Below are 56,878 nucleotides of genomic sequence, written 5' to 3'. Positions count from 1 at the left end.
GTACGCCGGCCGCCCGAAGTAGTCCAGGGCGAAGACGTTCGCCCCGCTCTCGGTCGACGAGCCGACGATCTTCGGGGTGTGGATCTCCACGAAGCCCCGGGCGTCCAGGGCGGCCCGGAACCCGGCGACCGCCGCCGCCGAGACGCGCAGCGCCGCCGACCGGCGCGCGTGGCGCAACGCCACCGGGGCATGGTCGAGCTGCGTCGGCAGGCTCGCGGTCAGGGTCGGCCGGAACAGGTCGAACGGGGGTGGCACGGCCGGCGGGCCGAGCGGTCGTACCGTCGGGTCGGTCAGCTCGACCCCGGCGGGGGCCGCCGGGTTGGCGGTGACCGTGCCGACGACCTCGACGACGGTCTCCTCGGTCGCCGCCTCGACGGCGGTCCGGGTGGCCGGGTCGGCGACCACCACCTGGGCGGTTCCGGTGGCGTCCCGGACGATCAGGAAGGCCACCGACTTGAGCAGCCGGCGGCGGTGGACCCAGCCGGCGATCCGGACGGTCGTGCCGACGTGGGTGGGAAGTTGGGCGGAAAGGATGCGTTGCACGCTGGTTACCTCCTCGATCAATCGCAACGCGATCCCCAGGGAGGTGCGGGCGAGCGGGAACCTCGCGGTGCCACCACACCTTCGCCCCCGCCGTGGGCGGGAGCCTCGTTCGTCGCCTTTTCACCGGGGCCAGCCGGGCGGGGTCTACTGGGCGCGGGTCGTCCCGCCGCCGTTCTTCCCGCAGCTCGGGAGGGTCTTCACGCACCGTCGCCAGACCGCCTCGCAGCACTTCGGCGGCTCTCTGCACTGGCTCCGGGGGCGCTACTCGGCTCCGTCGTCGCTCGTGGTGGGCACACTACCGCCGCCCCCACCGGCACCGACAGCGGTTTTGGCGGTGAGTGGCCTCACGTACCGCCGGGCGTGACCCCGGTCGCCCGAAGTGCATCGACGGGCGCCAGCGGGCGTAGGCTCGATCCGTGACCATCGAGCACTCCGCGCCGACCACCGACCAGGCTCCGCGCCCCACCGCCGTCGCCCCCGAGGGACGGCGACTGCTGCGGGTCGAGGCACGCAACGCGGAGACGCCGATCGAACGGAAGCCCCCGTGGATCAAGGTCAAGGCCAAGATGGGGCCGGAGTACACGTCCCTGCGGGGGCTGGTCTCCCGGGAGGGGCTGCACACCGTCTGCCAGGAGGCCGGCTGCCCCAACATCTACGAGTGCTGGGAGGACCGGGAGGCCACCTTCCTCATCGGCGGTGACCAGTGCACCCGGCGCTGCGACTTCTGCCAGATCGACACCGGCAAGCCGGCCGACTTCGACGCCGACGAGCCGCGCCGGGTCGCCGAGTCGGTGGCCACGATGGGGCTGCGCTACGCGACGATCACCGGCGTCGCCCGGGACGACCTGCCCGACGGCGGCGCGTGGCTCTACGCGGAGACGGTCCGGCAGATCCACGCCCTCCAGGCCGACTGCGGTGTCGAGTTGCTGATCCCCGACTTCAACGCGGTGCCCGAGCAGCTCGCCGAGGTCTTCGGATCCCGGCCGGAGGTGCTCGCGCACAACGTCGAGACGGTGCCCCGGATCTTCAAGCGGATCCGGCCGGCGTTCCGCTACGAGCGTTCCCTGGACGTGATCCGGCAGGCGCGCGCCGCCGGCCTGGTCACCAAGAGCAACCTGATCCTCGGCATGGGCGAGGAGCGCGCCGAGGTCACCCAGGCGCTGCGGGACCTGCACCAGGCCGGCTGCGAGCTGATCACCATCACGCAGTACCTCCGCCCCACCCCGCGCCACCACCCGGTCGAGCGCTGGGTCAAGCCGGAGGAGTTCGTCGAGCTGCGCGAGGAGGCCGAGGAGATCGGGTTCGCCGGGGTGATGAGCGGGCCGCTGGTGCGCTCCTCGTACCGGGCGGGACGGCTCTACCGGCAGGCCCTCGATGCGCGTTCGGCCAGCCCGGTCGGCTGAGCGCCGCCGGCCACCCCGCCCCGTGTCGGGGCGCGCACACGCCGCTACGGTGTGTTAGATTCCGCGCGTCCCAGCCACGGCCACTCCGTCTCACCCTTCGATTCGACGGTTGCCGCCACACGTCGAAGGTGATGAATTTTACTCATGGCCACGTCGCCGCACACCGTCGTCATCGGGGCCGGTCCCGCCGGCCTCACCGCCGCCTACGAGCTGACCCGACGCCACGCGTCGGTCGAGGTCCTCGAGGCCGACGGCCAGGTGGGCGGGATCAGTCGGACGGTGGAGCGCGACGGCTGGCGGTTCGACATCGGCGGGCACCGGTTCTTCACCAAGGTCGCCCGGGTCGAGGCGTTCTGGCACGAGATCCTGCCGGAGAGCGACTTCCTGCTGCGGCCCCGGATGAGCCGGATCCACTACCGGGGCCTGCTCTTCGACTACCCGCTGCGCGCCGGCAACGCCCTGGGCAACCTGGGGCTGATCGAGGCGGTGCGCTGCACCGGGTCGTACCTCTGGACCCGGATCCGGCCGCCGAAGGACCAGAGCCACTTCGAGGGCTGGGTCTCCGCGCGCTTCGGCACCCGCCTCTACCGGATGTTCTTCAAGACCTACACGGAGAAGGTCTGGGGGATCCCGGCCACCGAGTTGCAGGCCGACTGGGCCGCCCAGCGGATCAGGAACCTCTCGCTGGCCGGGGCGGTACGCAACGCGCTGCTGCCGAGGCGCAACCAGAAGGACATCACCAGCCTGATCGAGGAGTTCCAGTACCCGAAGTACGGGCCGGGAATGATGTGGGAGCGCTGCGCCGAACTGGTCGGCAAGGCCGGCGGGACGGTCACCCTGAACACCTGGGTGCGTACGGTGCACCGGGCCGACGGTCGCGCGGTGGCGGTGACCGTCACCGACCCGGACGACGAGCGCCGGATCGAGGTCGACCACGTCGTCTCCAGCATGCCGATCTCCGACCTGGTCCGGGCGATGGACCCGCCGGCCCCCGCACACGTCCGGGCCGCCGCCGACGCGCTGCGGTACCGGGACTTCCTCACCGTGGCCCTGGTGGTGCCGGCCGAGGCCGGCTTCCCGGACAACTGGATCTACGTGCACACCCCGGGGGTACGGGTCGGCCGGATCCAGAACTTCGGCTCCTGGTCGCCGTACCTGGTGCGGGACGGGGGGACCTGCCTGGGGCTGGAGTACTTCGTCAACGCCGGTGACGAGCTGTGGACCTCGACCGACGAGGACCTGGTCGCGCTCGGCACCGCCGAGCTGGAGCGGCTCGGTCTGGTCCCGCCGGGCGCGGTCCACGCCGGGTACGTGGTCCGGATGCCGAAGGCGTACCCGGTCTACGACGAGGGGTACGAGCAGGCCGTCGACACGATCCGCCGGTGGCTGGCCGAGGCGGTGCCGAACGTCCACCCGGTCGGACGCAACGGCATGCACCGCTACAACAACCAGGACCACTCGATGCTCACCGCGATGCTCACCGCGGAGAACATCCTCGACGACGCCGGACACGACGTCTGGACGGTCAACGTCGAGGAGGAGTACCACGAGGAGAAGGCCGCCGGCCAGCACGGCACCGGCCGGGCCGCACCCGTCCTGCGCCGCCGGGCCGCCGGCTGAGCGCCCGCGTCGGCCGGCTGAGCCACGGCACCGCCCGCGTCGACCGGAAGCCGCACCAGGCCGGCTGAGCCTGGCGGCAGCCGGTGACCGCCCGGCCGGCTGGTCCCGTACGCGCGGGCTGCCGGCCGTGGTGATCGGGCCGGTACGGCGACCACTACACTTTGCGCCATGGCGAAGCCCCAGGAGAAGGTCTCGTTCGGCCAGCGGCTGAAGCAGATCGGGATGGTGTTCAAGTTCACCGCCAAGCAGGACCGCTGGTTCGCCCCGCTGGTCACCGGCGCGGTGCTGATCCCGCTCGCGCTGACCGTGGTCGCGGTGATCGCCTGGGGCTGGCTCTGGCTGCCGCTGGGCATCCTGTTCACCCTGCTCGCCGTGCTGATCGTGCTCAACCTGCGGTCGAACCAGGCGATGATGAACGCCGCCGAGGGACAGCCCGGCGCGGCTGCCTCGATCATGGAGAACATGCGCGGCGACTGGCGGGTCACCCCGGCGGTCAGCTCCACCACCCAGATGGACATGGTGCACCTGGTCATCGGCCGGCCGGGCGTGATCCTGCTCGCCGAGGGCAACCCGCAGCGGGTTCGTGGCCTGCTCGGTCAGGAGAAGCGGCGGCTGGCCAAGGTGATCGGCACCGCCCCGCTGCACGACTACGTGATCGGCACGGAGGAGGGCGAACTGCCGATCCGGAAGCTGCGCATGACCCTGATGCGGCTGCCCCGCAATCTCAGCGGCAAGGACGTGAACTCCCTGGACAAGCGGCTCAAGGCGCTCACCGCCCGCCCGCAACTGCCCAAGGGCGCCATTCCCAAGAACATGCGCCCCAGCAAGGGCCAGTTCCGCCAGACGCGCGGTCGCTGAGCCTGCCCCGACACGATCCACCAACGGCGCCCCGCCACGAGGTAAACCCTCGGCGGGGCGCCGTCGTCTTACCCGGTGATGGCTGACCTCGACGACCCCAACTCGGGTGGCACGGACTCGTTCGACGAGTTCGTCCGGACCCGCTCACCGGCGCTGCTGCGCTCGGCGTACCTGCTGACCAGCGACCGGCACGCGGCGGAGGACCTGCTCCAGGACGTGCTGGAGCGGCTCTACGCCCGCTGGCGGCGGGCCCGGGACGCGCCGGACGCGTACGCCCGCCGGATCCTGGTCAACCGGGCCATCGACCGGTGGCGGTGGCGCGGGCGACGCCGGGAGGCGGCGCTGGCCGACCTGGAGGTACCGGCGACCGGCGACCACGCCGAGGAGGTCGTCGTCCGGCAGTTCGTGCTCGCCGCGCTGCGCACGCTGCCACCCCGGCAGCGCGCCGCCGTCGTACTGCGGTACCTCGACGACCTCTCCGAGGCGGAGACCGCCCAGGTCATGCGCTGCTCGGTGGGCGCGGTGAAGAGCCACACCGCACGCGGGCTAGCGAGGCTACGCGCGGGTCTGCCGGCCACCGTCCCGCTCACCCCTCAGACGATCAGGAGTACGCGATGACGAACGACGGTGCCGTGCCCCCGCCAGGCGGACCGGGTGACGCCCGGGTACGGCGGGCGCTGACGCTGGCCGCGAAGGACGTGACGGTCCCCGCCGACCTGCTGGAGCGGGCCCGGCGCGGCGGCCGACGACGGGTCCACCGGCACCGGGTGATGGTCGGGGCGGTGGCGGTGCTGGCCCTGGCCGGAACGGCCACCGGTGTGGGGTACGCCAACCGGCCGGGCCCGGTGGTGCCGTTCGCCACGTCGACGGTGGGTGAACTGCTGCTGAACCAGCCGACCCGGGGTGACCTCGCCGGCGACGCCGACTACCTGCGCCGGGCGGTCGACGTCCACGACGCCACCCGGAACGATTCGCCCCTGTACGGGCTTGGGGTGACCCGGCAGCCGGCCGGTGCGCCGCACGTGGCGTGGGCCAGCCGGACCCCGGCCGGGCCGGCGGCGGTGGTGGTCCAGCCGATGCGGGTGCCGAAGACCGGTGCCCGGGTGGTGCTGCTGAGCTTCCTCGGCACGGGGACGGACGGGCAGCCGGAGAAGGTGGGCGCCGACTACTACGCGTCGGGTGGCCCGGACGGCTGGCAGAGCGTGGCGTTCCTGGTGGGTGCGGACCGGTCGACGCTGGTGGTGCTGGACGTCGGGATCGAGGTGGAGTATTCGGTCGAGCGCACCTACCCGGCCGACGGGGTCACCCGTACCGACTGGCGGCCGGTCGCCTTCACCGGGGGGGCTGCCCGGATCGCCGTACCGGCGCAACGTGGCCGGCACACGGTGGCGGTCCGGGAGCGGGGCGGCGGTTACCTGGGGATCGGCAACCTGACCGACCCCGCCGCCGCCCGGCCCGAGGAGGGCTGGCTGGACTGGCGGCGGCCGGCGGACCGCGACGACCCGGCGTCCCGGCCGGCGCTGTTCATCCTCGACCCGACAGCCGGGGTGCCCGACATCGTCGACACCCGGCGGCGGCTCGGGGATGTTCAGCTCGGGGAGGCCGAGCCGCTCACACCGGCCGAGACCGGGGTGGACTGGATCGCGGTGGGGCACACCCCCACCGGGGAGGAACTCGTCGCCGGCGACCTGCGGATCGGCGGTGATCCGGTGCGTACCCTCGTCCTGCTGCGCCGGCCCGGCGGGGAGACGGTCCCGGTGGTCGGCCCGGCGGTGGACCCAGGAGCGACCCTGCCGGTCGCGGTGCGCCTTCCGAACGGCCGGGGTTGGCTGGTGGCCCGCAAGGATGCCGCGCTGGCCTGGGCGGACGCTGGCGGGCAGTGGCAGCCGGCCGGCCGGGACGCCGCCCTGCTGCCCGACTCGGCCACCCGGGTCCGGGTCGGGAACACCGTGGTCGACCTTTCCTGACCCCCGGGGCACACCGGCCGGCCCCGGGAAGGGGTCGGCGCGCCCCGGTGACGGCCGACCCGGCGGGTCAGCGGTTCGCTGGTCGGGCCGGGGCGGGGACGACGACCGCGCCGGCGAGGCGGTCGTGGACGCCCCGGCGCTTGTCGTCCATGATCAGGGCCGGCACGACCAGGGCGAGCAGCAGGCCGCGCAGCAACGCCCGGGGGATGCCGACCCGGCCCCCGTCGGCCCAGGAGACGCAGCGGATCCGGGTGACGTACATGCCCGGGGTCTGTGCGAAGAGGCCGAGGAAGAAGCCGTACTCGAGGACCAGCACCAGCACCGGGGCCCAGCCGTCGCGTACCGGGTCGGCGAAGAAGTTGGACACCAGCAGGCAGAGCACCCAGTCGACCACCAGCGCGCCGAACCGGCGGCCCAGACTGGGCGGGGTGAAGTCGGGATCGGTGGCGGGCGGTACCGGGCGCTGGGGCATGCTCACAGCAGCCAAGGCTAGTCGGGAGCGGAAATCCGGACGACGGGGACGTCGATCGGCGGTGTCGGACGTCCGGGGCGAGTATCGTCCAAACGGGGACCAGGGACGGCTCAACGGTGCGCCCCGCCAGCCTTCACCGGCACAAAACAGCAGCCAGGGCGGGTCGTAACACGGCAGAAACAGTAAGGACACGGCCGAGCAACCCCGCGGCCATAACGTCGCCAGCGAGCCAGCCACCCGTGGACGTGCCAGGAGGACGTGTGTTCGCCAATCCCGAGGAACTCCTGCGATACCTCAAGAACGAGGACGTGAAGTTCGTCGACGTACGGTTCTGTGACCTGCCCGGCGTGATGCAGCACTTCAATCTGCCGGTCGAGTCCGTGGACGACGCCTTCTTCACCGAGGGCCTCGCCTTCGACGGGTCGTCGATCCGGGGCTTCCAGGCGATCCACGAGTCGGACATGCTCCTGCTCCCGGACGTCGCGACCGCCTTCATCGACCCCTTCCGCGCGCAGAAGACCCTCGCGCTGAACTTCTTCATCCACGACCCGTTCACCCGTGAGGCGTACTCCCGGGACCCGCGCAACGTGGCGAAGAAGGCCGAGGCGTACCTGGCGGCCAGCGGCATCGCCGACACCGCCTACTTCGGCGCCGAGGCGGAGTTCTACATCTTCGACTCGATCCGCCACGAGACCTCCGCGCACCAGTCGTTCTACTACATCGACTCGATCGAGGGCGCGTGGAACACCGGCCGTGAGGAGGTCGGCGGCAACCGCGGCTACAAGACCCCGTACAAGGGTGGCTACTTCCCGGTGCCGCCGGTCGACCACTACGCCGACCTGCGGGACAGCATCGTGCGCCGGCTGGTCGACAGCGGCTTCACCGTGGAGCGCTCGCACCACGAGGTGGGCACCGCCGGTCAGTCCGAGATCAACTACCGGTTCTCCACCCTGCTGCACGCGGCCGACCAGCTCCAGCTCTTCAAGTACATCGTGAAGAACGAGACCTGGGCCCACGGCAAGACCGCGACCTTCATGCCGAAGCCGCTCTTCGGCGACAACGGTTCCGGCATGCACACCCACCAGAGCCTCTGGCAGAACGGCGAGCCGCTGTTCTACGACGAGACCGGCTACGCCGGCCTGTCCGACACCGCCCGCTGGTACATCGGCGGCCTGCTGCACCACGCCCCGTCGCTGCTGGCCTTCACCAACCCGACGGTCAACTCGTACCGCCGGCTGGTGCCGGGCTTCGAGGCCCCGGTCAACCTGGTCTACTCGCAGCGGAACCGCTCCGCCTGCACCCGGATCCCGGTGACCGGCAGCAACCCGAAGGCCAAGCGGGTCGAGTTCCGCGTGCCGGACCCGTCGGCCAACGTCTACCTCGCCTTCTCGGCGATGATGATGGCCGGTCTGGACGGCATCAAGAGCAAGATCGAGCCGCCGGCGCCGATCGACAAGGACCTGTACGACCTGCCGCCGGAGGAGTGGGGCGACGTCAAGCAGGTTCCGGGCTCGCTGTCCGAGGTGCTCGACGCCCTCGAGGCCGACCACGACTACCTGCTCGACGGCGGGGTCTTCACCCCGGACCTGATCTCCACCTGGGTGGAGTGGAAGCGGGCCAACGAGGTCGACCCGGTGCGTCTGCGCCCGACCCCGCACGAGTTCGCGATGTACTTCGACTGCTGACGGCGAGCCGTAGTACCAGCGAACGCTGACCACGGAAACCCCCGGGGAAGATCCCCGGGGGTTTCCGCGTGCGGTCACGCGGCGCTAGAAGCTACTGACCAGCTTGACGAACGCGTCGTCGATCTTCGCCGGGTCGCGGGCGTCGAACGCCTTGCCCGCGGACGCCTTGGCGATCCGGTCCAGCCTTTCGAAGTCGGACTGCTCATCGAAGGCGATGCAGAAGATCTTGATCGGTCGTTCCGGGTCCAACGCGACATCCTGAAGCAGCCGGGCGAGATCGTTGTCCTTGTTGTACTCGTTCTTGCCGTCCGTCAGTACGACCACCGCGTTGATCCGGGACTGGTCGTAGTTCTTGAGCATGTGCCGGTGTGCCGCCCGTACGGTGGCGTACAGCGCGGTGCCGCCCTCGACGTGGAGGTTGTCGAGCTCATTGGTGAGCGCCTTCTGGTCGAACGCCGACAGTCGGACCTCCTCGCTGTACGGCGACTTCGGCCGCTGCTCCGTCTCGGACGAGAACGACCAGAGCGCGACCTGGTCCTCGGAGTTCAGGAGGCTGAAGCCCTTGGCGGCGGCCCGGGTCGCCACCTGGAACCTGGTCCGGTCACCGATCCTTGCGTTCATCGAACCGGACGTGTCGACGGCCACGAGGATGTTCGCCTTCTTGCGCAGCGTGCCCCAACCGCTGAGGATCGCCTTGACCACGGTGGGATCCGGCTGGTCGAAGTAGGTGAGATCCTGGGCCCCGCGCCCGCCGACGGAGGCGATCACCGGGCCGGACGCGGTCCGCTCGTGGTCGCGGAACCCGTGCCGGCTGAGGCTCTGCTGCTGCGGCGTCTCCCGGAGGAACGCCAGGAAGTCGGCAGCGGCGTCACGTTGCTCCGGGCTGGCCGAGGGGAGCACCACGTACGGGTGGTCAAGGTTGAACGTGCCCTCCTTCGGATATATCGCGACCAGCGGAACCTTCGGCTTCTCGCCCCGGGTCGGGCTCAGTTCCCCCTCGTTGTACTGGTAGACCAACTCCTCCTGCGTCACCACCGCGCTCATGTCCGTCGGGGCCGCCGTGCCGGCGAGGTCCGCCTCGGCGCGGTTCTTCAACAGTTCCACGATGTCGTCGCTGTAGTGGGACACGTTGGCCTCGATGCGGCGGACGAACTGGGTCACCGCCGGATTCGCGAGGTCACTCTCGGTGAGGTCACTGGCCCGGTTGATGGCCGCGTAGTACGACGCGATCGTGGCCGCCAGCCCAGAGGTGGACTGGTGCGGGTTGACCTTGCCGAACGTGAATCGCCCCCACTCGGGCCGACCGAAGGCGGCCCAGCCCGCGCGCCCCGACGAGCCCAGGATTTCGCCCCAGCCGAGCGGACCCTGCTGTTGGATCAGCTCACCCTTCGGCTGCGGCATGGCGATGACCAGCGGGCTGTTCGCGATCGACGGGTACTGGCCGGGGGTCTGCGCCGGGCGCCCGGCGGCCTCGTCCAGCAACGTCAACTGTCCGGTCCACAGGCTTGACGTCGGCAACCACACCTGTGGCCGTGGCAGGCCGGGCTGCTTGACTGCCCATTCGCCGGCCAGCGCGTCCGTCGCCGCGCCGGAGGCGAGGCCGTGCACCGCCACGACGGCGCACCCGTCACCGACCCGCCGATCGCTCTTGTTGTAGCGTTCCGCCAGCTCGCCGAGCAGCACGTCCTTCTCGATCGACGAGCTGACCTCCAGCGGCGTGCAATCGATGTCCGCCGCCGGCCGGGCGATCAGATAGGCCGCCGTGATGACCGCGAATCCGGCCACAATGGCCGCGGTGTACGGCAACCACGGCCGGGCAGTCGATCGACCTGAAACCATGTGGCGACTCCACCCAACCCCTTGACGAACCGCGTCGATGCGACGGACGACAGAGGTATGGTGCCACGGCCCGCCAGAACGAAAGTCGTTCATCTTTCGGCGTGTCGTGTCGTGTCGTGTCGCGGTTCGACGCTGACCTTACTGGGTGGTAGCAGGGGACCCCTGCTCATCAAAATGCGGTAACAGGGGTCCCCTGCTACCACCAGAGCGGATGGCGCGCACGACCAGCCAGAGCACCAGGGCGGTCATCAGCAGGGCGCCTGGGGCCTTGGTGAACCGGGCCAGGTTGGTGCCGTCGGGCAGGGTGAGGAAGGACGCCACCGCGCAGGGCAGCAGGAACCAGGTCGTCCGGGTGGCGACGACCGCCAGCACCGCCAGCGGCCAGACGGCGTACCAGGGGTGGAAGACCGGGGCGAGCGCGACCGTGGCGGCCAGCGCCAGCCCGGCCCCGGTCAGCGCCACGCGGGGCCGGGCGGCGGCCAGCCGGGCCACCCGCTGCCGGACGCCGCTGAGCCGGCGCAGCCCGTGCCAGGCGCGGAACCAGAGCACCACCAGCAGCACCGCGAGCAGCACCACCGCCACCGCCCGGGTCACCGGGACGGCGTTCGCGTCCCGGCCGAACAGCCGCGCGGCGTAGTCGACGGTGAAGCCCACGGCGGTCGGTGGGGAGGTCCACTGCTGGGTGTCGCCGCTGTGGGCCAGCCCGCCGACCCAGCCGAACCCGAGTCCGGAGGCCGCCGAGCTGGCGAGCAGGGCGGCCAGCGCCCCGGCGAGCACCCAGACCCCGTCACGGAGCAGCGCCCGGAAGGTGAAGATCCCGGCCACCGCGGCCAGGGCCGCGAACGGCAGCACCACCAGCGCGGTGACCTTGACCGCCACGGCCAGCCCGAGGAGCAGCCCGCCGAGCAGCAGCCGGGGCCGCTGACCGGGGTGCCGGACCACCACCAGCAGCCCGGCGAGGAGCAGGCCGACCATCACCGCGTCGTTGTGTGCCCCGGCGACCATGTGCACGCCGACCAGGGGGCAGGCCAGCACCAACCAGACGGCCCGCTGGGCGGGCACCCCGGCGGCGCGGGCCAGCCCGGGCAGGCAGGCGGCGGCGAGCAGCACCCCGAGCACGGCGGCCACCCGCAGCAGCGCGACCGTGCCGAGCAGCGAGCCACCGAGCGCGGCGGCGGCCCCGGCGAGCAGCACGAAGACCGGGCCGTACGGGGCGGGCGTGTCCCGCCAGATCGGGGAGATCGTGTCCAGCCAGGGGCAGCCGGCGGCGGCCACCCCGCCGGCGTACGGGTCGCCGCCGGCGGCGTACACCCAGCCCTGGCAGGCGTACGAGTAGACGTCCCGACTGCCGCTCGGCACGGCGACCAGCAGCGGCAGCGTCCACAGCCCCACCGTCAGGTACGCCCAGCGGGTCGACCTGACGCGGTGCCGGGCGGTCCACCACGCGGGGACCAGCGCGGCGGCGCCGAGCAGCCAGGCGGCGAGCAGCAGCGGGCCGTGCTCGCCCCGCCAGATGGAGAGCGGGGTGACCCCACCGGTGAACTCCGGAAAGACCCCGCCGAGCCAGGACGCGACGGCGAGCAGCACCGCACCGGCCAGCCCGCCCCAGCGCACCAGCCGCAGCCGCCCCACGTCGGCCGGGTCGACCCGGCGAAGGGTGGCCCCGCGACCGGCGGGGTCACCGCTACCGCGGCCGGCGGCCGGGTCGGCCCCGCGACCATCGCCGTTGCCCCAGCGGGCGGACGGGTCGTCGCCGTCCTCGGTCCTCCGCGTCAACTCAGCATCCTCCCCGGGGGCGCAGCGCGCTGGTCAGCCGGTACTCCCCCGCCGCCTCGACGCGAACCGTGACCCAGTCGTCCGGCCCCCGGGTGAGGCAGCCGCCCGGCCCCTCCAGGCTGAGCCACCGGGACCACCGGACGCGGACCACCAGGTCACCGGCGGCCGTCGGGGCGGTGAACCGCACCCCACCCGGGTCGGCGGCGACCAGCCGGCCGGGGACGGCCACCAGCGGCGTCGGGTCGGTGACCGCGTAGAGCCGCCAGGTGTCGTCGGCCCAGACCTGCCGCAGGTACGGCAGCCCGCCGTCGACCAGGGCGGCCTCCTCCCGGGCCCACCGGTCGGGCACGCTGTCCGGAGCAAGCGCGACGTACTGCACGGCGTTGTCGCGCAGCCAGTCGGCGTACGTGTCGGCGTCCAGGCCGGTGCGGTAGAAGAGCGCGTTGCGGTCGGTGTCGACCTGCCGCTCCCAGCCCCGGGCCAGCGGCACGGTCGACGGCAGGTACGCCGACTCCCAGTGGTCGCGCAGCGGCACCACCTCGACCCGGCCGACCGGGGCGCGACGGGCCAACTCGTCGGCGAGCGGCCGGTAGAAGGCGGCGGACGACTCGGGCGAGCCGGCCCGCCCCAGGTCGGAGGTCATCACCGGGTTCTGCCACCAGACCGTGGCGGCGAGCAGCGCGGCCAGCCATCCGGTGGGCAGCGCCGCGTAGCCGGCCAGCACCGGCAGCGCGAACAGCATCGGCAGCCGCAGCGCGTTCGACCCGATCGGGGTCGGCAGGTAGTACGCGCCGACCAGCAGCAGCACGGTCAGCGCGGCCCCGGTGCGCAGCACCCGACGCCGCCGGGGCAGCATCGCGAACACCAGCACGGTCAGCGCCACGTTGATCCGCATCGACTCTGCGGTGTACGGCTGGGTGCCGCCGTTGCCGAACAGCACCGCCATCGGGGCGAGCGCGACGGCCGGCGCTGTGCAGAGCGTCAGCGCCTCGCCGAGCGGCCGGTCGGCCCGCCAGCCGCCAGGCAGTGGGCGGCCCGGACCGGAGCCGCGCCGCAGGCCGGCCAGGAGCAGCGCCGCGCCGGCCAGCCCGGTGAACAGCCCGGCGACCGGGCTGGCCCAGGTGGCGAGGGCGGCGAGCAACGCCGCCAGGGCGAGCCGCAGCGGACGGGACGGCCGGTCGGCGGAGACCGCCACCAGGGCGAGCAGCCCGAGGGCCAACCCGACCGCGAAGGTGATCCGGCCGCTGGCCAGATTGCCGACCAGCACGATCGCGCCGAGCACCCCGGCCAGCAACGGACGCCGGGCGCGGTGCCGGACGAACAGCCAGCCCAGCGCGGCGGCGGAGACCACCGCGGCGACCGCGCCGACCATCCGTACCCCGAACAGGGCGCCCAGGCCGGCGGTGAGCAGGCTGTAGCCGAACTGGTGGACGCCGCCGTACCAGCCGAGATCGACCGGGGCGGTGCCGTGCCGGTCGACGAAGTCGGCGCGGGCAACCTGGGCGGCCAGGTCGGTGCCCATCGGGGGGGCAAGCAGGAACGCCACCGCCAGCAGCAGGGCGGTCCCGGTGACCAGCGCCGGGACCGACCAACGCCGCTCCGGCCGGGCCGCGGCAGCCGACCCCGCGCCGGCACCGGCGGAGTCGGCCGACCGGGCAGCGGAGTCAGCCGACCGCGCTCCGGTACCGGCCGAGTCAGCCGACCGGGCGACGGAACCGGCGGAGCGGGCGGGTCGGGCGACGGCCGGGGGCGGCACCGGGTCAGGCATCGAGGACGTGTTCCATCGCGGTGCGGCAGCGCCGGGCGGTGCGCAGGTACTCGTCGAGGAACTCGCCCGGGTCGTCCGCGCCGAGGAGCTGGACCACCCCGGCAAGTTCCACCCCGTGCCGGGGCAGTTGGTCGCCGGAGCGGCCCCGGACCAGCATCAGCGCGTTGCGGACCTGCGCGGCCGTCGTCCAGCCGGCGGCCATCGCCGCCGCGTCGGCCGGGTCGACCAGTCCGGCGTCGCGGGCGGCGGCCAGCGCCCCGAGGGTACGCGTACCGCGCAGTTCCGGATGCCGACCGGCGTACCGGAGTTGGAGGAGCTGCACCGCCCACTCGACGTCGGCGAGCCCACCCCGGCCGAGTTTGGTGTGGGTGGCCGGATCGGCGTTGCGGGGCAGGCGTTCGGTCTCCACCCGCGCCTTGATCCGGCGGATCTCGACGATCTGCTCCCGGCTGAGCCCGTCGACCGGGTAGCGCACCGGCTCGATCATCGCCTCGAACTCCGCGCCGAGATCGGCGTCGCCGCAGACGAAGCGGGCACGCAGCAGCGCCTGCGCCTCCCATACCTTCGACCAGCGGGCGTAGTACTGGGCGTAGGCGGCGAGGCTGCGCACCAGCGGGCCCTGCCGGCCCTCCGGGCGCAGGTCGGCGTCCACGCCGAGGGCCGGGTCGGGGGCCGGCATGCCGAGCAGCCGGCGCAGTTCCTCGGCGATGCCGTGGGCGGCGGCGCTGGCGGTGCTCTCCGCCACTCCGGGCGGGGCGTCGTAGACGAAGAGCACGTCGGCGTCGGAGAGGTAGTTCGACTCGTAGCCGCCGAGGCGCCCCATGCCGATCACCGCGAACCGGAGTCCGGGCGGACCGGGCCGGGCGGCACGGGCGATGCGCAGCGCGGCGGCGAGGGTGGCGTCGGTGACCGCGGCCAGGGCGGCGCCGACGCCGCTGACGTCGAGCGGGGTGTCCCGGGCGGCCCGTGGGGCGAGCGAGCCGGCCCGGCTGAGCACGTCGGCGCAGGCGAGTCGGACCAGCTCGCGGCGGCGCAGCGCACGCACCGCGCGGGTGGCCTGGACCGGGTCGGTGTGTCGGGCCGCTGCGGCGGTGAACCCGTCGCAGAGCACCTCGCGGGGGCGCGGGGTCAGCTCGCTCTCCTCGGCCAGTAGGCGCAGCGCCTCCGGCTCCCGGGCGAGCAGGTCGGTGGCGTACCGGGACAGCGACAGCACCCGGGCCAGCCGCCGGGCCACCGGCCCCTCGTCCCGTAGGACCCGCAGGTACCAGGGGGTGCTGCCGAGTTTGTCGGAGACCTGCCGGTAGTTGAGCAGTCCCCGGTCCGGTTCCGGGGCGTCGGCGAACTCGCTGAGCAGCACCGGCAGCAGGGTGCGCTGGATGGCGGCGGTGCGGCTCACCCCGCCGGTGAGGGCCTCAAGGTGTCGCAACGCCCCGGCCGGGTCGGCGAAGCCGAGGATCTCCAGCCGGTTTCGGGCCGCCTCCGGGGTCAGCCGCAGCCCGTCGGCGGGGACCCGGGCGACCGACTCCAGCAGCGGCCGGTAGAGCAGCTTCGCGTGCAGTCGGCGTACCTCGGTGGCGTGGGTGACCCAGTCGGCCCGGAACGCCTCGACGGCGCTGCGGCCCGGTTCGGCGGTGTAGCCGAGCGCGGCGGCGAGCCAGCGCAGCCCGGCCGGTTCGGCCGGCACGGTGTGGGTGCGGCGCAGGCCCTGGAGCTGGAGGCGGTGTTCGACGCCGCGCAGGAACCGGTAGCCGCGCAGCAGTCCCTCGCCGTCGGCGCGGCCCACGTAGCCGCCAGCGACCAGGGCGCGCAGCGCCGGAATGGTGCCCGGATGGCGCAGCGACTCGTCGCCCCGGCCGTGCACCAGCTGCAGCAACTGCACGGCGAACTCGATGTCGCGCAGCCCGCCCGGACCGCGTTTGATCTCGCGTTCCAGCTCCTTCGGCGGGATGTTCTCGATGATCTTGCGGCGCATGGCGCGGACGTCCTCGACCGCCTCCGGCCGCTCGGCCGCCCGCCAGACCAGTGGCGCGAGCTGGTCGATCCACTCCTGGGCCAGGGCCAGGTCGCCGGCGGCCGGGCGGGCCTTGAGCAGCGCCTGGAACTCCCAGGTGCGGGCCCAGCGGCGGTAGTAGGCCAGGTGGCTGGCGAGGGTGCGGACCAGCGGCCCCCGGTTGCCCTCGGGCCGCAGCGCGGCGTCGACCGGCCAGGCGACCAGCCCGCAGACGTGGATCAGCCGGGTGGCGAGGGTGGTGGCCACGGTCAGGTCGGCGTCGTCGTCGGCCACGAAGATCACGTCGACGTCGGAGACGTAGTTCAGCTCCCCGCCGCCGCACTTGCCCATCGCCACCACGGCCAACCGGGGCACCGGCGTGCCCTCGGGCAGCTCGCCGACCGCGATGTCGTAGGCGGCGGTCAGGGTGGCGTCGGCGAGCGCGGAGAGCGCCGCCATGGTCTGTTCCAGGGTCCGGTTGCCGGTCAGGTCGGCCACCGCGATGCCCAGCAGCGCCAACCGGTACGCCGCGCGCAGCGCCGGGATCGGCTTGCCCTCGCCGAGCGGCCCGAGCCGCCCGTCGGCGGTGGGCACGTGCCCGTTCGGGCTGGCGGCGAGCACCCGCCAGTGGTCCGGGTTGGCCACCAGATGGTCACCGAGCGCCGAGGACGCGCCCAGCACCGCGACCAGCCGGCGACACAGCCCCGGATCGTCGCGCACCGCCGCCAGCAGGGTCGACTCCTCGGCGGTACGCCGTTCGTCCTGCTCCGACGCGCGGCGACCGGCCGGTTCCGACGCCTGACCGTCGGCCTGCTCGGTCGCGCGGCGACCGGCCGGTTCCACGGCCCGGCGCTCGGCTTCCACGATCCGGTGCAACTGGCGCAGGGCCAGGTCCGGGTCGGCGGCGCGGGAAAGCTCGGTCAGCAGCTCGGCGGCCGACCCGTCGACCGGCTCCTGCGCCTCGGGCCGCCACAACCCGAGCCCGTCCGGGCCGAGCAGGTCGGCGGCGCGGACGCCCCGGTCGTCGCCGACCCCGAAGCCGTACCGGGCAAGGCGGTTGGTCCTGGTGGATCTGGTCATACCGGGTCAGTGCCCCAGCAGGGGAAGGGTGGTCCGGGGCTTGTCGTCGTCCAGCTCGCCGAGGGCGAGCGCGGCGAACCGGGCGGCGAAGGGCTGCCAGACCTCCTCGAGGTCGACCATCACCGCATCGCAGGCGGCGACCACCATCTCCGGGTCGTAGCCGAGCCGGGCCAGCAGCGCCGAGTCGGTCGCCCAGTCGGCGATCATGGCGGTGTCGCACTCGATGTGGAACTGGAAACCCCAGGCCCGGTCGCCCATCCGGAACGCCTGGTGCGGGTAGCGGGTGGAGGCGGCGAGCAGCGTCGCGCCCCGGGGCAGCTCGGTGATCTCGTCGACGTGCCACTGGAGCACGTCGGGGATCAACGGCACGTACCGGAAGAGCGGGTCGGTCTCGGCGGCGTCCCGCTTGCCGACCACGCAGGGCCCGACCTCGGGGCCGGACGGGCTCCGCATCACCTCGCCGGCGTGCGCGGTGGCGAGGAGCTGACCGCCGAGACAGATCCCGAGGGTGGGCACCCGGTGGCGCACCGCCTTGCGCAGCAACCCCTCCAGGGCGGGGAACCAGGGCGCGCCGGGTGTGCCGTCCGGCTGCGGGTACGGGTGCTGTTCGCCGCCGAGCACCACCAGGGCCGCGTACCCGTCGAGGTCGGCGGGCAGCTCGTCACCGGCGTACGGGCGCAGGACCCGCAGCTCCAGCCCGGCCTCGGTCAGCCACTCCCCCAGTCGACGGGGGTCGTCGGTCGGGTCGTTCTCGATCACCAGCGCGGTTGCCACGACGTCGAGGCTATCCGGTGGCCCATGCGCCACCACCGGACAGGCTCCACCGCCGGGCGGCACGGCCCCGGGACTAGGCTCTGCCGCTGTGAGCCGTACCCCTGACGACGTGGTCCGTCCGCCCGCCCTCCGCCTGGACGACACGGTCATGCTGGTGTCGCCGTCCGGGCCGACCCGGCCGGAGCTGGTGGCCCGGGGCATCGAGCTGCTCACCGGCTGGGGGCTGCGCCCCGTGGTGGCCCCGAACGCCTACGCCCGGCACGGCTACCTGGCCGGCACGGACGACCTGCGCGCCGCCGACTTGAACACCGCGTTCGCCGACCCGGAGGTACGCGGGATCGTCTGCACCCGGGGCGGGTACGGCGCACAGCGCGTGGTCGACGCGATCGACATGACCCTCGTACGCCGGGATCCAAAGGTGGTCGCCGGCTTCTCCGACATCACCGCCCTCCAGCTCGCGCTCTGGCGGGGCGCCCGACTGGCCAGCGTGCACGGGCCGGGGGCCGCCTGGCGGGACGAACGCACCTCGCTGCGCTCGGCGGAGTCCCTGCACGCCGCGCTGATGACCACCGAACCGGTCACCGTGGCCGCCGACCCGACCGAGGAGACCTTCGGCGTGCGGGTGCCGGGGCGGGCGCGGGGGACGTTGCTCGGCGGAAACCTCTGCCTGCTCGTCGCCTCGCTCGGCACCCGGGACATGCCGGACCTCACCGGGGCGGTTCTACTCCTCGAGGACGTGCAGGAGCCGCCGTACAAGGTCGACCGGATGCTCACCCAGCTCCGCCGGTCCGGGGCGCTGGACGGCGTCGCCGGGGTCGCGGTCGGCCAGTTCACCGGCTGCGCCGACGGCTGGGACACCACCGTGGTCGACGTCCTGACCGACCGCCTCGGTGACCTGGGCATACCGGTGCTCGGTGGCCTGCCGATCGGCCACGGGCCCCACCAGCTCACCGTCCCCGTCGGCACCCCCGCCACCCTCGACACCGACCACGGCACCCTGACCGTCACCCCCGCCGTCCACTGACGGGCTCGGGTCACCCGGATCGACTGCTGCCACCTTTCCGACTCCGGGTCCGGTTTTACCGATTTCACTCCTCCGATTCCCAGCGGAATGACAGGCTCTCCACGGGTGGATTCCAGCAACCAGGGCCACCGTCGTCGGAGTCGACACACCGGAAACCAGGAGGAACGATGGCCAGGAAACACCTGATCGGCGGGCTCGTGGCAGCCGGCGTGCTCACGCTGGGGATCGCCGCGCCCACGGTCGCCTTCGCGGGCGACAACGAGACGACCGCGCCGAGTTCCAACGCGAGTGAGAACTCGAACACCGACCGCGCCGAGCGGCAGACCGCCTTCGCCGAGGCACTCGCCAAGGAGCTGGGCGTCCCGGCCGACAAGGTGACCGCCGCCCTGGAGAAGCTGCGCGAGGAGCGTAAGGGTGACCGTCCGGAGCGCGGTGGATGGCGCGGTGGCGACACCGCCGACCGGCAGGCCGCGCTGAAGGAGCGGCTGGCCCAGGCGGTCAAGGACGGCAAGCTCACCCAGGAGCAGGCCGATGCCATCACCGCGGCGGCCGAGGCCGGCGTCTTCCCCGGCGGCCACTGGGGCGGCCGCCCCGGCCGCTGACCGCCGCCCGCTGACCGAGGGGCCGCTGATCGTCGGCCTCTGACCATCGGCCGCTGATCGAGGGGCCGGTGACCGTCGGGGCGATCAGGAGGTTCGCGTCAGGATCCGGCACCCCCGGTGACGCGAGCCTCCTGATCAACGCCCGGGTGGGGCACCCGCTGCCACGGTCCGCGTACGGCGTCGTCGGGTGCCACCAGCCGGCCCAGTCGTTCGACCAGGTCGGGGCGGGTGGTAGCGAACCATGGGGTCATCCGGGCGACCTGCGACGCCGCGTACCGGTACCGCCCGCGGTTCAGCTCGGTGAGCCGGACGTGCGCCTCGGCCAGCAACATCTCGAACTGCGGGTTGATGTCTGCCGACATCCGGGCGGGCAGCGCGTCGAGCTGGTCGGCGAGGATCACGTCGACCACCGGGTCGCGCCCCAGGAAGGCCAGGCAGCACCGGACGAAGGAACAGCCACTGACGACGTCCCAGCTCTCGACATTCGCGAGGTCTTCGAGCACCCGGGCCACGACCCGGGGACGAACCGCAGAGTCCACACTGAGCCGGTCGAGCAGCATGGCCGCCAGTTGGCTGCGCTCCCGGGCGGACATGAAGTCCGGCATCACGCGCACCACGGGCCGGTACTGCTCGTCCTCGCCGATCCATTCCCCTCCGGAGATCGGCCCGAACCACATCCCGAGCAGGATGTGCGGCCCTGACTTCCAGCGGGTCCGGCTGCCGACCGCTGCCCCGAGCCGGAGCGGGGCATTCTCCAACGGTTCCAGGGCGTGCAGGAGGAGATCCTCACCGTCGCTCCAGCACTCGAAGTTCGCCCGCTGCCGCAGGGCGGAGAAGTCCCCGGACAGGTACGTCGAGCCACCGGTGCCCAGGCCGTACGTCCAGCCGAGGTCCACCGGCCGCGGCTGCCAGTCGGGGGAGGCGAGACTCAGCCGGATGTCCCATCGGATGCCCCAGTCCAGCCGGTCGAGGGCGATCGCGCTGGTCAGGTCCCCGTACTCGTTCTCGTCGAGCTGCGACCGCCAGAGCAGGGCCTGCCCGCGCCACGGCTCCCGGGGTTCCACCGTGTCGGGATAGAGGTCCTGACCCTGGATCTCGTAGGCCGCGCACAGGATCAGGACGAGCAGGTTCGCGCTGTACACGGCGTGCCGTGCCGGCACCGGGAGCGGCCGGGGCGCGTACTGCTCGAAGCGGCGGGGTGGACGGGGGTCGTGCACGGCCCGGAAGAGCCGGAGCAGCACGTTCGTCGCGTCGTCCCGGCGGTTGACGTCCCACGACCGGAGCAGCTCGGTGAGGAAGGTGACGATCTGCGCCCGCCCGGTGAGCGTGACGGAGGAGAGCAGCGCGGCCAGCGGATCGTCGTCGAGGTCCGGCCGCAGGCTGCTGGCGGCGGCCACGGCGGTCAGGTCGCGCAGGACCAGGGCGATCGTCCGGGCGATCAGGAACTCGCCGAAGGTGGCATGCAGGAACTCGTACGTCGCCACCCGCTGGTCGTCCCGGGTGGCCTGGGACCGGTGCACGAAGAAGAACCGCCCGAGCACGATCTCGGCGGGACGCAGCGGGGCCCGCAGGTCGCTGCCGCCACGTCCCGCCGGCGGCCCGGCCAGGAAGGGCAGTGCGGCCAGGTCCGCCTCCAGGTCGTCCTCGGTGACCCACTGGACGCCCCGGTTGAACATGCCGAACGCCACCACCGCGAGCCGGCGCAGCTCCTCCTCGGTGGCCCGGTCCGACATCCGATCGGTGATCCCCGGCCGGTGCTTCTCCACCTCGCGCCGGGCGAAGCTGCGCAGCAGCCGTTCGTACAGCTCGGCCCGGCGCAGATCCCCGGCGGCCCGCAGGTCGTGGCCGGCGGCGGCGTAGAGCGCGAGCATCAGCAGCAGCAGCGGCTGTTCGGCGAGTTCCCGGTGGGCGAGCACCGCCGCCGGGTCCAACGGTGGTACGCCGAGCGGGGCGAACCGGTCCGCGTTGACCCGGTTCCAGGTGGTCACCCAGCGCCGTACCCGGGGCTCGTCGAACGGTTCCAGGCGCAGCGCGACCGTCTCCGGTGGCGGCTTGGCCCGGTCGGCGACGCTCGTCCGGCTGGTGACCAGCACCGCCACCGGTCGTCCCTGCTCGGCCTCCCGTTGCTGGAAGCGGGCGACCCGCAGCAGGTAGTCCGTCTGGGTCACGCCGGTGGCCTGGAGCAGCTCGTCGAAGCCGTCGAGGAGCACCACCGGCAGCGCGTCCCCGGCGGAGCGGGCCAGCGCCGGCCAGTCCAGCCGTTCCCCGGTGTCGTACCGGATCGCCTGTTCGATCTGGTCCTGGAGATCGGCCTCGACGCTCACCTCGCGCAGCGGCACCCGGACCGCCAGGAAGTCGGCCGGTGGGAGCTGGGCGGCGAGCACCCGGGTCAACACCGACTTGCCGGAGCCGGGCTGGCCGAGCACCAACAGCGGCGCCCGGGTGGCGACCGGCGAGGTCAGGTGACCGGTCAGGACGTCCGCCAGGTCGTCCCGGACGTCCTGCCTGTCCCACCAGTCCTCGTCGCTGGGCCATGCCCCCCGCCCCAGGACCGCCACCCGGCATCGGGGCGGCACGTACGCCTCGCCGAGCAGGGGCACCTGGAGGCCGTCCGGCGCCTCCGCCGACTCGACGATCGGCCGGCCGAGTTTCGCCGCGTGCGCCCGCGCCAGGGCGGCCCGCCGGTCGTCCGGCAGCCGGCCGGTGGAGATCCCGGCGAGCACCCGGCGCAGCTCGGCCAGGCCGGCGGTGAGCTGCCGAACCTCGTCCCGGGTGGCCTGGTGCTCGTGCAGCCCCGACCAGTACGCCACCTCGGGGAAGTCCGTCGCCAACGCGGTGAGCAGGTCCCGGTGTCGCGCCACCGCCTCGGCCGGTAACCGACCCACCACGTCCTGGAACGCCTGCTGCTGGTGGGTGGGCAGCCGCTCCCATGCGGCCAGGCCGGTCACGTGCTCGACCAGGCGGGTGCCGAGTTCCTGGTAGTGCTCGCCGAGTGTCCGGCGAAGCTCGGCGTAGGGCAGGTGGGCGCCGGGGGTACGGGCGGCCAGGGTGAACATCTGCGCGACGACCGTCCGCAGTGGATCGCCGCCGCCGGCCACGGCGAGCTGCTCGGGCTTGTCGATCTCCAGGTCGGCGAAGGCGAACGGCAGGTCGGCCTCGTCCAGCACCTCGAAGAAGGCGGTCACCGCGATGACCGCGTGCGCCGCCTCCAACCGTTGCGTCCGGCCGTACCGGGACAGGCCGGAGCGTTGCTCGGAGAGGTGCCGCAGCAGGTCCCGGCCGAGCCGGACCAGCTCACTCTTGGCGTCGAAGAGACTCAGCAGCGCCGGTAGCGGCCCCGCCCCGGCGAGCATCGTCCAGCCCGCCAGCCGGTCGAACGCCTCGACGAAACGACTCCGCTCCCCGCCGAGCAGGCGTACGGCGTCGGCGTAGCTGAGCACATCCGGCACGGTCCGCGTCCCTCCCCTGGCTCTCCGGCCACCAGCATGCCGGCCCGCCGCCACCGCCCGTCGCCCCGCCACGCGGGGGGCTCCCGGGTGATTCTTGGCCGGCTACCGTCCAATCGCGACGGTAACCGGCCAGGAATCGGCGGTGGGTGTGGATGCTGGCCCGCCGGAAACGGCAGGGCGGCTCAGAGGGCGGGTCAGGCGATGCAGGCGCAGACGATCAGCGCGGCCCCGAAGTGGGTGGCCGCGCTGACCCGCGCCGCCGGGTGCGGCTCGTCGGAGCAGATGATCTCGCCCAGCTTGCCCGGGGTGAGCAGGTCGAGCACGAAGAACGCCAGCGCCATGATGACCAGGCCGACCAGCCCGAAGAGCGCCGTCGAGGCGAGTCCCCGACCGAAGTCGTCGTAACTGGTGAAGATGGCGGTGAACACGATCCCGGCGATGCCGAGCTGGTTCGCGGCGAGCAGCAACGCGGCGTTGCCGTTGCGCCGAACCCAGATGAGATCCCGGAGCTTGCCGGGGGTGAGCGCGTCGACCAGGCCGAAACCGGCCGCCATCAACACGACGCCGACGATTCCGAACACGATGCTCTGCAACGCTCCGGTGAGCAGGTCCTCCAGCACCGACTGCCTCCCACGCGAGGGGTGCCGGTCAGGGGACGCCGGCACGTGGTCGAGACGATAGCGGCAGGCCGCAACCGCCTCAGAGGGAGAGGTAGCGCTGCCGCTCGTAGGGGGTGACCTCGCGGCGGTACTGCTCCCACTCGGCCCGCTTGTTGCGGAGGAAGAAGTCGAAGACGTGCTCGCCGAGCACCTCCGCGATCAGCTCCGAGCCGGCCATCACGTCGATCGCCTCGGCCAGGTTCTCCGGCAGCGCCTCGTACCCCATCGCCCGGCGCTCCGCGCTGGACAGCGACCAGACGTCGTCCTCGGCCCCCGGCGGCAGCTCGTAGCCCTCCTCGATGCCCTTGAGCCCGGCGCCGAGCATGACCGCGAAGGCCAGGTACGGGTTGGCCGCCGAGTCCGGCGAGCGGACCTCGATCCGGGCCGAGTTCGGCTTGCCGTACGCGGGGACCCGCACCAGCGCGGAGCGGTTGAGGTGACCCCAGCAGACGTACGCGGGGCTCTCGGTGATCCGGTCCGGCAGCGCCAGTGGGAAGAGCCGCTTGTACGAGTTGACCCACTGGTTGGTCACCGCGGTGTACTCCCGGGCGTGCCGCAGCAGGCCCGCGATGAAGGACTTCGCCACCTTGGAGAGCTTCATCGGGTCGTCGGCGTCGTGGAACGCGTTGCGCTCGCCCTCGAACAGCGACAGGTGGGTGTGCATGCCGCTGCCCGGCTGGTCGGTGAAGGGCTTCGGCATGAAGGTGGCGTGCACGCCGGTGGAGAGCGCGACCTCCTTCACCACGTGCCGGAAGGTCATGATGTTGTCGGCGGTGGTCAGCGCGTCGGCGTAGCGCAGGTCGATCTCCTGCTGGCCGGGGGCGACCTCGTGGTGGCTGAACTCGACCGAGATGCCGATCCGCTCCAGCGCGAGCACCGCCTGCCGCCGGAAGTCCCGGGCCACCGCGTGGGTGGTGTGCTCGAAGTAGCCGCCGGTGTCCACCGGGACCGGCACCGAACCGTCCTGCGGGCTGTTCTCCAGCAGGAAGAACTCGATCTCCGGGTGGGTGTAGAAGGTGAAGCCCTTGTCCGCCGCCCGGGACAGCGCCCGGCGCAGGACGTGGCGCGGGTCGGCCCAGGACGGGCTGCCGTCGGGCAGGAGGATGTCGCAGAACATCCGGGCGCTCTCGCCGCTGACCCCGCCCTCGAAGGGGAAGACCTGGAAGGTGGTCGGGTCGGGCATGGCCACCATGTCGGACTCGAAGACCCGGGCGAAGCCCTCGATCGCCGAGCCGTCGAACCCGATGCCCTCCTCGAAGGCCGCCTCCAGTTCGGCGGGCGCGACGGAGACGCTCTTGAGCGTGCCGAGCACGTCGGTGAACCACAGCCGGACGAAACGGATGTCCCGCTCTTCCAGCGTACGGAGGACGAACTCCTGCTGACGGTCCACTTCCACCCCTCGCACGTGAAACCCCGTCGCCGGTCCACCCCGGCAACGGCCTGACCGACCAGTGTCCACCGGCCTCGTTTCGCTGACGTTACGCGACCGCCCGCCCCGACACCCCGGGTGTCCCACCGTCGCCACGATCCGCGCCCTGGTCGCCGCGCACCGGCACCGCCCCGCCGAGTCGACGCCACGCCGACCCCGGTTCGTCGCCGAACGCTGCCCGCCGCGCCCAGCCGGGTCGGCTGGGGCAAGATGAGGACATGCCCACCCTGCGCCTCGCCCTCGCCCAGGTCAACCCCACCGTCGGCGACCTCGTCGGCAACGCCGAACTGGTCCGCGCCTGGACCCGCCGGGCGGCGGACGCCGGTGCCCAGCTCGTCGCCTTCCCGGAGATGGTGCTGACCGGCTACCCGGTCGAGGACCTGGTCTTCCGCCGGTCGTTCGTGGCCGCGTCCCGGGACGCGCTGCACCGGCTCGCCGCCGAGCTGGCCGCCGACGGTTTCGGGGACCTCCCGGTCGTGGTCGGCTACCTGGACGCCGACGGGCCGCCGCAGGTCAGCTCGGACGCCGAGCCGGGGCGGGGGGCCCGCAACGCCGCCGCGGTGCTGCACGGCGGAACGGTGGCGGCCACCTACTTCAAGCACCACCTGCCCAACTACGGCGTCTTCGACGAGGACCGCTACTTCGTGCCGGGCGACACGCTGACCGTGGTGCGGGTGGGCGGGGTGGACGTGGCGCTGACCATCTGCGAGGACCTCTGGCAGGCCGGCGGCCCGTTCGCGGTGGCCCGGCAGGCCGGCGTCGGGCTGGTGGTCAACATCAACGGCTCGCCGTACGAGCTGAACAAGGACGATATCCGGCGGCCGCTGGTCAGCCGCCGGGCCGTCGAGGCCGGGGCGGCCATCGCGTACGTCAACATGATCGGCGGCCAGGACGAGCTGGTCTTCGAGGGCGACTCGATGGTGGTGGCCGCCGACGGCACGCTGCTCGCCCGGGGCCCGCAGTTCGTCGAGCACCTGCTGGTGCACGACCTGGACCTGCCGGCCGCCCCCGACCGGGGCGCGCCGGCCTCCGGAGAGTTGGCCGACGGGATGCGGGTGAGCCGTACCCGGATCAGCGACGCCGGGGCCGCGCCGGCCGGACCGCCGGCCCTCGGCGGGATCATCGAGCCGGCCGCCGACGAGGCCGAGGTGTGGCAGGCCCTGGTGCTGGGGCTGCGCGGCTACGTCGACAAGAACCGGTTCCCGTCGGTGGTGCTCGGCCTCTCCGGCGGCATCGACTCGGCGGTGGTGGCGGCCCTCGCGGTCGACGCGCTCGGCCCGCAGCGGGTGGTCGGGGTCTCCCTGCCCAGCCAGCACTCCTCCGAGCACTCCCGGGAGGACGCGGCGGAGCTGGCCAAGCGGACCGGCCTGGACTACCGGGTCGAGCCGATCCAGCCGATGGTGGACACCTTCCTGGCGAACATGTCGCTGTCCGGAGTGAGCGTGGAGAATCTCCAGGCCCGGGTTCGTGGGGTGATCCTCATGGCGTTGTCCAACCAGGAGGGGCACCTCGTCCTCACCACCGGCAACAAGAGTGAGCTGGCGGTCGGCTACTCCACCCTCTACGGCGACTCGGTCGGCGGCTACAACCCGGTCAAGGACGTCTGGAAGACGCTGATCTGGCGGTTGGCGAAGTGGCGTAACGCCGACGCGGCCAGCCGGGACGAGACGCCGCCGATCCCGGAGAACTCGATCGGCAAGCCGCCGAGCGCCGAGCTGAGTCCCGGGCAGCTCGACAGCGACACCCTGCCCGACTACGCGGTGCTCGACCCGATCCTGATCGGCTACGTCGACGGCGACCTGGGCCGGGACGGACTGGTCGAGGCCGGACACGACCCAGCTCTGATCGACCGGGTGCTGCGGTTGGTGGATACCGCCGAGTACAAGCGCCGGCAGTCCGCGCCGGGCACGAAGATCTCGATGAAGGCGTTCGGCCGCGATCGGCGGTTGCCGATCACCAACCGGTGGCGCGAGCACGGCTGAGCCGCGCCCGAGCAGGGCTGGGTCACCGCTCGTGGGCGGCCGGTCCGGGACCGGTCGCCCACCGGTTGTGACATCCTCCACTGCGCTCTGCCGGGCCGCCCTCGGGCGGTGCGACGATGCGGGTGACCCGGGGACCGCGAGGGCGGCCTCGAGGCGAGAGGAGCGGACATGTCCGATGCAACGAGCGGTGCCGTGCCCACCAACCGCCCGACCGGCAACCCCCCGGCAGAGGCGCCGGCCGGGATGACAGCGGACGCGCCGGCCGAGGTGACGGCGCTCTACGGCGGCCCGGCGACCCGGCGGGTACGCACCCGGGACCTGCTCGCCGCCAAGGAGCGCGGCGAGCGGTGGCCGATGCTGACCGCGTACGACCAGTACACCGCCGCGATCTTCGACCAGGCCGGTATCCCGGTGCTGCTGGTCGGCGACTCGGCGGCGAACAACGTCTTCGGGCACGAGACGACCCTGCCGGTGACCGTCGACGAGATGCTCTCCCTGGTCCGGGCGGTGGTCCGGGCGACCCGACACTCACTGGTCGTGGCCGACCTGCCCTTCGGCTCGTACGAGGAGGGGCCGACACAGGCGCTGCGGACGGCGGTGCGGTTCATGAAGGAGGGCGGCTGCCACGCGGTGAAGCTGGAGGGCGGCCGCCGCTACGCCGCGCAGGTCGAGGCGATCACCGGGGCCGGCATCCCGGTGATGGCACACGTCGGCTTCACCCCGCAACGGGAGCACACCATCGGCGGGTACCGGGTGCAGGGGCGCGGCGAGGCCGGCGACGAGGTCCTCGCGGACGCGCGGGCGGTGGCCGAGGCGGGCGCCTTCGCGGTGGTGCTGGAGATGGTGCCCGGCGAGGTCGCCAAGCGGGTGACCAGCACGCTGACCATCCCGACCGTGGGCATCGGCGCCGGTCCGGACACCGACGCGCAGGTGCTGGTCTGGCAGGACATGGCCGGCCTACGCGGCGGGAAGGCTCCCCGGTTCGTCAAGCGCTACGCCGACCTGGCCGGGGTGCTGACCGACGCGACCCGTCGGTTCGCCGACGAGGTCCGCGCCGGGGAGTTCCCGGCCGCCGAGCACACCTTCTGAGGTACGGGTCGGGCCGGGCACCTGCCCGGCCCGACCTCCGCCGGTCGCAGTACTGCCGGATCGGTCCCCGACCCCGGCCGGTCGCGGTGGTTGCCCTCCCGCCGGACCCAGGCCCCGCCGGTCGGCGTGGTTGCCGGACCGGCCCCGGCCGGTCGCAGTGGCGGTGGGGCACGGCCACAATCGGCGGGTGGGTGACTTGGGATCCCGGGCTACCGGACGCGGTGGCTGACCGGGCGTACGGCGGTCGCGACCGCGCACGGGCCACGGCTGGCCGGGTTGGCCGGCCGTACGCTCACCCGGACCTGGCTGGCCTGGTCGGCCGCCCGGCTACCGGCGGCACCGGCTCACAGGTCGGTGACCCGGATGCCGGCGTGCGCCTTGTAGCGCTTGTTGATGGCGATCAGGTTGGCGGTGAACGCCTCGATCTGGTGGGCGTTGCGCAACCGGCCGGCGTAGATGCCCCGCATGCCGGGGATCCGGGCGGCCAGCGCGGCGACCACCCCGGCGGCCTCCCGGTCCTCGGTGCAGACCAGCACGTCCAACTGGATCCGGTCGACCTCCGGGTCGGCCAGCAGGGGCGCGCTGACGTGGTTGAACGCGGCGCACACCCGGGAGTCGGGCAGCAGCGCGGCGGCCTGCTGGACGGCGCTGCCCTCCTCGACGGTCAGCGCGTACGGGCCCTGCTTGTCGAAGCCGAGCGGGTTCACACAGTCCACGACGATCTTGCCGGCGAGCGGCTCGGCCAGGGCGGCGACGGTGGCGGCGTGCCCCTCCCAGGGCACCGCGACGATCACGATGTCGGCTCGCCGGGCGACCTCCTCGTTGCCGGCTCCGGTGACGGTGGCGTCGGCGGGCACCCCGGGCAGCGCGGCGATCTCCCGGGCGGACTCCTCGGCCCGCTCGGCGGACCGGGAGCCGATCAGCACGGTCTGCCCGGCCCGGGCGAACCGGTAGGCGAGCCCCCGCCCCTGGTCGCCGGTACCGCCGATGATGCCCACGGTCAGCCCGGACACGTCGGGCAGCGCGCTCGCGTCGTATGCCATGGGGCTCATCCTCGCAAACACCACTCGTGGGGCGACAGCGCCGCCGGTGGTGAGAAAGGCCGCCGGTCGGCCGTCGTCCGCGCTCAGGCGGCGGCCTTTGCCCTCGTTCAGGCGCGGGCGAAGGCCACCCGGCGGGTGGTCGGATCGGCGGTGACCAGGCGGACGGTGACCCGCTCCCCGAGCGGCAGTTCGCCGGTGCAGCGGGCCCGCACCGGCGGCGCGTCCAGCGCCACCGTGCCGCCGGGCTGGCGGCCCGGACGGGTGACGGGGGCGTCCACGTCCACCACCGCCGCCTCGAACGTCTCCCCCACCCGGTCGGCCAGCAGCACCGCCTCGGCCAACTCGACGGCACCCCGGCTGGCGGCCGAGGCGGTCCGGTCGGTGCTCGTCATCGTCTCCGGCAGCCTCGGCAACGCCGTACGCGCCCACTCGGGCACCGGCCGCTCCTCGTACAGGGCGAGGCAGACCTCGGTGGCGTACCGGTCGGCGAGCCGACGCAGCGGCGCGGTGACGTGGGCGTACGCGGCGGCCACCCCACCGTGCCCCGGCTCGGCCGGCACCTCGCCGTCGAAGGCCGTGTACGCGGCACCGCGCAGCAGCTCAGCGGCCTGGTCGACGAAGGCCGCCGCCCGGGGCCGGGCCGGGTCGAGCCGGGCCACCACCTCGCCGACGGACGCCCCGTCCGGCCAGTCCACACCGAGCGGGGCGGCGGCGGCCCGCAACCGGTCGACCGCCTCCGGTCTCGGGCCAGGCATCGTCCGGAGCAGTCCGATCCGGCCGGCGAGCATGAGGTCGGCGGCGGCCATCCCGGTCAGCAGCGAGATCTGGGCGTTGTGCTCCTCCATCGGCACCGGCCCGCGCAACACCAGCCGCCAACCGTCGCCGTCGGGTTCGACGTCCTGCTCGGGCAGGGGCAGGTTGATCGCCCCGCGCCGCAGCCCCCGCGCGGTCAGCAGGGCGCCCAGTTCCGGCAGGAGAGCGATCGGCTCGGCCAGCCGACCCGCGTCGGCGTCGGCCTGCACGCCCCGGTAGTCGAGTTTCGCGCGGCTGCGGACCCGGGCCCGTTCCAGGTGCACGCCGACGGTGGTCGCGTCGGCGTCCAGGTCGATGGTCCAGAGCACCGCCGCCCGCTCGACGTCGGGCAGCAGGCTCGCCGCGCCCTCGCTGAGCGTCTCCGGGTGCAGCGGCACGTTGCCGTCGGGCAGGTAGACCGTCTGGCCCCGCCGCCAGGTCTCCGCCTCCAGCGCCCCGCCCGGGCGTACGTGGGTGGCGACGTCGGCAATCGCGTACCGCACCCGGTAGCCGCCGCCCGGCCGGCGGGTCAGGCACATCGCCTGGTCCAGGTCCCGGGAGGTGGGCGGGTCGAGGGTGACCAGCGGCACGTCGGTCCGGTCGGCGAGCGCCGGCAGCGGTCGCGCCGCCGCCTCGTCCGCCTCCCGCTGCGCCTCCGGTGGGAAATGGTCGGGCAGCCCCAGTTCCCGCCGCAGCGCGCCGAAGTCGATGCGGGGTGCCAGTACGCGTCGAATGACCACGGGACCAATCCTGGCAGCGCACTGCCAGTTCCGCTCGGATGGCGACGCCGCCCCCGCCGGCCGGTCGGCAGCGGCCGTACGGCGGTCAGGCGGTTGGCTCCGCCGGGCCGGTGGCTCTCCGGGCCCGGGCCGGGGCGCTGCGGGTCGCGGGCTTGACCGTCGACCGGCCCGCGACCACCTTCCGGCCGGCGGTCTTGCGGGCCGAGGTGGCCCGCTTCGAGGAGGCGGTCGACGTGCTGGTCCGGGCCTCTCGCCGGGCGGCGGCCACGGTGGCGGCAGGCGTACGGGCCGGCGCCTGTCTCGCCGTCGACGTGGTGGCCGCCGGCCGGGTCGACGCGGCCTTGCGGATCGGGGTCTGGGTGGCTGTGGTCGCCTTCCGGACCGCCGGACGGGTCGCCGACGTGGCCGCCTTACGGGCCGTCGTGGGCGTCTTCCGCACTGCCGCCGTCGTCTTGCGCGCCCCTGCTGGGGCCGCCTTCCGCACTGCCGCCGTCGCCTTCGCGGCGGCGGACCGGGCGGTCGTGGTGTTCCGAGCGGCCGTCGCCGCCCGCTTCGCCGCCGTGCTCTTCCCGGCCGTGGCAGTGGGCCTGCTCTTGCCCGCCGTTGCGGTGGGTCTCGTCGCGCCCGTCGCCTTCGTGGCCGTGGTCGACGCGGTCCGCTTCGCGGTGGTCGCCTTCCGGCCCGCGTCGGCGGCGCGGCTGGTCGTGGCGGAGCCGGTTCGTTTCGTCGCCGCGCTGGTCCGCTTCGCCGCGCTGGTCCGCTTCGCCGCGCTGGTCTGCTTCGTCTCGCCGGTGGTGGTCCGCTTGGCCGCCGTCGTGGTCTTCCGGGTGGCGGGAGTGGCCTTCGCCTCTCCCGTGGCGGTGGCCTTCCCGGCCGGCGCCTGTCGGGCGACCGAGCCCGTCCGCCGGGCGGTGGTGGCACCGGTCGTCATCACCCCGCCCGCGGTGCCCCGGCGAGCCGTCGTGGTGGACTTCCGGACCGGGGTCGTCCGGCTGGCACCGGTGTTCCGCTCCGCCGCTGCGGTCTTCTTCGCGGTGGTACGGGCGGCGGCCGGGCGGGTGGTGGCCTTACGTGCTTCGGCCATGTCGTCTCCCTCCTTGCGGACATGCGCTCGCGGGACTCCGTCCGGAGCCCGGAGATCCTCGGCACGGGGCGTCCCGCACCGCTCATCTGTCCTCCCCGGCCCAGCGGGCGTCCTCGGCCTCCCACGCCTCGTTCCGGTCCTGCACGGTCTGTAGGGCGTTCTCGGCGGCAGCCGCCGAGGGATACGGGCCGAGCACGAACTTGGCCGGACACTTGTCGGCCTCGGTCTCGACCCGGTGGTGCCGTAGGCACCAGTAGTAACTTCCGTGTCCGCTGTCGCTCATGACATCACTGTGCACCGGGAGGCGACCGGCCGCCACCGGACCATCCGAAGATGCCGATGTCCTCCACAGTAGACGTGCTCCCGGCGGGGCGGGCCGAAACGGCGAAGAACGCCCGCCAGGGTGACCGGCCGGGACACCACAGCGCTCACCCGACCGGATGCCCAACCCACCCGACCAGCCGGAGCCATCCGCCGGACGGCATGTTTCCGCTGATCAGTGGTGTGCTCCCGGCCGGCTGGTCAGGTGGTTGGGCCGCCGGCCAGGTGCGCCCACCAGGGCGATGTGCAAGCCTCTTTGCAACATTCCAAAGGTGTTGCGTCGAGCGCGGACGCCCGTGCGCACGTGCGTCAGCAGCACCGTTCCGCTGACTGGGGGGAAGTCGTGGCGAACCTTGACATCGCGTTGAAGGGCGCGATGCAGATCGAGGGCGCTATCGGTGTCGCACTGGTGGACTACACCAGCGGGATGACGCTCGGCGTGGCGGGGGGCACTGCCGAGCTGGACCTGACCGTGGCCGCCGCCGGCAACACCGACGTGGTGCGCGCCAAGATGCGCACCATCGAGATGCTCAACCTGAACGACGAGATCGAGGACATGCTCATCACCCTCGGTAGGCAGTACCACGTGATCCGGCCGCTGACCGGTCTGCACGGCAAGGGCCTGTTCCTCTACCTGATGCTGAGCAAGAACCGCGCCAACCTGGCCCTCGCCCGGCACCAGCTCCGCACCATCGAGGAAAGCCTGGAGTTGTGAACGGCCTCGTCCCGGGCGCGACAGCCCTCCCCCGGCGGGTCCGCCAGCCTGATTCCCTGCCGCCGCCGGAACGGCTCCCGCCGTCGCTCGCCGGCAATCGTTCCCTGCCGTACGCGGCGATCAACACCGAACTGGCCGAGTTGCGGCTCCAGATCCCCGGCGTCACCGGTTGCGTCCTGGGTGGGGTCGACGGGCTACTCATCACCCACACCATGCCCAACGGGGCACACCCGGACGACCTGGCCGCGCTCGCCGCCAGCACCTTCGGCCTCGGCCGGCAGATCGGTCTGAGCCTCGGGCAGGGGGCGTTCCAGCAGTCCACCGTCCGAAACTCGGCCGGCTACCTGAGCGTCTACGCGGTCAACGGCCAAGCCCTGCTCGCGGTGGTCGGCGAGGACGCGGTGAACGTGGCCCGGCTGCACCTGCACGCCCCCGGCGTGGCCGAGCGCCTCGCCGACCTGCTCGTCGGCTTCTGACCCCGCCCTGATCTTCACACCACCACCCGAGCCGTCGCGGGCGGACCAGCTTCCGCCCGCGACAGCCGGGGTCGTGGCGGCGGGTTCCGGGATTGGCGGGCCTCGAGGCGGCGGCCCCTGGGCGAACGGGCTCCGGGGTGGTTATGCCCTTGGCAGACCGGACGGGCCTCCCGGCCACCACCGGCTGATGATGGGACGAAAGCCCGGTGACGGTTCCGGGCCCGTCCCCGGAGGTACGGCCCGATGGCAGTGATCAGCGAGGTACGCCACCCGGCCGATTGGCGGGGCGACCAGACGACCCACGACGACGGATGGCGGCTGACCCTCACCGAGGCGCACCGGGCCGAACTGCGCGCCGCGGTCGACACCGTGGCAGCGGCCGGCGTGCCCCTCGAGGAGATCTCCGCCCAGGTCTTCCCACTACCGACGCTCGGACCCGTGCTGGCGCGGCTGGCCACCGAGGTGACTGACGGTCGCGGCTTCGCCCTGGTCACCGGGGCACCGGTCGGCGGCCTGACCGAGCAGCACTGCGAGATCCTGGCGCTGGGTGTCGCCAGCCACGTCGGCACCGTCGTGCCCCAGGGGCCACAGCGGGTGCCCGTGCTGCACGTACGGGACGAGGGCGCGGACCCGGCCCACCCGACGACCCGCAGCTACCAGCACCGCCAGCGACTCGGCTTCCACGCCGACCCCACCGACGTCGTGGCGCTGCTCTGCGTCCGGCCGGCGCGTTCCGGCGGGCTCAGCACCATCGTCAGCTCGGTGGCCGTACACAACGAGATCGTGCGTACCCGACCGGACCTGGCCGACGTGCTCTACCAGCCGTGGTGGCACGACCGCCGCACCGGCGACGGGCCGGAGAGCTTCCACCAGCACCCGATCTACACACGCGACGACGAGGGCGGGCTGGTCGCCCACTACGGGCCCGACTACATCCGCTCGGCCCAGCGCGGCGCGCACGTGCCGCCGCTGACTCCGGCCCAGGTCGAGGCCATGGCCGCCCTCGACCGGATCACCAACGACCCGCGCTTCACGCTCACCATGGACCTGCGCCCCGGTGACCTGCAATTCCTCAACAACCGGGTGGTGCTGCACAGCCGCACCGCGTACGAGGACCACCCCGACCCGGCCCTCCGCCGCGACCTGATCCGGCTCTGGCTGGACACCGGCCGGGACGGCAGGATCGCGGTATGACGCGACTGCACTCGTACGACACGGTGGTCACCTGGACCGGGGACCGGGGCACCGGCACCAGCGGCTACCGCGACTACGGTCGGGAACACGAGGTGACCGCCGAGGGTCCGGCGCCCATCGCCGGCAGCGCCGACCCGGCGTTCCGGGGCGATCCGGCCCGGTGGAACCCGGAACAACTGCTGCTCGCCGCGCTCGCGCAATGCCACATGCTGTCGTACCTCGCGCTCTGCGCCCGCCACGGCGTGGTCGTCACCGGGTACGTCGACCACGCGCACGGCACCATGGCGCAGGAGGGCGAGGGTGGTCGCTTCACCTCGGCGGTGCTCCGTCCCACCGTCCGGGTCGCCTCGCCCGCGATGCTGGAGAAGGCCGTCGCCCTGCACCACGACGCCCACGCGAGCTGCTTCATCGCCAGCTCGGTCAACTTCCCGGTCACCCACGAGCCGACCGTCACCGCCGACGACGCACAGCCTGCCCCGCGCGGCTGAACACCGCCCTCGCGTCGCCACGCGCCCCTCCGAGTGTCCACCAGCGGCCCCGGGCGATGGGATCTCGGTCGGCTCGCCGGCGCGGTCTCAGCCGGCTCGTCGGCGGGACCGGGCGGCGGCGCGGGCGTGTGCCCCGGCCAGCAGGGACCGGGTCCGCTCGGCGGTCTCCTCCCCCGGGTTCAGCACCGACGCCCACCCCTGCGTGGCGTACACCGGGTGGGGCACGATCCGGTCCAGGGCGGCGTAGTCGTACTCGGTGTGGTGTTCGCCGTGCGCGGCCGGCGGGTGGCCGAACAGCTCCGCGAAGACCTCGCGGCCGACCGCGACGTTGACCCGGAACACGCCGTCGCGGTCCAGGTCGGAGGCCGTGTCGAAGCCCGGGTAGTCCGTGACGACGATGGTCGCGAACGGGAACTTGCGATCGGCGGGCAGGTCGCCCTCCGGATCGTGGTAGATGAACCGGTCACCCCAGGCCACCTCCGGGGCACCGTTGTCCGGCCCGGCGGTGAACACCGTTACTCCCGGCATACTGCTGACGAACCGTACGACGTCCTCTTCGGTCACCGGCTCAGTATCCCCACCCGCGCGGACCCCGCCGGCCCCCCGGTCCCGGCCGACGCTGGTCCCGGCGGGTCTTGGTCCCGGCCGACGCCGTCGGGTCACGCCGTCGCCACCGCTGGCGGTCGCCGAGCCCAGAAGAGGGTGTGCCCACCGGTGCCTTCCGGGACGAACTCCTCGGTGGTGACCATCAGCCCCGCCCGATCCAACCAGGACCGGTAGGTGGCGGCGTCGGCATGGCTCCACCACATGGCGGCGGGGCCGCCGAGCCAGTTGTCCTCCGCACCGGTCCAGGCGTCCTTGCCGACAGTGGTCAGCAGCCAGCCGCCAGGGCGCAGCCAGGTGGCGATCCGGTCGATGAGACCCGGCTGGTCGGCCAGCGGCATGTGGATGAGGGCATAGAGGCAGACCACGGCGTCGAACGACGCCGCCGGAAGGTCGAGCCGGGTGGCGTCGGCGCGGAGGAAGGTGCCGGTGGGCACCAGGCGGCGAGCCCGCTCCACCTGCACGTCGCTGATGTCGACGCCGGTGACGTGGTGCCCGGCCTCGGCGAGGGAGCGCGCCACCGGCACTCCGCAACCGCAGCCGAGATCGAGGACCGCCGCCGGGGTCGGCAGGCGCCGTCGCAGGTCGGCGAGCCAGGGCGCGTACTGTCCGTCGTCCGCGTCGTCGCTGCGGTAGTGGTAGGAGAGCGCGTCGTACCCTCGTCGCACCTGGTCGCGTTCGTCGTCGCCGCTCATGCTGGAGCTCTCCCCGTCCGGTTGCCGATCTCGAAGGGGTGCCGCACGGTCCGTCGCCTCACCTTGTCGAGGGCAGTGACCTGCATGCGCAGGATGCGGGCGTCCCCGGTCAGCAGGACGGAAACAGCCAACCCCAGGATGAACCGCGCCTCGTCTGGATCCGGACAGCACTCCTGAACCCCGCAGCGTTCGGCAGGGTCCCACATCGCGCTTTCGGGATGGTGGACGAGCCACGACCAGTCCCGCAAGGCGTCAGACACCGCCTGGTCCCACAGCCGGGAACGTTCGAGCTGCTCGATCGCCCGCATACCCCGTCGGGACAGCCCCGGGATGCGGGGACTCGTTGGCGGAACTCCCAGTGCGGCCACGTTCAGCGGCCGCTGACGGACATATTCGGTACGAAGTTGCGCGGGCCGTCTACGCGGCATGCGCCTTTCGTGGCTTCGACATGCCACCACGGTTCCACGTCGGGCATCCGGCTCGCAATCCGGATTGCCGGCGGCTCAGGAAGCCGGCAGCATCCGCACCGTGGATGTCGTCGCCCAGTGGGTCCGCGCCGTCTGGACCAAGCAGTCACGCGGAGGTCGGCCGGCCACCCGCCGCAACGCCCTGCCGGTGGCCTTTCGCCTACCCGAGCGGGGCGCGCTCCTCACCCACGAGGTCACGATGGACGAGAACGACGACTTCCGGCCACACGCCAGTGTGCGCACCGAGTTGCCGGCCAGGGACGCTGTCCGCCTCGATCTCGCCGACGGGCTCCTCCGCGTCGAACTGATCCCCTCCACCTGGGGATGCCCCGCCGCCACCGCCGTCCGCCTGCCGTACGACTCGCCCCGGGCCGGTGGCTACGCTGGCAGGTCAACTACCGCTTCAGCAGCTTCTGCGGCGGCGACTGGTTCTACCGCCTGGACACACTCAACATCGCCCACGGCCCCGCCCCCGTCGACCTCTTCCTCACCGAACCGCACCGAGTCGTCGACGAACGCGCACACCTGAGGTGAAGCCCATGGAGCGACACGAAAGCCGGCGGCCCTGGTCAACTGTCCAGCTCTTCCGCGCTCGTCCGGACGAGTTCCACCACGGCGCGCTGGGTCTGCGTCATCCACGCGTACGTCGCGTCCACCGCGTACAGGTAGAGACCGACAGCGCCCAGCGCTGCAGATCGTCGATCAGACCGTAGGACCCGCGCGAGAGCCTCGTACCACCTGGGGTCGCCAGCGGTGCCGTGCCACAGGTCGTTCTCGCTGGCGAATAGCTCGTGATGAGCGGCGGCCATGATCGGCGTCAACTGAACCGCGATCAACTGCGCCTGGACAACCGCCGCGACATCTCTCCGGTCCCGGATCGCCGCCAGTAGCTTCAGTGCCTCCTCGGCGAAGTCGGTGACGGTCTTGGCCGTCCACTGCTCGAGCTTCCCCTGCACCAGCGGCCAGTCCCATGCCTGCGCCTGGGCCTGCACAGCGGCGACGACGCCATCCGGGTCGTACAGAATCCGTGCGCCACGCCAGGAGGGCACCGCCTGGACGCAAACCGCAGGGTCGAGGAGGTCCTTCTGTGCCTGGGCCACCGACCTACCCTGCAACGCCATCAGGCGGGAGTTCCACACCGTCAGCTCGTACTCGGGCAGATCGTTGCCGAGGCCGATGACGTCGAGATCGGAGAGTGGGTGCGCCTCGCCCCGGGCAAAGCTGCCCACCATCACGACGGCCTCGACATCGGGCCAGACCCTCCGGACGGCACTGACGACTTCGTCTGCGTTCGGTGACACCTGCCCGGCCATGGAAGCACCCACATACCGAAAGTAGTGCGTCGCTCAAGGGCCAACGCTCAGGGACCGTCACTGCATGGCGGTGGCGGGCGGATGGTCAAAGGAGGCCGGACAGCGGAAAACGTACAGAGCGTAGCTCCGGCCGATCGACACGTGGGTGGGATTACGCGTCGCCTTCGCCGGCTCCTCCAACAGCCGCATGGGAGTCGACCGTGTCGTCTTCGCTGAGTTCTATGAAGGCCAAGCACTCCAGCAACGCGTCGAGGACTGCATCCAGCATCGGCTCAACCTAGGGCATCGAACCAGCCCGGCCTGGCGGCCGGTCTCGCCCGGCGCGCCTGGCGGATTAGAGCCGATCGAGCGCGCGGCCGAGAAAAGTGTCGCGGCGCTCGTTCAAAGTGCTGGCGGTGAGGTCCCGTCTGCCCTGGTCGTGGATGGCGGGGACGAACACGGCCAGGTCCCCTGGCATGTTGAGCGCGGCAGTCGCGTCCCAGAAGGCAAGGTCCGGCGCCAGTTTCCCCGTCGTACGTTCCCACCCAGCCAACACCGCTTCCGCTGCTTCGCAGCCGAACATGAGGGCCGCGTCCAGGCGCAGCGAGGACAGGTCGATGCCGTGGTGGCCGACACCGGCCATGTCCCAGTCGACGATGCCAGCGAGCGTGTCACCATCCCACAACATGTTGCCCTGCCAGAGGTCACCGTGCACGAACACCAACCTGCCGGTCGGCACCGGAAGTCGGCTGAGGCGTGCGTCGGCGGTTTGCAGCAAGGACGTCGTGTGGTCGGTGCCGAGCCGGCGCTGCCGGATGAAGTCGCTGGCCGGGATCGGGCGAGTTCGTATCGGCAGGTCCGGCGAAGGCGCGACGGCGACGGCGTAGAGCGCGGCGGCTGCAGCACCTAGAGCGCGGAGCCGTGCCGGTGTCGGCTCGACCGGAATCGTGCTGTGTCCGGGCACGACGGTCTCGAGCACGATCCGGGTGCTGGTACTGGTGCTGGTCTCGCTGGTCCTGGTGTCGAGCCCGAGGATCACCGGTGCCGGGATGTGGTGCTTCTCGGCCACGCGCAGCGCCGCGACTTCGCTGGCGAAGCCGGCCACATTATTCGGGTCAGCTACCTTGAGGACCGCTTCGCTCGTGCGCCCGTCGTGCTGGATCCACAGCAACCACGGGTTGCCGCCCTCGCGTAGCCCATTGATCACGACCGCTGTCGCGCTCTCGGCCACCTGCCGAGCCGCCCAGGCGAGCATGGCGCCAGTAGGCTCCAGCTGCTTCATGGTCGCAGCCTATGTGCGGCCCCCTGATCCTGCTGCTGCCGCTGGGGACGTGGACGACGCCCTAGAAGGAAGCTGCCCAACTCAACCGCGCCGGCCAGCGGAGGCAGGGCCTGCCCTGCCGCGCCGCTCACCACGTCGGCCAGCGGTCCGCCGAGGGCAAGGCTGGCCGGCAAGCGCAGCGAGTCGTACGCCCAGGTCAAAGCGGCTCCGGCTGGGGCCTCAGACTCCGGGATGGCTGGGGACCGTCGGCATCTTGCGGTCCGGGGATGGCAGCCGGAGCATCGTGCGGCGCGTCGCTGAGGCAAGGCCACACCACATCCCATAGATGAATCCTGATGCATTTGGTCCAAGACCAGGCCGGCGCCAGGCCGTCAAATGTCGGTCAGAGTCGACCAACAACGGCCATCGACGTCCGATCATACAACCAGCTCAGAGCCTTGATCGGGGCTCTGAGCTGGTGGGCGACGGACGAGTCGACCTGCACGCCGGATTATGAAGGTGAATCCTGCCCTGAGCAGGCGTTTCGTTCGCCAGGTACCTGCTCAGGGCATCGCCAGGGCGTCAGAGAGAATCAGGCCGCCCTCAGGCCGTCGGAGGTCGAACCTTGGCGGGGTCAACGTCCCACCGCAGAACGGTTCCGGACGAGTCGTCACTGGTAACCGTCGCCGGGTAGACGTAACCCGCCGCCCGCTCTCCCCGGTGCCGCATCGAATGGTCACCCTCGCCCCAGCCGATGCCGAGGACTGGGCAGCCGGCAACCTCGACCGGGCCGACGTGCAGCGGATGGTTCCTGGCGGACCGACGGAAGTTGTCGTAGTCGGTATGCGGCTCCACGGATAGGCCGACCCACGAGTCGAGCGCAACGGCGTCGCCCAGGACCATGCCGCACCGGTCGGCCGGAAGGTCACCGAGCAACCGGCCGGCGCCCTCTCCGCCCAGACGAACCTCAAGCATCGTGATGGCGGCCTCGCCGAAGAACGGAGAAGGCTGGACGGCCGCCAGCACGGGAAGTGGACGGTCGGCGTCGACAGGTACGGCGACCGCCTCGAAAAGCCATTCCTGGATATGGCCCCCACCTGTGGCAGCGACCGCCGCCGCACGATCGGACAGCCGCTCGCCAATGCTCGGCCAGATGTAGTCGAGGTGCCCGACCGTCGCGAGGACCAAGACACCAGATGGGGCAATGACCGCACCCAACTCAACGAAGTCCACCCGGCCGAGTCTGGCCCTCAGGTACAGCGCTGTCACGGGCGTGATCCCAGGCCCCCGGTGGCAGGCCCAAACAGGCTGTCGAGGGCGTTGCGGGTGCGTTCCTCGCTGGCCGGCATCAGGTGCGTGTAGACCCGGAGCGTGAAGCCGGGGTCGGCATGGCCGAGGTACGAGGCGAGGGCCTTAATGAGCGGATGCGGGCGTGGATCAACAAGCACAGCGGGCTGGCCCGGCTAATCCTCCCACCTGAACAGCTCAGGATGCTTAGCCGCCTCGGCCTGGAGGCGGGAAGGTCTGCCACGTGGAAAGTTACGAGGCCACAACTGACACAGGCCAAAGCGCGGACTGACGTCACGTCTCGAGTGCCCCATCCCCGCCGTGATGGCCGGCACAACCGGATGCTCTGCTGGTCTATGTCGGTACGCACGCCCGTAGCCACACGCGTGCCACCACATGTAGGGCAGGGCGAAGTCGGCGTTGGCAGAATCTCGGCCATGGCGGTATGTCTACCAGCCAGAGACAATTGCTGCCCCATCCGTCACACACGCGCGATGCGCGCGTCCCTATCGCGGACCGTGAGGGACCTCCGCGACGCGCCTTGAGGATCATGTCGGGCATCAGGCGGGACGTGCGTGTCAAGCATCTCCCGTGACGGGAAAGAGCAGTTGCCGAGCTGATTGCCGAATTGGCCTCTATGGGATCAAGGCGGCCCGCAAGCGGACCGCGCCGGCCCGGTCCCGGCCTGCTGGCGACCTTCGGCCGGCATCGGCCGGGCCGGCCGGCCACGCTTGAGGACGACCAGGACTCGAAGACCTCGGGGCTCCGCCCCGAACCCCGGCCCTCCTCAGAGATCCGCCTTCAACCGCTCGGCCACCACCACCTACTTTGCTGCCCCAGGCAGGTACCACAACCCGAGCCGTTGACTGTCGCGCAGCCAGCGGACCCGAGATACCTCATCGGGTCGAGGCGGCCAATCACGGTAGGGCAGGAAGGCTACCCGCCAAGCGATCACCACGAAGATGTAGAGGCCGAACCCGCCGGCGAGCCACCACAGCGCGTCGCGGCGACGGTAGGAAGCACGCGGCGCAAGCCAGGCAGTGGCCGCCATCGGAACTGCGATCCCGCCGAGATCTGCGAGCGGGCCACTGCCCATCGCGCCTTCGATCAGCTCACGGATGATGATGGATGGCACCACCACGCCGAACACCAGCAGCGCGGTGATGAACGTACGGGGCGCTCGCCTGAGTGGTGGGCGCGAGCTGAGCGGATCTTCGGGCATGGCCCGCAGGATACGAGCCAGCAGCAATCGCCGACGCAGGGCGGTCGTGACCTCTAAAGCCCGGGCTGATCCGGGCCATCCACGGGCCAGTACTCGGGAAACGCAGCGGTCACGAGCGGGCACCAGGGGCACAAGCTTCCACCGCCAGCCGCAGGCGTTTCGGGCATCACGACCGGTTGAGCACGCTCTTCCAAACTGACGCTCCACGTTCAAGATCAGGGCGTCTCCAGGGCGTCAGGGCGTTCCCAGGGCGTCAAATGCCGACCGAAGTTGACCAAGAACGACCATCGACGCCCGGACATAGAACCAGCTCAGAGCCCCGATCAGGTCTCTGAGCTGGTGGGCGACGGACGAGTCGACCTGTACGCCGGATTCTGTGCGCGACGCGTACCCCGTCACCGGGGTCCGCATCGGCGGCGGCCATCCATCTCGGCCTACCGTCGCCGGCAGGCTCCTGCGGCCTACCCGCAGACATCGGGCGGGCCGCCCTCGAACGTCTGCGCAGGCCACCGTCCTCGCGGTTGGCGGCCCTCTTGGCCTTGCTCCGGGTGGGGTTTACCGAGCCATCCCGGTCACCCGGGATGCTGGTGGGCTCTTACCCCACCGTTTCACCCTTACCGCGCCACCTGGGCGCGGCGGTCTGTTTTCTGTGGCACTGTCCCGCGGGTCACCCCGGGTTGCCGTTAACAACCACCCTGCCCTGTGGAGTCCGGACGTTCCTCGGCGGCGGGCACCTGGCCCGCCGACGCGACCGCCCGGTCGACTCGTCCGTCGCGTTCCTCATCCTAACGACGCGACGGCGGCGGTTATTGCCGGCCCGCTCACGTCCCAGCCAAGCATGAAACGGCGGACAGCGAGCCGCACGGACGACAGCGAAGCGGGGGTTCCGAGACGGCTCTTCCCGTTTGCCGGGAGCGGAAGCCTGGCCCTGGTGCGTTCCGGCGGGTGCCTGGGTAGCCTCGGGTCGCCATGGATGTCTCGGATGCCGCGCTGCTGCTGGTCGCCGGTCTCGCCGCGGGTACGGTCAACGCGGTGGCCGGTGGCGGTTCACTGATCACGTTTCCGGCGTTGCTCGCGGTGGGCCTGCCGCCGGTGCCGGCGAACGTGAGCAACTCGGTGGCTGTCTGCCCCGGCTACCTGGCAAGCGTGGCGGGGAGCTGGCGGGACCTGCCGTCCCGGCGTACGGTGCTGTCCCTGCTGCCGACGGCCGTGCTCGGCGCGGTCGCCGGCACCTGGCTGCTGTTGAACACCCCGGCCCGCGCGTTCGAGCTGGTCGTACCGTTTCTGGTGCTCGGCGCGACGGCGGTACTGGCGTTCCAGGATCCGCTGCGCCGGCTGGTCGGCCATCCGCGCGACCTGGGCGCGCGCCGCCGGTTGGGCACGCTCCAGGCGATGGTCCTGGTCGGCGCGGTGTACGGGGGTTACTTCGGTGCGGCGCTCGGGGTGATGCTGGTCGCCGGCCTGGCCCTGGTGCTGGACGAGGCCCTGGCCCGGGTGTCGGCGTTGAAGAACCTGATCTCGGCTGTGGTCGGGCTGACCACGGTGGTGATCTTCGCGGCGTTCGGGCCGCTGAACTGGGCGGCCGTGGCGGTGGTCGCTCCGGCGACGCTGGTCGGCGGGTACGCGGGCGCGCGGCTGGTCCGCCGGCTTCCCCCGGTGGTGCTGAAGTCCCTGATCGTGGTCTTCGGTACGGTGATCGGCCTTTTCCTGCTGTACCGCGCACTGCGTTGACCGCCCCCGCGACGGCGGTTCGCACCCCCGCCGACCAGCACCGGGGCCGGCGGGGGCCGCTCGGGTGAGGGCCCCCGCCGGTGTGCCTCAGGCCACGGGTTCGCGGGCGGGGTCGGCGTCCGCCTCGGGGCCGGGGGTGACCCGGGGGTCGCCCTCGTCGGCGAAGTAGTCGTCGGGCGTGGTGCCGTCGGCGCCCTCGGGCACCCGGGCGGCCCGCAGACCCAGGGTGACGATCGCCGCGACGGCCAGGTTGACCAGCACTGCCACGATGCCGACGTAGATCGTCTTCTTCGTGTCGAAGCCGAACTCGGCCAGCGGGAAGGCCGAGCCGCCGAAGTGCTTGCGGCCGGTGGCCGCGTTGGGGATCTGGTAGAGCATCCACATGCCCAGGCCCATGCCGGCGGCCCAGCCGGCGATCAGCGCGCCCCGGTGGAACCAGCGGGTGTAGAGGCCGAGCGCCACGGCCGGCAACGTCTGGAGGATGATCACGCCGCCGATGAGTTGCAGGTCGATGGAGAACTGCGGGTCGAGGAAGACGATGCAGGCGACCGCGCCGACCTTCACCAGCAGTGACGTAATCTTGGAGACGTTCGCCTCCTGGGCAGGGCTGGCGTCCCGCTTCAGGTACTCCTTGTAGATGTTGCGGGTGAACAGGTTCGCCGCCGCGATCGACATGATCGCCGCCGGTACCAGGGCGCCGATGCCGATGGCCGCGTACGCCACGCCGGCGAACCAGTCGGGGAACTGCTGGTCGAACAGGACCGGGACGACGGTGTTGCTGTCGACCGTGCCCTCCTCCGCGCCGGGCAGGGGCTTCACCTGGGCCGCGATGGCCATGTAGCCGAGCAGCGCGATCAGCCCGAGCAGCAGGGTGTACGCGGGCAGCGCGGACATGTTCCGCTTGATCACGTCGCGGTTCCGGCTGGCCAGCACGCCGGTGAGGCTGTGCGGGTAGAGGAACAGGGCCAGCGCCGAGCCGAGCGCCAGGGTGACGTACTGGAGCTGGTTGTTGGCGTTGAGCACGATGCCGTCGTTCGGGTTCTCCGAGGCGGTGAACTTGGCGTCGGCGGCGTCGAAGATCTCGCCCCAGCCGCCCAGCTTGTACGGCAGGTAGAGCACCGTCACCAGGATGACGATGTAGATGAGGCTGTCCTTGACGAACGCGATCAGCGCCGGTGCGCGCAGCCCGGACTGGTAGGTGTAGGCGGCCAGGATGGCGAACGCCACGATGATCGGCAGGTGCCGGGCGAAGGCGCTCTCGCCGGTCACGCCCATCGTCTTGAGCACCGCCTCGATGCCGACGAGTTGCAGCGCGATGTACGGCATGGTGGCGACGATCCCGGTGATCGCGACGAGCAGGGCGAGCACCGGTGAGTCGAACCGCCGCCGGACGAAGTCGGCCGGGGTGACGAAGCCGTGCCGGTGCGACACCGACCAGAGCCGGACCAGCACCAGGAAGACGATCGGGTAGACGACGATGGTGTACGGCACCGCGAAGAACCCGGCCGCGCCGGCTCCGAAGACCAGCGCCGGCACCGCGACGAAGGTGTACGCGGTGTAGAGGTCACCGCCGACCAGGAACCAGGTGATCCAGCCGCCGAAGCTGCGGCCGCCGAGCCCCCATTCGTCCAGGTGGGCCATGTCCTTCGGGGCACGCCATCGGGCGGCGACGAAGCCCATCGCGCTGACCAGCAGGAACAGCACCGTGAAGATGACGATCTCGGTGAGATGGTCGCGCCACATCACTGCATCACCTTCGTTCGCGACTGCGGGGCTCGCAGGCCCGGCTCACTCCTCGCGCTCACCGCAATCACCTTCGTCTGCGACTGCGGGGCTCGCAGGCCCGGCTCACTCCTCGCGCTCACCGCAATCACCTTCGTCTGCGACTGCGGGGCTCGCAGGCCCGATTCACTCCTCGCGCTCACCGTCCACCCCGCTTCTTGGTCATCCGGTAGACCAGGGTCGTGGTGGCGACGCCGAGCAGGATGTACGCCAGTTGAAGCCAGTAGAAGCGCGGGAAGCCGAGGATCCGGGGCGCGTCACTGTTGTAGAGCGCCGGGATCAGCGGCACCACGATCGGGACGAAGAGCAGCCAGTTCCACGGGCTGTGATCCTTCGCCCGGGAACGTGTCGTGGTGGGCGGCTCCGGTTCGGTCGCGGCCATCAGGCCACCTCCGGAAGGTCGTGGGGCACGGGGACGGCCCGGAGGTTAGCGATGTTGTGACCGCCGTCACCCGTCACAGCGGGTCACTGCGCTCAGCGGCGCATGGGCTGCGCCGAGCGGCACTTCACCGCACAATCCGCAGATCGGACCCCCACCTAGGTCAGCGCGCACCGCCCAGCGCGTCGGGTGGTTGCAGGGGTCCCCTGCTCGGCAAAAAGTGGTAACAGGGGACCCCTGCTACCACCTCACCCCACCCCGGCAGTCAGCTCAGTCGAGGTGGGCGGTGTCGTTGACGGAGCGGACGGCCACCCCGCCGTCGGCCCAGACGTCGAGTACCGACACCCCGGCCGGGTCGAGGTAGAGCCGGTGCAGGAAGGCGTCCCCGGCGGCCAGCGCGTCCCGCAGCAGGATCTTGATCGGGGAGACGTGCGAGACCACCACCACGGTCTCCCCCGGGTACGCGTCGAGCAGCCCGCGCAGCGCCCGGCGTACCCGGACGGTCACGTCGGTGAACGACTCCCCGTCGGGCGGGGCCACCGCCGGGGAGGCGAGCCAGGCGTCCAGTTCACCGGGCCAGTCCTCGCGTACCTCGGCGAAGGTGCGGCCCTCCCAGGCCCCGAAGTCGCACTCGACCAGGTCGTCCTCGGTCCGCAACGGGACCCCGCCGAGCGCGGAGGCGATCGGCCGGGCGGTGGCCGTACAGCGGGACAGGGGTGAGCTGACCACGGCCGCGACGGCCGGGGCGAGCGCGGCCACCCGGGCGGCGACGGCTCGGGCCTGCTCCCGCCCCTGCTCGGACAGCGGCACGTCGCCCCGGCCGGAGTAGCGGCGCTGCGCGGTCCACTCGGTCTGGCCGTGCCGGACCAGCACCAGTCGGGTCGCCTCGGTGGTGCCCCGGGGCTCCCAGGAGGCCGGCGCGGTCGCCGGGTCGGTGCCGGTGGTGGCCTTCGTGGCGGCGCGGGCGGCGGCCTCCCGGGCGGCGGCGCGGGCCGGTGAGTCCGGGGCGGCCACCTCGCGCGGCGGCTCGGCGATCCGGGGGGCGGCCGCAGCCGGTGACCGGCCGGCTGCGGCGTCCATGGCGGCGTTGGCCAGCGCGTCGGCGTGCCGGTTGCGGTCCCGGGGGATCCAGGTGAAGGTCACCGCCGCGAAGCGGCCGACCAGCTTGGCGGCCTCGGCGGCCAGCGGACGCAACCCCGGGTTCTTGATCTGCCAGCGGCCGGACATCTGCTCGACGACCAGCTTGGAGTCCATCCGCGCCTCGACCCGGGTCGCGCCCAGCTCGGCGGCGGCGGTCAGCCCGGCGATCAGGCCCCGGTACTCGGCGACGTTGTTGGTGGCGGTGCCGAGCGCCTCGGAACGCTCGGCGAGCACCTCGCCGCTGGACGGGTCGCGGACCACCGCGCCGCAGCCGGCCGGGCCCGGGTTGCCCCGGGACCCCCCGTCGGCCTCGACGACCACCCTCGTCAGGGTCACAGGCCGGATTCGTTCGTGCGAACCATGATCCGTCGGCACTCCTCGCAGCGCACCACCTCGTCCGGGGCGGACTTGGCGATCCGGGCCCGGTCGGCGCCGGACAGGTCGAGCCGGCAGCCGCCGCAGCGTCCGCCGCGCAGCAGGGCCGCGCCCAGCCCGGTCGACTCGCGGATCTTGTCGTAGAGGGAGACCAGGTCGGCCGGGAGGTCGGCGGCGAGCGGCTGCCGGGCGGTGCGCTTGAATTCCTCCTCCTTGGCGATCTCGGCAAGGGTCTCGTCGCGTCGCCGCTCGGTCTCCGCGCGCTTCTCGCGCGCCTCGGTCAGCCGCTGTTCGACCCCGTCGAGGACGGCCTGCGCGGTCTCCCGCTGCTCCATCAGCTCCAGCTCGGCGTCCTCCAGGTCGCTCTGCCGACGGTTGAGCGAGGTCAGCTCGTGCTGCAGCGCCTCCAGCTCGCGGGCCGGGCCGGTGCCGGCGGCGAGCCGGTCCTCGTTGCGGCGCTTGCGGGTACGGACCTGGTCGACGTCCTTCTCCAGCCGGGCGATGTCCCGGTCGAGGTCGTCCACCGCCACCTGCGCGCGGACCCGCTGGTCCTCGAGGGTGGACAGCTCGCGGGCCAGGGCCTCCAGCTCGGCGCGCTCGGGCAGGGTGCGCCGACGGTGGGCGAGCTGGGCGAGGGCGGTGTCGATCGTCTGGAGGTCGAGCAGGCGGCGTTGGACTGCCGGTTCAGCCTTCACGGTCGGGGCTCCTTGTCGTCCACGGCGGGGTGTGGGTCGTCCTGGGCGGATGCGGTACGGCCCCGGGTGGTCGCGGTGGCGCCGGGGACGGGGGTGCGGGTCTGTTGCGGGTCGGCCGGCGACGCCGGCCCGGTGGGTGGGGCCGGGCTCGCCGCGTGCACGGTGGGTGGGGCCGGGCTCGCCGCGTGCACCGTCCACGGGTCGGTGTCCAGGTCGGACACGTACGTCTCGACGCCGAGCGTCGCCCGCAGGTGCGCGGCCAGGTCGTCCAGCCAGGGACGTTCGGTGGCCCAGTGCGCGGCGTCCAGCAGGGCCGGGCCGCCCTCGGCGAGGTGCTCGCCGGCCGGGTGGTGCCGCAGGTCGGCGGTGAGGAACGCGTCCACCCCGGCGGCGGTCGCGTCGGCGAGGAAGCCGTCGCCCGCGCCGCCGCTGACCGCGACGGTACGGATCACCCGGGTCGGCTCCCCGGCGGCGCGTACTCCCCACGCGGTCGGTGGCAGCACGTCGGCGGCATGCCGGGTCAGCTCGGCGAGCGTCATCGGGTGGGGCAGTTCCCCGATCCGGCCGATGCCCCGCCCCTCGCCGTGCGCGGGGCTGCCCGGGGCGGGCGGGTGCAGCGGGCGGAGCCGGGTCAAGCCGAGCCGGGCGGCGAGCGCGTCGGAGACCCCCGGGTTCGCCACGTCGGCGTTGGTGTGCGCCACGTAGAGCGCCACGTCGGCGCGGATGAGCTGGTGCACGATGCGGCCCTTGTACGTCGTCGGCGCGACCGAGGAGACCCCGCGCAGCAGCAGCGGGTGGTGCGCGACGATCAGGTCCGCCCCGACGGCGAGCGCCTCGGCGACGGTCTCCGGGACCACGTCGACCACGCAGGCGACCCGGCGTACGGCGGTGCCGGGCTCCCCGAGGACCAGCCCCACCCGGTCCCACTGTTCGGCCCAGGCCGGCGGGTAGCGCCGCTCCAGCAGGGCCACCACGTCGGCGACGGTCGGCGGCGGGGATCCGGTTGTGCTCACGGCGGGCCAGCTTACCGGCGTCGGACCGCTGGAGGCGCGACCCGGCTCGGGACACGTCGCGAGCGGGCCGCGACGGAGCGCACCGGTATCGGATGAGCAGGGGTCCCCTGCTACGCAAAAAGCGGTAACAGGGGACCCCTGCAAACACCCGGGCCACGCAACATCCGGGCCACGCAAGCACCCGGGCCAGCCGGCCCGGGGCACGACGGATCAGGCGTAGTAGTTGACGCTCACCGGCCGGGTGCCGGCCCACGGGACCCAGCCCTGAAGGGCGGCCGAGATGCCCACCCGGGTGTTGCAGTTGATCACCTGGAAGTGCAGGTGCGGCGCGGTGGACGCCCCGGTGCTGCCCGACCAGCCGACGATCCGGCCCTGCGGAACCCAGGTGCCGGCGTTGTAGAGGGCCCGGTTCAGGTGCGCGTAGTGGGTGCACGTGCCGTTCGAGTGTCGGATGATCACCTCGATGCCGTTCTGCCAGTACGGCGACCAGTTCGAGTAGATGATGGTGCCGGCCTGTGAGGCGGAGACCTCGTAGTTCGCCGGGAGACCGAAGTCCCAGGCGTACCGGTTGTAGGCGTCGGTGTGCGAGAACGAGCCACCCGGCCCCTGGGTCACCAGGTACGACTCGCCCGCCGGGTACGGCAGCTCGTAGTAGTAGTTCGCGGCCGAGGCGGGCGTCGCGCCGGTGAGGGTGAGCGCGGCGGCGGTCACCACCGCACCCACCACGGCGAACACTCTGCGTAGCGCCTTCGAGACGTTGTTCACTCTGGACCCACTCCTGTTCAGCCAACAGACATTCAGCACTGTCGCTGACGATCTAAGCAAGCAACCCGAGAATGATCAATGTCAGGTGAGGCAGGAGGGCGGTACGCAGAGTGACGCTCGTCAAGATCTACGGGGTGGGGCAGGGCGAGGTGGACAGGGCCGGCAGGACCAGTTCCCAGGGGAAGGCGTGCAGGTGGCGCTCGCCGGCCCCCGGCGCGTGCAGCGGGTACACGTCATCCCCGAAGAGCACTGTGACCCCCCACTCCCGGAGCCGGTCGAGGGCGGCCCGGAAGGCCGGGTGGACCGCCATCGCGTTGTTGGTGAAGGGCACCGCCACGATCGGCACGCCGAGTCCCTGCGCCTCCACCAGCAGGCCGAGCGCGAGCGTGTCGGTGATCCCGGCCGCCCACTTGTTGACCGTGTTGACGGTGGCCGGGCAGACCACCATCGCGTCCGCCGCCGGCAGCACGTCCGGGTCGCCCGGGTGTTTGTAGCTGGTGCGGACGGGGTGACCGGTCTGCCGGGCCAGGGCCGCCGCGTCGACGAACTTCGCCCCGTCGGGAGTGGTGACCACGCAGACCTCCCAGCCCTCCCGTTGCGCCAGCTCGACCAGGCGGCCGACCCGCGCGGCCAGCGGCGAGCCGCAGACGAGCACGTACAGCACCTGCCGGCGGTCGCTCGCCGGGGGGACGACCGCGGTCAAATTCCGACTCCCATCTGCTCCGCCAGCTCCGCGATCGGCGAAGCCGGCGTACCCCGGGTACGACGCAGGATGTCCGACATCACCTCGTGGGCGATCGGACGGCAGCGGATCTCGGACGGCGCGAGCCGGGCCCCCTTCAGCAGCATCTCCCCCGCGCTGGTCACGTCGCCGATCTGGGCATAGCCCCGGGCGAGGTCGAGCATGTGGTGCGCCCGCCGTTCCGGCAGCAGCGCGTTGAACGCCGGCATCTCGATGCTGAGGTGGGTCTCCACGGCCCGCCCCCCGTCGCCCATCTCGACCGCGGCGGCGGCCCGGTGCAGCTTCAGGTTGGTCGGGCCGAAGCAGGTCCAGTAGTGGTTGTGGTCCCCGCCGAGCCGGTTGGCGGCCTCCTGCGCGCCGTCGAGCAGATCGTCCACGGTGGCCGAGTCGCCGGTACGGGCGGCGGCCATGGCGCCCTGGAGCAGCAGCAACCCGTAGACCGAGAGGCGTTCCGGGCTCTCGTCGTTGCTGCCGCCAGGGGCCAGCCGGTTGGCGATCCGGACGTTCAGCTCCAGCGCGGGGCGGGACCGGCCCATAGCGAGCAGGGCGTTGGCGACCCGGGTGGTGGCGATGCCGGCGAGCAGGTGGTCGCCGGCCCGCTGGGAGACGGCCATCGCCCGGTCGGCGGCGAGCCAGGCCAACTCGCACTCACCCAGCTTGCGCAGCACCGACGAGCTGATCTGGTAGACCTGCCCGAGCAGGTGGGCGGCCTCCCGCCCCTGGTCGTCGTCGCCGTACGCGGCGTCGGCCGCCTGGGCGTCACGCAGCAGCTTCGGCAGCGCCCGGGTCAGCATGCCGTACCGGCCGTACTGGAAGGTGAGCCAGGCGTGATTCACCGCCTTGCGCATGTCGCCGATCAGCGGCGGGCACGGCACCGCGTCGAAGTACGCGCTCAGCGCGTCGTACCGCTCCAGGGCCGCCCGGATCTGGTCGACCTCGACCTGGTCGATGCAGTTCAGCGCGTCGCTACGCCGCTCCGGGTCCTTGCCGACCAGCAGTTGCACGTCGAGTTCGAGGATGTCGGCGATCTCGTAGAGGACGGAGAACTTGTCGAGCCGGCGGACCCCCCGTTCGATCTTGTCGACCCAGCTCTTGGACTTGCCCAACCGGTCGGCGAACACCTGTTGGGACATCTTGCGACGCCCCCGCCAGTAGGCCACCCGCCGCCCGATCGGTAACTCGTCCATCTCGTACTCCTTCCCTGCCCGGCATCTTCCCGGGAGTCCATGGCGGACGACAATGTGGCCGGTCGGTTTGTCCTGGTCGCACAGCCTGTGCGGCAGTCGCCCGATCAGACCTCATATGTTTTCGTGCAAGTTGCATATCGCCTGTCGCAACGAGCACCGGTGACGCCAGTGACGGCGTTCGACGCCCGACGTGACCGGAACGTGACTTGAGAGGAGCAGAGATCATGTGGGGCACCGTCGGACCTCGCGTCGTCCACCTGTCACCGCTGGAACGGGTGCGGCTGCGCCGGATCGCGGTCCGGTACGCGCTGCACGGCTGGGAGGTCACCCCCGGCGCGTGTCTCGCCCGCAGCCGCTTCGTCTGTGGCCGGGCCGGCTGCCCGACCGTGGGTTGTCATCCCGCCCTGGAGAACTGGGACCTCGCCGCCAGCGCCGACCCGGCCCGGGTGGCGACCTGGTGGCGCAGCCGTCCACACGGGGTGCTGCTCCCCACCGGACGCGCCTTCGACGTGCTGGAGGTGCCCTCGTACCTGGGGCAGCACGTGCTCGACGGGATCTCCACCCACCCCGCCGACCGGGCCCGGGGTCCGGTCGCGGTCACCCCCACCGGACGCTGGATGTTCCTGGTCCGCCCCGGCGACCCGCTCCGGCCCGAACTGGACCACTGCTTCCACGTCGTCCGGCACGGGGTCGGGTCGTGGATCCCCGCCCCACCGACCCGGCTGCCGGAGGGGCCAGTGCGCTGGGCCTTCGCCCCGGAACAGGCCCGCTGGCGGCTGCCCGACTCGTACCTGGTGCAGCGGGCGATGGTGGACACGCTGCGGGCCAGCGGCGTCGCCCTGACCGCCGACCTGCTCCCCGGTCAGCTCCCGCTCCCCCGACGCGGCTTCTGACCCCCGCCGGGCGTCCCGGTGGAGATGCCCGCTCACCGCCGCCACGTCCCGCCGGGACGGCGCGTCGTTGTGTCGGGTGGGGGCGCGCCCCGCGCCCCGATCGGGGGGAACGATGTCCATCGACGACCCGGCCCGCCACGCCGAGGGGGCCGACCCACCGCCACACCGGCGCCGCCCGTACCGGCGGATCGCCACCCGACCGGTCGGTTCGCGGCCGGGCCGCCCGCGTCCGCTCGGTGCCCGCCCCGCCGGCAGCCACCGCCCGCCCCGCTGAGTCGTCCGCCGGCCCGCTGAGCCACCCGCCCGCGCCTCCGGCAGCCACCGCCCGCGCCGCGGAGCATCCGCCCGCGCCGGGCGGCAGGGCAGGACGGTCAGCCGGCCGGCAGGCCCGGTGAGCGCAGGCAGCGGCCGGCGTCGGTGACCACCACGTGTTCGTGCCCGGCCAGCCGACCGAGCCAGCCCGTCCCGGCCGTCCCCATCGCGACGGCCGCCGTGGCGTACGCGTCGGCCACGCCGAGATCCGGGCCGACCACGGTCACCGAACGTAGGCCCCTGGCCGGCCCACCGCGTCGTGGGTCGAGCACGTGCTGCCCCCGCTCGTAGGCGCCGGAGGTGGCAACCGCCAGGTCGGTGCCGGTGAGCACCAGGAAAGTGGCAGTACGGTCCCACGGGTGCTGGAGGCCGATCCGCCACGGGCGACCGGCCGGGGACAGCCCACGCACCCGGACGTCCCCGCCGGCGTTGAGACAGTGGTTCGCGGCCCCGGCGGCGAGCAGCCGGTCCGAGGCGACCTGCGCCGCCCAGCCCTTGACGTAGCCGGACGGGTCCAGTCCCCCGGTGGCGTACGCGTCGAACCAGCCGTCCGTCGCGCCCCAGAGGTCCGCGCACCGCTCCAGCACCAGCCGCAGGTCGGGGGACGCCTCGGAGAGCAGCACCTCGCCCCGGTCGAAGCGGCACACCTCGCTGTCGGGCCGGTACGTGCTGAACCGGGCGTCGACCTCCCGCAGCCAGGCGAACACCTCGTCGGCCAGCTCGTCGAGGGTGGCCCGGGGCAGGTCGTCGGCGAGGTCCAGGCTGATCGCCGTACCCATGACCTGCTCGACCCGACGCAGGCCGGGACGCGGCGACGCCACGGCCGAAACGGGGCGGGTGACCGGGCTGGTGGGCGGCGAGGCGACGGCGCGGCCGGACCGGCGCGACCGGCGGTACGCGAGGCCGGCCATCTCAGCGCCGCGCCGCGTCGATGGCGGCCTGCAACGACTGCTGGTACGCGTCGCTGGTCGCGGTGGCCCCGGAGACGGTGTCCAGGTCGGCGTCCTGCCGTCGCACCACCTCCCCGTCGGTGCCGCTGTACCGGTTGTCCACCGAGGAGCTGCGCCGGTCGGACTCGGCGGTCTCCTCCGGCAGTTCCAGGGCGACCACGTCGACGATCCGGTCCCCGACGAGGACGATCCGCACCTGCACGTTTCCGTACTCGTTGCCCACCACCGGACCGGTGACCGTACGCCTCGTCGACGGCGGCGCGGTGGTCCGGCGGGGGGTGGGTGTCGCGCTGGTGGTCCGGCCGCCCGCGTTCCGGGGCGCCCGGGTGGTCGCGGGAGTGGACGGTTCGGTGGTGGTGGGGGGCGCGCTGGTCCGTTCGGGCGCGGCCGGCGCGGAACCGGTGGGCGTGGGACCGGCGGGCGCGGGGACCACCGGCGGACGCTCGGGGGTGGCGACCTCGGCGACTCGGGTGGTCTCCGGCGCTGCCTTGAGCACCACCAGCAGGGTCGTGCCGGCGGCCAGGCCGGTGACCGCGAGGAACGCACGGCGCATGCGGAAGCCTCCTACAGCTCGAACGTGGCGAGGTGGATCTGCCGGCGGGGCACCCCGGCCTGGCGCAGCGCCCGCACCGTCGAGGTGACCAGGCCGGGTGGCCCGCAGAGCCAGACGTCCCGGTCGGCGAGGTCCGGTACGAGCTGGCGCAGCCCCTGCGGGCTGAGCATCCGTCGGGGGCCGGGGTCGTCGCGGGAGCCGATGACGTACCAGACGTCGGTGTCGTAGGTTTCGGCGAACCAGTCCAGTTCCTGATGCAGCAGCACGTCGGCCGGGGTCCGGGCCCGGTAGATCAGCGCGGCGCCCGGCGGCAGTTCCTCCAGCAGCGCCCGGATCGGGGTGATGCCGCTGCCGCCGGCGATCAGCAGCGACCGGCCACGGGTGCGGTGCGCGGCGGTGAAGACCCCGGCGGGCCCCTCCGCCCAGACCCGGGTGCCCGGCGTCAGGTCACGCAGGCCGGCGGTGTGCCGACCGACGACCTTGACGGTCAGTCGCACCCATCGGCCGTTGCCGGCCGCGGACGGGGAGAACGGGTGCGCCTGCCACCAGCGGCCGGCGGTGAGGAACCGCCACCGGAGGTACTGCCCGCCGCGCAGGTCGAGCAGGTTCAGCCGGCGGCCGGTCAGGTAGACGGAGATGGTGTCCGGGTTCTCCGCGACCACGTCGGCCACCCGCAGGCCGTGCCGGAGGTTGAGGCGCAGCGGCACCACCACCCGGCCCCCGAGCAGCGCGGCGGCCACCAGCAGGTACGCCACGATCCAGCCGGTGCGTACCGGCCCGGGACGGAAGAGCTGCTGGCCGTGGGCGAACTGGTGACCGAACCCGAGCAGCAGCACCAGGTAGCCGCTCAGGTGCAGGTGGTGCCAGAGTTCGTAGGGCAGGGCGGTGCGGATCGCCCGGATTCCGGTGAACCCGAGCAGGGTCAGGATGCCGGCGGCGACGAACGCGCCGAGCATGTCCTCGTAGTCGCGCAGCAGCACCCCGGCCTCGACGAGCACCGACTGCCTCTGCAACCGGGCGTAGCCGGTGAGGACCAGCGACACGTGGGCCAGCACCGCGACCAGCAGGGTCACCCCGATGTCCCGGTGCCAGCGGGCGATCTGCTCGCCGCCGAGCCGACGTTCCAGCACGGGCAGACGGCTCATCAGCAGCACCTGCACCAGCAGCAGGTAGCCGGCGACCAGGCCGGCGATCCGGCCGGCGGCGGTCAGCGTGGCGGTGGTGGTGCGCAGCGAGTCGTCCGGGGTCTGCCACCACCAGGGCAGCACCGCCAGCAGCAGCCCGGCCCAGAGCACCGCGAGCACGGCGCGGCGGCCGGCGGGTCCGCGCCGGGGCGGCACCCGTACGGCTGCCGTCGACCGGCCGCCGGACCGGGACGGGGTCCCGCCGCGGCGGCCGGCGGCGTGGGTACGGGGGTAGGTCACGCGTACAGCTTGATCGGGGTGTATTTCATGCGGGGGAAGATCTTGTCGACCTCGGCGTTGGTCAGCCCGAAGCGTCCCTGCGCGACGGAGCCGTAGACGTCGAACATGTTGTTGTACTCCGGCACGTCACCGCTGTCGAGGTCGTCCAGGCCCGGCCAGGCGCCGAGCAGCGAGCCGGCCAGCCGGCGTCCGGACAGGACGGTGACCACCCCGCCGTGCCCGTGGTCGGTGCCGCCGCTGTTCGAGGCGACCCGGCGGCCGAACTCGCTGGAGACCATGATCGTCACGTCGGCGGCCTGGTCGCCGAGGTCGGTGAAGAAGGCGGCCATCGCCCCGGCCAGCTCGTTGAGTCGCCGCCAGAGCTGCCCGCCCTCGCGGGTGCCCTGGTTTTCGTGGGTGTCGTAACCGCCCATGCCGATGGTGGCCACCCGGACGTTCGCGCCGCCCTTGATGAGCTGGGCGAGCTGCTTGAACGAGTTGCCGACGCCCCGGTACTCGACCCCCTCGGCCGCCTGGTACGGCTGCGCGGCGAGCTGCTGGGCGGTGGCGAGGGCGCCGAGGCCGTCCTGGACGGCCTCCTCGACCGGGTGGTTGATGCCGGTGAAGAGTCCCCGGATGGCCTTCTCGGTGGCGGCCCGGTACTTCTGGTCGCCGTTGAGCCGTAGCGAGCCGACGCTGTTCAGGGAGAGCGCGCCGTTGGTGCCGACCAGTGACCGGGGCAGGGTGCTGCCGATGCCGACGCTGCGGAACGCGGTGCCCTTGCCGAGGTGGTCGACGAGGCTGTCCAGCCAGCCCCGCCCGCCGGTCTCACCGGGCAGGCCGCCCAGGTTGCAGGTGTCGGCGGCCTGGAAGTGACTGCGGGACAGGCGCTCGTCGGAGACGCCCGGGACGAAGCCGAGCTGCCCGGCCTTCAGCCACTTCTCCAACGGTGTGAACGCGCTGGTCAGCGTGAAGCCCCGGGCCAGGGCCAGGGAGTCCGCGCCGAGCAGCAGATCGGGGCGGGCCTTGCGGAGCACCGGGTCGTCGGCCGGGGCGACCAGGCTCAGCCCGTCCAGTCCGCCGTAGAGGAAGACGTGGATCAGGGTGCCGGTCTTCGTCGCGGCGAACGACGCCGAGGTGGTGACGAACTGGGCGGTGGCGAGCGCGGTGGCGGTGGCGGCGGCCCCGGCGACGAAGGTCCGGCGGGTCACCCCACGGCCGTCCTGCTGGGCCTCCTCCTCCGCTTCCAGGCGCAGGTAGCGGTCCCGT

Annotated in this window: 49 protein-coding genes, 1 other RNA gene and 2 pseudogenes (2 of these 52 only partly in view); 18 read left to right on the top strand and 34 right to left on the bottom strand. The window is 72.6% G+C overall.

Annotated elements, in window-relative coordinates; all coding sequences use genetic code 11:
• A protein-coding gene (gene aspS, locus GA0074692_RS01230; RefSeq protein ID WP_091638658.1) for an aspartate--tRNA(Asn) ligase crosses the window boundary here: on the bottom strand, positions 1-543 show its start. It extends 744 nt beyond the left edge of the window; 543 of the gene's 1,287 nt are visible here — the first part of the coding sequence; the start codon lies at positions 541-543; the stop codon falls past the left edge of the window.
• A gap of 416 nt (positions 544-959) precedes the next feature.
• Here aspS and lipA point away from each other — a divergent pair, with 416 nt between their 5' ends.
• From lipA to GA0074692_RS01205, 5 genes are all read left to right on the top strand, one after another.
• Positions 960-1,946 (top strand): lipoyl synthase, encoded by a 987-nt coding sequence (gene lipA / locus GA0074692_RS01225; protein ID WP_091638657.1) that lies wholly within the window; start codon positions 960-962, stop codon positions 1,944-1,946.
• Positions 1,947-2,090: 144 nt separating this feature from the next.
• Positions 2,091-3,566, top strand: a complete 1,476-nt coding sequence (locus tag GA0074692_RS01220; RefSeq protein ID WP_091638656.1) for an NAD(P)/FAD-dependent oxidoreductase — start codon at positions 2,091-2,093, stop codon at positions 3,564-3,566.
• A gap of 168 nt (positions 3,567-3,734) precedes the next feature.
• Positions 3,735-4,424, top strand: a complete 690-nt coding sequence (locus tag GA0074692_RS01215) for a DUF4191 domain-containing protein (protein WP_091638655.1) — start codon at positions 3,735-3,737, stop codon at positions 4,422-4,424.
• 78 nt (positions 4,425-4,502) lie between these two features.
• Positions 4,503-5,042 carry a SigE family RNA polymerase sigma factor gene (locus GA0074692_RS01210; RefSeq protein ID WP_091638654.1) on the top strand — a complete coding sequence of 180 codons (540 nt, stop codon included), beginning with the start codon at positions 4,503-4,505 and terminating at the stop codon, positions 5,040-5,042.
• Positions 5,039-6,391: a hypothetical protein gene (locus tag GA0074692_RS01205; RefSeq protein WP_091638653.1), complete on the top strand. Its 1,353-nt coding sequence runs from the start codon at positions 5,039-5,041 to the stop codon at positions 6,389-6,391. Before GA0074692_RS01210 ends, GA0074692_RS01205 begins: the two co-directional genes overlap by 4 nt.
• Before the next feature lie 67 nt (positions 6,392-6,458).
• Here GA0074692_RS01205 and GA0074692_RS01200 read toward each other — a convergent pair whose 3' ends face one another.
• Positions 6,459-6,863, bottom strand: a complete 405-nt coding sequence (locus tag GA0074692_RS01200) for an RDD family protein (protein ID WP_091652294.1) — start codon at positions 6,861-6,863, stop codon at positions 6,459-6,461.
• Between the two features lie 260 nt (positions 6,864-7,123).
• Here GA0074692_RS01200 and glnA (GA0074692_RS01195) point away from each other — a divergent pair, with 260 nt between their 5' ends.
• Positions 7,124-8,548 carry a type I glutamate--ammonia ligase gene (gene glnA / locus GA0074692_RS01195; protein ID WP_091638652.1) on the top strand — a complete coding sequence of 475 codons (1,425 nt, stop codon included), beginning with the start codon at positions 7,124-7,126 and terminating at the stop codon, positions 8,546-8,548.
• Positions 8,549-8,632: 84 nt separating this feature from the next.
• Here the strand turns inward: glnA (GA0074692_RS01195) and GA0074692_RS01190 are convergent, their stop codons facing one another.
• The 5 genes from GA0074692_RS01190 to GA0074692_RS01170 all read right to left on the bottom strand — a co-directional run bounded on the left by GA0074692_RS01190 (position 8,633) and on the right by GA0074692_RS01170 (position 17,775).
• Positions 8,633-10,387 carry a vWA domain-containing protein gene (locus GA0074692_RS01190; protein ID WP_091638651.1) on the bottom strand — a complete coding sequence of 585 codons (1,755 nt, stop codon included), beginning with the start codon at positions 10,385-10,387 and terminating at the stop codon, positions 8,633-8,635.
• Positions 10,388-10,525: 138 nt separating this feature from the next.
• Positions 10,526-12,019 carry a polyprenol phosphomannose-dependent alpha 1,6 mannosyltransferase MptB gene (gene mptB / locus GA0074692_RS01185; protein ID WP_141725470.1) on the bottom strand — a complete coding sequence of 498 codons (1,494 nt, stop codon included), beginning with the start codon at positions 12,017-12,019 and terminating at the stop codon, positions 10,526-10,528.
• Between the two features lie 145 nt (positions 12,020-12,164).
• Positions 12,165-13,931: a hypothetical protein gene (locus GA0074692_RS01180; RefSeq protein ID WP_245730057.1), complete on the bottom strand. Its 1,767-nt coding sequence runs from the start codon at positions 13,929-13,931 to the stop codon at positions 12,165-12,167.
• A complete protein-coding gene (locus GA0074692_RS01175; RefSeq protein ID WP_091638650.1) occupies positions 13,924-17,001 on the bottom strand; it encodes a bifunctional [glutamine synthetase] adenylyltransferase/[glutamine synthetase]-adenylyl-L-tyrosine phosphorylase in 3,078 nt (1,025 codons plus the stop codon). Before GA0074692_RS01175 ends, GA0074692_RS01180 begins: the two co-directional genes overlap by 8 nt.
• A gap of 6 nt (positions 17,002-17,007) precedes the next feature.
• A complete protein-coding gene (locus tag GA0074692_RS01170) occupies positions 17,008-17,775 on the bottom strand; it encodes a type 1 glutamine amidotransferase (RefSeq protein ID WP_245730056.1) in 768 nt (255 codons plus the stop codon).
• Between the two features lie 148 nt (positions 17,776-17,923).
• Between GA0074692_RS01170 and GA0074692_RS01165 the strand changes: the two genes are divergently transcribed.
• Both GA0074692_RS01165 and GA0074692_RS01160 read left to right on the top strand, forming a co-directional pair.
• On the top strand, positions 17,924-18,799 hold the full coding sequence (locus GA0074692_RS01165; RefSeq protein ID WP_091638648.1) for a S66 peptidase family protein: 876 nt from the start codon (positions 17,924-17,926) through the stop codon (positions 18,797-18,799).
• Between the two features lie 167 nt (positions 18,800-18,966).
• Positions 18,967-19,401, top strand: coding sequence for a hypothetical protein (locus GA0074692_RS01160; protein WP_091638647.1), 435 nt, complete (start codon positions 18,967-18,969; stop codon positions 19,399-19,401).
• A 98-nt stretch (positions 19,402-19,499) separates the two neighbouring features.
• Here the strand turns inward: GA0074692_RS01160 and GA0074692_RS01155 are convergent, their stop codons facing one another.
• The 3 genes from GA0074692_RS01155 to glnA (GA0074692_RS01145) all read right to left on the bottom strand — a co-directional run bounded on the left by GA0074692_RS01155 (position 19,500) and on the right by glnA (GA0074692_RS01145) (position 24,899).
• Positions 19,500-22,850, bottom strand: a complete 3,351-nt coding sequence (locus tag GA0074692_RS01155; protein WP_141725107.1) for an NACHT domain-containing protein — start codon at positions 22,848-22,850, stop codon at positions 19,500-19,502.
• A 194-nt stretch (positions 22,851-23,044) separates the two neighbouring features.
• Positions 23,045-23,470, bottom strand: coding sequence for a DUF350 domain-containing protein (locus GA0074692_RS01150; protein ID WP_091638645.1), 426 nt, complete (start codon positions 23,468-23,470; stop codon positions 23,045-23,047).
• Positions 23,471-23,549: 79 nt separating this feature from the next.
• A complete protein-coding gene (gene glnA, locus GA0074692_RS01145) occupies positions 23,550-24,899 on the bottom strand; it encodes a type I glutamate--ammonia ligase (RefSeq protein WP_091638644.1) in 1,350 nt (449 codons plus the stop codon).
• 257 nt (positions 24,900-25,156) lie between these two features.
• On the opposite strand from glnA (GA0074692_RS01145), the gene GA0074692_RS01140 reads away from it, so the two are divergent.
• Both GA0074692_RS01140 and panB read left to right on the top strand, forming a co-directional pair.
• Entirely contained in the window at positions 25,157-26,920 is a 1,764-nt protein-coding gene (locus GA0074692_RS01140; protein ID WP_091638643.1) for an NAD+ synthase, read from the top strand.
• A 243-nt stretch (positions 26,921-27,163) separates the two neighbouring features.
• Positions 27,164-28,009, top strand: a complete 846-nt coding sequence (panB, locus tag GA0074692_RS01135; protein ID WP_091652286.1) for a 3-methyl-2-oxobutanoate hydroxymethyltransferase — start codon at positions 27,164-27,166, stop codon at positions 28,007-28,009.
• A 344-nt stretch (positions 28,010-28,353) separates the two neighbouring features.
• On the opposite strand, the gene npdG is transcribed toward panB, so the two are convergent.
• Positions 28,354-29,052, bottom strand: a complete 699-nt coding sequence (gene npdG, locus GA0074692_RS01130; protein WP_091638642.1) for an NADPH-dependent F420 reductase — start codon at positions 29,050-29,052, stop codon at positions 28,354-28,356.
• A 107-nt stretch (positions 29,053-29,159) separates the two neighbouring features.
• Positions 29,160-30,584: an RNB domain-containing ribonuclease gene (locus GA0074692_RS01125; RefSeq protein WP_091638641.1), complete on the bottom strand. Its 1,425-nt coding sequence runs from the start codon at positions 30,582-30,584 to the stop codon at positions 29,160-29,162.
• Positions 30,585-30,622: 38 nt separating this feature from the next.
• Between GA0074692_RS01125 and GA0074692_RS34480 the strand changes: the two genes are divergently transcribed.
• Positions 30,623-31,822 carry a hypothetical protein gene (locus GA0074692_RS34480; RefSeq protein ID WP_176738250.1) on the top strand — a complete coding sequence of 400 codons (1,200 nt, stop codon included), beginning with the start codon at positions 30,623-30,625 and terminating at the stop codon, positions 31,820-31,822.
• Here the strand turns inward: GA0074692_RS34480 and GA0074692_RS01115 are convergent.
• A complete protein-coding gene (locus GA0074692_RS01115; protein WP_091652282.1) occupies positions 31,751-31,951 on the bottom strand; it encodes a hypothetical protein in 201 nt (66 codons plus the stop codon). The two genes, GA0074692_RS34480 and GA0074692_RS01115, sit on opposite strands and share 72 nt — an antisense overlap.
• Positions 31,952-32,332: 381 nt before the next feature.
• On the opposite strand from GA0074692_RS01115, the gene GA0074692_RS01110 reads away from it, so the two are divergent.
• The 4 genes from GA0074692_RS01110 (at position 32,333) to GA0074692_RS01095 (ending at position 34,862) form a co-directional block, all read left to right on the top strand.
• On the top strand, positions 32,333-32,704 hold the full coding sequence (locus GA0074692_RS01110) for a hypothetical protein (protein ID WP_091638640.1): 372 nt from the start codon (positions 32,333-32,335) through the stop codon (positions 32,702-32,704).
• On the top strand, positions 32,701-33,180 hold the full coding sequence (locus GA0074692_RS01105) for a roadblock/LC7 domain-containing protein (RefSeq protein WP_091638639.1): 480 nt from the start codon (positions 32,701-32,703) through the stop codon (positions 33,178-33,180). The genes GA0074692_RS01110 and GA0074692_RS01105 overlap by 4 nt, the downstream gene beginning before the upstream one ends.
• A 243-nt stretch (positions 33,181-33,423) precedes the next feature.
• Entirely contained in the window at positions 33,424-34,374 is a 951-nt protein-coding gene (locus tag GA0074692_RS01100; protein ID WP_091638638.1) for a TauD/TfdA family dioxygenase, read from the top strand.
• Complete coding sequence (locus GA0074692_RS01095) at positions 34,371-34,862, top strand: OsmC family protein (protein WP_091638637.1); 492 nt, start codon at positions 34,371-34,373, stop codon at positions 34,860-34,862. The genes GA0074692_RS01100 and GA0074692_RS01095 overlap by 4 nt, the downstream gene beginning before the upstream one ends.
• An 87-nt stretch (positions 34,863-34,949) precedes the next feature.
• Here GA0074692_RS01095 and GA0074692_RS01090 read toward each other — a convergent pair whose 3' ends face one another.
• The 3 genes from GA0074692_RS01090 to GA0074692_RS01080 form a co-directional block, all read right to left on the bottom strand.
• Positions 34,950-35,426: a DUF6194 family protein gene (locus tag GA0074692_RS01090; protein ID WP_091638636.1), complete on the bottom strand. Its 477-nt coding sequence runs from the start codon at positions 35,424-35,426 to the stop codon at positions 34,950-34,952.
• 95 nt (positions 35,427-35,521) lie between these two features.
• Positions 35,522-36,160 carry a class I SAM-dependent methyltransferase gene (locus tag GA0074692_RS01085; protein WP_091638635.1) on the bottom strand — a complete coding sequence of 213 codons (639 nt, stop codon included), beginning with the start codon at positions 36,158-36,160 and terminating at the stop codon, positions 35,522-35,524.
• Entirely contained in the window at positions 36,157-36,468 is a 312-nt protein-coding gene (locus GA0074692_RS01080; RefSeq protein ID WP_091638634.1) for a hypothetical protein, read from the bottom strand. Before GA0074692_RS01080 ends, GA0074692_RS01085 begins: the two co-directional genes overlap by 4 nt.
• A gap of 483 nt (positions 36,469-36,951) precedes the next feature.
• Between GA0074692_RS01080 and GA0074692_RS35195 the strand changes: the two genes are divergently transcribed.
• On the top strand, positions 36,952-37,161 hold the full coding sequence (locus GA0074692_RS35195; protein ID WP_218106513.1) for a hypothetical protein: 210 nt from the start codon (positions 36,952-36,954) through the stop codon (positions 37,159-37,161).
• Positions 37,162-37,196: 35 nt separating this feature from the next.
• Here the strand turns inward: GA0074692_RS35195 and GA0074692_RS01070 are convergent, their stop codons facing one another.
• The 6 genes and pseudogenes from GA0074692_RS01070 to rnpB form a co-directional block, all read right to left on the bottom strand.
• Positions 37,197-37,940: a nucleotidyltransferase domain-containing protein gene (locus GA0074692_RS01070; protein ID WP_091638633.1), complete on the bottom strand. Its 744-nt coding sequence runs from the start codon at positions 37,938-37,940 to the stop codon at positions 37,197-37,199.
• 334 nt (positions 37,941-38,274) lie between these two features.
• Positions 38,275-39,201 (bottom strand): aminoglycoside phosphotransferase family protein, encoded by a 927-nt coding sequence (locus GA0074692_RS01065; RefSeq protein WP_091638632.1) that lies wholly within the window; start codon positions 39,199-39,201, stop codon positions 38,275-38,277.
• A gap of 582 nt (positions 39,202-39,783) precedes the next feature.
• Entirely contained in the window at positions 39,784-40,413 is a 630-nt protein-coding gene (locus tag GA0074692_RS01060) for a hypothetical protein (protein WP_218106512.1), read from the bottom strand.
• A 32-nt stretch (positions 40,414-40,445) separates the two neighbouring features.
• Positions 40,446-40,598: pseudogene (locus GA0074692_RS37110) on the bottom strand (site-specific integrase); the annotation flags it as partial.
• Between the two features lie 692 nt (positions 40,599-41,290).
• Positions 41,291-41,689, bottom strand: a complete 399-nt coding sequence (locus GA0074692_RS01050; RefSeq protein WP_141725106.1) for a hypothetical protein — start codon at positions 41,687-41,689, stop codon at positions 41,291-41,293.
• 347 nt (positions 41,690-42,036) lie between these two features.
• Positions 42,037-42,456, bottom strand: an RNA gene (gene rnpB, locus GA0074692_RS01045) — RNase P RNA component class A.
• A gap of 202 nt (positions 42,457-42,658) precedes the next feature.
• On the opposite strand from rnpB, the gene GA0074692_RS01040 reads away from it, so the two are divergent.
• The gene (locus tag GA0074692_RS01040; protein ID WP_091638629.1) at positions 42,659-43,420 is read left to right on the top strand and encodes a sulfite exporter TauE/SafE family protein; all 762 of its coding nucleotides are present in this window, start codon (positions 42,659-42,661) and stop codon (positions 43,418-43,420) included.
• Positions 43,421-43,507: 87 nt separating this feature from the next.
• Here GA0074692_RS01040 and mctP read toward each other — a convergent pair whose 3' ends face one another.
• The 8 genes and pseudogenes from mctP to GA0074692_RS00995 form a co-directional block, all read right to left on the bottom strand.
• Positions 43,508-45,163, bottom strand: a complete 1,656-nt coding sequence (gene mctP / locus GA0074692_RS01035) for a monocarboxylate uptake permease MctP (RefSeq protein WP_091638628.1) — start codon at positions 45,161-45,163, stop codon at positions 43,508-43,510.
• A gap of 178 nt (positions 45,164-45,341) precedes the next feature.
• Entirely contained in the window at positions 45,342-45,584 is a 243-nt protein-coding gene (locus GA0074692_RS01025; RefSeq protein ID WP_091638626.1) for a DUF3311 domain-containing protein, read from the bottom strand.
• 267 nt (positions 45,585-45,851) lie between these two features.
• On the bottom strand, positions 45,852-47,057 hold the full coding sequence (locus tag GA0074692_RS01020; RefSeq protein WP_091638625.1) for a bifunctional RNase H/acid phosphatase: 1,206 nt from the start codon (positions 47,055-47,057) through the stop codon (positions 45,852-45,854).
• A complete protein-coding gene (locus GA0074692_RS01015) occupies positions 47,054-47,791 on the bottom strand; it encodes a zinc ribbon domain-containing protein (RefSeq protein ID WP_091638624.1) in 738 nt (245 codons plus the stop codon). Before GA0074692_RS01015 ends, GA0074692_RS01020 begins: the two co-directional genes overlap by 4 nt.
• Positions 47,792-47,961: 170 nt before the next feature.
• Positions 47,962-48,804, bottom strand: a pseudogene (locus GA0074692_RS01010) (Nif3-like dinuclear metal center hexameric protein); the annotation flags it as partial.
• Positions 48,805-49,014: 210 nt separating this feature from the next.
• Positions 49,015-49,569: a M23 family metallopeptidase gene (locus tag GA0074692_RS36380; protein ID WP_091638622.1), complete on the bottom strand. Its 555-nt coding sequence runs from the start codon at positions 49,567-49,569 to the stop codon at positions 49,015-49,017.
• Positions 49,570-49,696: 127 nt separating this feature from the next.
• A complete protein-coding gene (locus GA0074692_RS01000) occupies positions 49,697-50,272 on the bottom strand; it encodes a flavoprotein (RefSeq protein ID WP_091638621.1) in 576 nt (191 codons plus the stop codon).
• Positions 50,269-51,498, bottom strand: coding sequence for a helix-turn-helix domain-containing protein (locus tag GA0074692_RS00995; RefSeq protein ID WP_091638620.1), 1,230 nt, complete (start codon positions 51,496-51,498; stop codon positions 50,269-50,271). The genes GA0074692_RS01000 and GA0074692_RS00995 overlap by 4 nt, the downstream gene beginning before the upstream one ends.
• 224 nt (positions 51,499-51,722) lie before the next feature.
• On the opposite strand from GA0074692_RS00995, the gene GA0074692_RS00990 reads away from it, so the two are divergent.
• Entirely contained in the window at positions 51,723-52,391 is a 669-nt protein-coding gene (locus tag GA0074692_RS00990; RefSeq protein WP_091638619.1) for a bifunctional DNA primase/polymerase, read from the top strand.
• A gap of 371 nt (positions 52,392-52,762) precedes the next feature.
• Here GA0074692_RS00990 and GA0074692_RS00985 read toward each other — a convergent pair whose 3' ends face one another.
• The 4 genes from GA0074692_RS00985 to GA0074692_RS00970 form a co-directional block, all read right to left on the bottom strand.
• Entirely contained in the window at positions 52,763-53,482 is a 720-nt protein-coding gene (locus GA0074692_RS00985; protein WP_091652276.1) for an FAD:protein FMN transferase, read from the bottom strand.
• 133 nt (positions 53,483-53,615) lie between these two features.
• Positions 53,616-54,206, bottom strand: a complete 591-nt coding sequence (locus GA0074692_RS00980) for an FMN-binding protein (protein ID WP_091638618.1) — start codon at positions 54,204-54,206, stop codon at positions 53,616-53,618.
• A gap of 11 nt (positions 54,207-54,217) precedes the next feature.
• A complete protein-coding gene (locus tag GA0074692_RS00975) occupies positions 54,218-55,630 on the bottom strand; it encodes a ferredoxin reductase family protein (protein ID WP_091638617.1) in 1,413 nt (470 codons plus the stop codon).
• Positions 55,627-56,878 carry the 3' portion of a DUF1501 domain-containing protein gene (locus GA0074692_RS00970; protein ID WP_091638616.1) on the bottom strand. It continues 128 nt past the right edge of the window, so only the last 1,252 of its 1,380 coding nucleotides appear in the window; the start codon falls outside the window, past its right edge — the gene reads right to left on this strand; its stop codon occupies positions 55,627-55,629. The genes GA0074692_RS00975 and GA0074692_RS00970 overlap by 4 nt, the downstream gene beginning before the upstream one ends.

Origin of the sequence: Micromonospora pallida (assembly GCF_900090325.1) — a bacterium.
Lineage (GTDB): Bacteria > Actinomycetota > Actinomycetes > Mycobacteriales > Micromonosporaceae > Micromonospora > Micromonospora pallida.
Note: the sequence above shows the minus strand (reverse complement) of the source record. Positions and strands in the feature narration are given on the sequence as shown.

What these genes read in the sequence shown, in the direction of transcription:
- GA0074692_RS01115 (WP_091652282.1), bottom strand. Translation starts at nt 31,951, where the DNA reads ATGAGCGACAGCGGACACGGAAGTTACTACTGGTGCCTACGGCACCAC.
- GA0074692_RS01100 (WP_091638638.1), top strand. Translation starts at nt 33,424, where the DNA reads ATGGCAGTGATCAGCGAGGTACGCCACCCGGCCGATTGGCGGGGCGAC.
- GA0074692_RS01065 (WP_091638632.1), bottom strand. Translation starts at nt 39,201, where the DNA reads ATGAAGCAGCTGGAGCCTACTGGCGCCATGCTCGCCTGGGCGGCTCGG.
- GA0074692_RS01180 (WP_245730057.1), bottom strand. Translation starts at nt 13,931, where the DNA reads ATGCCTGACCCGGTGCCGCCCCCGGCCGTCGCCCGACCCGCCCGCTCC.
- GA0074692_RS01210 (WP_091638654.1), top strand. Translation starts at nt 4,503, where the DNA reads ATGGCTGACCTCGACGACCCCAACTCGGGTGGCACGGACTCGTTCGAC.
- GA0074692_RS01200 (WP_091652294.1), bottom strand. Translation starts at nt 6,863, where the DNA reads ATGCCCCAGCGCCCGGTACCGCCCGCCACCGATCCCGACTTCACCCCG.
- mctP (WP_091638628.1), bottom strand. Translation starts at nt 45,163, where the DNA reads ATGTGGCGCGACCATCTCACCGAGATCGTCATCTTCACGGTGCTGTTC.
- GA0074692_RS01140 (WP_091638643.1), top strand. Translation starts at nt 25,157, where the DNA reads ATGCCCACCCTGCGCCTCGCCCTCGCCCAGGTCAACCCCACCGTCGGC.
- GA0074692_RS01175 (WP_091638650.1), bottom strand. Translation starts at nt 17,001, where the DNA reads ATGACCAGATCCACCAGGACCAACCGCCTTGCCCGGTACGGCTTCGGG.
- GA0074692_RS01215 (WP_091638655.1), top strand. Translation starts at nt 3,735, where the DNA reads ATGGCGAAGCCCCAGGAGAAGGTCTCGTTCGGCCAGCGGCTGAAGCAG.
- GA0074692_RS00985 (WP_091652276.1), bottom strand. Translation starts at nt 53,482, where the DNA reads ATGGGTACGGCGATCAGCCTGGACCTCGCCGACGACCTGCCCCGGGCC.
- GA0074692_RS35195 (WP_218106513.1), top strand. Translation starts at nt 36,952, where the DNA reads ATGCCCCGCCGCCACCGCCGTCCGCCTGCCGTACGACTCGCCCCGGGC.
- GA0074692_RS01190 (WP_091638651.1), bottom strand. Translation starts at nt 10,387, where the DNA reads ATGGTTTCAGGTCGATCGACTGCCCGGCCGTGGTTGCCGTACACCGCG.
- GA0074692_RS01040 (WP_091638629.1), top strand. Translation starts at nt 42,659, where the DNA reads ATGGATGTCTCGGATGCCGCGCTGCTGCTGGTCGCCGGTCTCGCCGCG.
- GA0074692_RS00995 (WP_091638620.1), bottom strand. Translation starts at nt 51,498, where the DNA reads ATGGACGAGTTACCGATCGGGCGGCGGGTGGCCTACTGGCGGGGGCGT.
- GA0074692_RS01095 (WP_091638637.1), top strand. Translation starts at nt 34,371, where the DNA reads ATGACGCGACTGCACTCGTACGACACGGTGGTCACCTGGACCGGGGAC.
- GA0074692_RS01085 (WP_091638635.1), bottom strand. Translation starts at nt 36,160, where the DNA reads ATGAGCGGCGACGACGAACGCGACCAGGTGCGACGAGGGTACGACGCG.
- GA0074692_RS00980 (WP_091638618.1), bottom strand. Translation starts at nt 54,206, where the DNA reads ATGCGCCGTGCGTTCCTCGCGGTCACCGGCCTGGCCGCCGGCACGACC.
- GA0074692_RS01070 (WP_091638633.1), bottom strand. Translation starts at nt 37,940, where the DNA reads ATGGCCGGGCAGGTGTCACCGAACGCAGACGAAGTCGTCAGTGCCGTC.
- GA0074692_RS01220 (WP_091638656.1), top strand. Translation starts at nt 2,091, where the DNA reads ATGGCCACGTCGCCGCACACCGTCGTCATCGGGGCCGGTCCCGCCGGC.
- panB (WP_091652286.1), top strand. Translation starts at nt 27,164, where the DNA reads ATGACAGCGGACGCGCCGGCCGAGGTGACGGCGCTCTACGGCGGCCCG.
- GA0074692_RS00990 (WP_091638619.1), top strand. Translation starts at nt 51,723, where the DNA reads ATGTGGGGCACCGTCGGACCTCGCGTCGTCCACCTGTCACCGCTGGAA.
- GA0074692_RS01165 (WP_091638648.1), top strand. Translation starts at nt 17,924, where the DNA reads ATGCTGGTGTCGCCGTCCGGGCCGACCCGGCCGGAGCTGGTGGCCCGG.
- GA0074692_RS01050 (WP_141725106.1), bottom strand. Translation starts at nt 41,689, where the DNA reads ATGCCCGAAGATCCGCTCAGCTCGCGCCCACCACTCAGGCGAGCGCCC.
- GA0074692_RS01205 (WP_091638653.1), top strand. Translation starts at nt 5,039, where the DNA reads ATGACGAACGACGGTGCCGTGCCCCCGCCAGGCGGACCGGGTGACGCC.
- GA0074692_RS01025 (WP_091638626.1), bottom strand. Translation starts at nt 45,584, where the DNA reads ATGGCCGCGACCGAACCGGAGCCGCCCACCACGACACGTTCCCGGGCG.
- GA0074692_RS01160 (WP_091638647.1), top strand. Translation starts at nt 18,967, where the DNA reads ATGGCCAGGAAACACCTGATCGGCGGGCTCGTGGCAGCCGGCGTGCTC.
- npdG (WP_091638642.1), bottom strand. Translation starts at nt 29,052, where the DNA reads ATGGCATACGACGCGAGCGCGCTGCCCGACGTGTCCGGGCTGACCGTG.
- GA0074692_RS34480 (WP_176738250.1), top strand. Translation starts at nt 30,623, where the DNA reads ATGGCGACGCCGCCCCCGCCGGCCGGTCGGCAGCGGCCGTACGGCGGT.
- GA0074692_RS01080 (WP_091638634.1), bottom strand. Translation starts at nt 36,468, where the DNA reads ATGCGGGCGATCGAGCAGCTCGAACGTTCCCGGCTGTGGGACCAGGCG.